At 64.6% G+C, this 55,200-nt stretch carries 57 protein-coding genes and 1 tRNA gene; 34 read left to right on the top strand and 24 right to left on the bottom strand.

Features of this window, described 5'->3' with window-relative positions:
* Positions 1-71 precede the first annotated feature (71 nt).
* The 3 genes from ABIA30_RS25130 to rnhA are packed head-to-tail and all read left to right on the top strand — an operon-like array spanning position 72 to position 1,767.
* Entirely contained in the window at positions 72-650 is a 579-nt protein-coding gene (locus ABIA30_RS25130; protein ID WP_370070493.1) for a TetR/AcrR family transcriptional regulator, read from the top strand.
* Positions 647-1,315, top strand: coding sequence for a glyoxalase (locus ABIA30_RS25125; protein WP_370070491.1), 669 nt, complete (start codon positions 647-649; stop codon positions 1,313-1,315). The genes ABIA30_RS25130 and ABIA30_RS25125 overlap by 4 nt, the downstream gene beginning before the upstream one ends.
* Positions 1,312-1,767 (top strand): ribonuclease HI, encoded by a 456-nt coding sequence (rnhA, locus tag ABIA30_RS25120; RefSeq protein ID WP_370070489.1) that lies wholly within the window; start codon positions 1,312-1,314, stop codon positions 1,765-1,767. The genes ABIA30_RS25125 and rnhA overlap by 4 nt, the downstream gene beginning before the upstream one ends.
* Before the next feature lie 12 nt (positions 1,768-1,779).
* On the opposite strand, the gene ligD is transcribed toward rnhA, so the two are convergent.
* Positions 1,780-3,999: a non-homologous end-joining DNA ligase gene (ligD, locus tag ABIA30_RS25115; protein WP_370070487.1), complete on the bottom strand. Its 2,220-nt coding sequence runs from the start codon at positions 3,997-3,999 to the stop codon at positions 1,780-1,782.
* 38 nt (positions 4,000-4,037) lie between these two features.
* Here ligD and ABIA30_RS25110 point away from each other — a divergent pair, with 38 nt between their 5' ends.
* The 8 genes from ABIA30_RS25110 to ABIA30_RS25075 all read left to right on the top strand — a co-directional run bounded on the left by ABIA30_RS25110 (position 4,038) and on the right by ABIA30_RS25075 (position 10,943).
* Positions 4,038-4,838 carry a Ku protein gene (locus ABIA30_RS25110; protein WP_370070485.1) on the top strand — a complete coding sequence of 267 codons (801 nt, stop codon included), beginning with the start codon at positions 4,038-4,040 and terminating at the stop codon, positions 4,836-4,838.
* A gap of 178 nt (positions 4,839-5,016) precedes the next feature.
* Complete coding sequence (locus tag ABIA30_RS25105) at positions 5,017-5,808, top strand: SDR family oxidoreductase (protein WP_370070483.1); 792 nt, start codon at positions 5,017-5,019, stop codon at positions 5,806-5,808.
* A gap of 8 nt (positions 5,809-5,816) precedes the next feature.
* Positions 5,817-6,896: a diacylglycerol kinase gene (locus ABIA30_RS25100; RefSeq protein WP_370070481.1), complete on the top strand. Its 1,080-nt coding sequence runs from the start codon at positions 5,817-5,819 to the stop codon at positions 6,894-6,896.
* A 44-nt stretch (positions 6,897-6,940) separates the two neighbouring features.
* Positions 6,941-7,216, top strand: a complete 276-nt coding sequence (locus ABIA30_RS25095; protein WP_370070479.1) for a hypothetical protein — start codon at positions 6,941-6,943, stop codon at positions 7,214-7,216.
* A 26-nt stretch (positions 7,217-7,242) separates the two neighbouring features.
* Positions 7,243-7,986, top strand: coding sequence for an evbL (locus tag ABIA30_RS25090; RefSeq protein WP_370070586.1), 744 nt, complete (start codon positions 7,243-7,245; stop codon positions 7,984-7,986).
* A gap of 82 nt (positions 7,987-8,068) precedes the next feature.
* The gene (locus tag ABIA30_RS25085; RefSeq protein ID WP_370070584.1) at positions 8,069-9,298 is read left to right on the top strand and encodes an Nramp family divalent metal transporter; all 1,230 of its coding nucleotides are present in this window, start codon (positions 8,069-8,071) and stop codon (positions 9,296-9,298) included.
* A 33-nt stretch (positions 9,299-9,331) separates the two neighbouring features.
* Positions 9,332-10,153: an LLM class F420-dependent oxidoreductase gene (locus ABIA30_RS25080; RefSeq protein WP_370070477.1), complete on the top strand. Its 822-nt coding sequence runs from the start codon at positions 9,332-9,334 to the stop codon at positions 10,151-10,153.
* A 19-nt stretch (positions 10,154-10,172) separates the two neighbouring features.
* Complete coding sequence (locus tag ABIA30_RS25075) at positions 10,173-10,943, top strand: hypothetical protein (RefSeq protein ID WP_370070475.1); 771 nt, start codon at positions 10,173-10,175, stop codon at positions 10,941-10,943.
* Between the two features lie 149 nt (positions 10,944-11,092).
* Here the strand turns inward: ABIA30_RS25075 and ABIA30_RS25070 are convergent, their stop codons facing one another.
* On the bottom strand, positions 11,093-11,866 hold the full coding sequence (locus tag ABIA30_RS25070) for a cutinase family protein (RefSeq protein WP_370070473.1): 774 nt from the start codon (positions 11,864-11,866) through the stop codon (positions 11,093-11,095).
* Positions 11,867-12,084: 218 nt separating this feature from the next.
* Between ABIA30_RS25070 and ABIA30_RS25065 the strand changes: the two genes are divergently transcribed.
* A complete protein-coding gene (locus ABIA30_RS25065) occupies positions 12,085-12,729 on the top strand; it encodes a class I SAM-dependent methyltransferase (RefSeq protein ID WP_370070471.1) in 645 nt (214 codons plus the stop codon).
* Here the strand turns inward: ABIA30_RS25065 and ABIA30_RS25060 are convergent.
* Positions 12,711-13,412: a helix-turn-helix domain-containing protein gene (locus ABIA30_RS25060; RefSeq protein WP_370070469.1), complete on the bottom strand. Its 702-nt coding sequence runs from the start codon at positions 13,410-13,412 to the stop codon at positions 12,711-12,713. The genes ABIA30_RS25065 and ABIA30_RS25060 overlap by 19 nt on opposite strands.
* 170 nt (positions 13,413-13,582) lie before the next feature.
* On the opposite strand from ABIA30_RS25060, the gene ABIA30_RS25055 reads away from it, so the two are divergent.
* Positions 13,583-13,786: a hypothetical protein gene (locus ABIA30_RS25055; RefSeq protein WP_370070467.1), complete on the top strand. Its 204-nt coding sequence runs from the start codon at positions 13,583-13,585 to the stop codon at positions 13,784-13,786.
* Between the two features lie 76 nt (positions 13,787-13,862).
* Here the strand turns inward: ABIA30_RS25055 and ABIA30_RS25050 are convergent, their stop codons facing one another.
* The gene (locus ABIA30_RS25050; RefSeq protein WP_370070465.1) at positions 13,863-14,849 is read right to left on the bottom strand and encodes a pirin family protein; all 987 of its coding nucleotides are present in this window, start codon (positions 14,847-14,849) and stop codon (positions 13,863-13,865) included.
* Between the two features lie 391 nt (positions 14,850-15,240).
* On the opposite strand from ABIA30_RS25050, the gene ABIA30_RS25045 reads away from it, so the two are divergent.
* Positions 15,241-16,335, top strand: coding sequence for a diguanylate cyclase (locus ABIA30_RS25045; protein WP_370070463.1), 1,095 nt, complete (start codon positions 15,241-15,243; stop codon positions 16,333-16,335).
* Here the strand turns inward: ABIA30_RS25045 and ABIA30_RS25040 are convergent.
* From ABIA30_RS25040 to ABIA30_RS25030, 3 genes are read right to left on the bottom strand one after another with little or no spacing between them, the layout of a single operon-like run.
* Complete coding sequence (locus ABIA30_RS25040) at positions 16,332-17,378, bottom strand: Rieske 2Fe-2S domain-containing protein (RefSeq protein ID WP_370070461.1); 1,047 nt, start codon at positions 17,376-17,378, stop codon at positions 16,332-16,334. The genes ABIA30_RS25045 and ABIA30_RS25040 overlap by 4 nt on opposite strands.
* A complete protein-coding gene (locus tag ABIA30_RS25035) occupies positions 17,375-18,346 on the bottom strand; it encodes a 2Fe-2S iron-sulfur cluster-binding protein (protein WP_370070459.1) in 972 nt (323 codons plus the stop codon). Before ABIA30_RS25035 ends, ABIA30_RS25040 begins: the two co-directional genes overlap by 4 nt.
* Positions 18,343-19,584, bottom strand: coding sequence for a cytochrome P450 (locus ABIA30_RS25030; RefSeq protein WP_370070457.1), 1,242 nt, complete (start codon positions 19,582-19,584; stop codon positions 18,343-18,345). Before ABIA30_RS25030 ends, ABIA30_RS25035 begins: the two co-directional genes overlap by 4 nt.
* 295 nt (positions 19,585-19,879) lie before the next feature.
* Between ABIA30_RS25030 and ABIA30_RS25025 the strand changes: the two genes are divergently transcribed.
* The 8 genes from ABIA30_RS25025 to ABIA30_RS24990 all read left to right on the top strand — a co-directional run bounded on the left by ABIA30_RS25025 (position 19,880) and on the right by ABIA30_RS24990 (position 28,310).
* The gene (locus tag ABIA30_RS25025) at positions 19,880-21,157 is read left to right on the top strand and encodes a PucR family transcriptional regulator (protein WP_370070455.1); all 1,278 of its coding nucleotides are present in this window, start codon (positions 19,880-19,882) and stop codon (positions 21,155-21,157) included.
* Positions 21,154-22,374 (top strand): cation:proton antiporter, encoded by a 1,221-nt coding sequence (locus tag ABIA30_RS25020; protein ID WP_370070453.1) that lies wholly within the window; start codon positions 21,154-21,156, stop codon positions 22,372-22,374. Before ABIA30_RS25025 ends, ABIA30_RS25020 begins: the two co-directional genes overlap by 4 nt.
* Positions 22,375-22,634: 260 nt before the next feature.
* Positions 22,635-23,336 carry an alpha/beta hydrolase gene (locus ABIA30_RS25015; protein WP_370070451.1) on the top strand — a complete coding sequence of 234 codons (702 nt, stop codon included), beginning with the start codon at positions 22,635-22,637 and terminating at the stop codon, positions 23,334-23,336.
* Positions 23,337-23,537: 201 nt separating this feature from the next.
* Positions 23,538-24,371 (top strand): SDR family NAD(P)-dependent oxidoreductase, encoded by an 834-nt coding sequence (locus tag ABIA30_RS25010; RefSeq protein ID WP_370070449.1) that lies wholly within the window; start codon positions 23,538-23,540, stop codon positions 24,369-24,371.
* Between the two features lie 19 nt (positions 24,372-24,390).
* The gene (locus ABIA30_RS25005) at positions 24,391-25,446 is read left to right on the top strand and encodes a DUF6670 family protein (RefSeq protein ID WP_370070447.1); all 1,056 of its coding nucleotides are present in this window, start codon (positions 24,391-24,393) and stop codon (positions 25,444-25,446) included.
* A 114-nt stretch (positions 25,447-25,560) separates the two neighbouring features.
* The gene (locus ABIA30_RS25000) at positions 25,561-26,199 is read left to right on the top strand and encodes a TetR/AcrR family transcriptional regulator (protein WP_370070582.1); all 639 of its coding nucleotides are present in this window, start codon (positions 25,561-25,563) and stop codon (positions 26,197-26,199) included.
* Between the two features lie 101 nt (positions 26,200-26,300).
* Positions 26,301-26,825 carry a nuclear transport factor 2 family protein gene (locus ABIA30_RS24995; protein ID WP_370070445.1) on the top strand — a complete coding sequence of 175 codons (525 nt, stop codon included), beginning with the start codon at positions 26,301-26,303 and terminating at the stop codon, positions 26,823-26,825.
* Positions 26,826-27,185: 360 nt separating this feature from the next.
* A complete protein-coding gene (locus ABIA30_RS24990; RefSeq protein ID WP_370070443.1) occupies positions 27,186-28,310 on the top strand; it encodes a diguanylate cyclase domain-containing protein in 1,125 nt (374 codons plus the stop codon).
* Positions 28,311-28,329: 19 nt separating this feature from the next.
* Here ABIA30_RS24990 and ABIA30_RS24985 read toward each other — a convergent pair whose 3' ends face one another.
* Positions 28,330-28,926 carry a TetR/AcrR family transcriptional regulator gene (locus ABIA30_RS24985; RefSeq protein WP_370070441.1) on the bottom strand — a complete coding sequence of 199 codons (597 nt, stop codon included), beginning with the start codon at positions 28,924-28,926 and terminating at the stop codon, positions 28,330-28,332.
* A 120-nt stretch (positions 28,927-29,046) separates the two neighbouring features.
* Between ABIA30_RS24985 and ABIA30_RS24980 the strand changes: the two genes are divergently transcribed.
* A complete protein-coding gene (locus tag ABIA30_RS24980; RefSeq protein ID WP_370070439.1) occupies positions 29,047-29,733 on the top strand; it encodes a DUF998 domain-containing protein in 687 nt (228 codons plus the stop codon).
* Here the strand turns inward: ABIA30_RS24980 and ABIA30_RS24975 are convergent.
* A complete protein-coding gene (locus tag ABIA30_RS24975; protein WP_370070437.1) occupies positions 29,726-30,418 on the bottom strand; it encodes a dienelactone hydrolase family protein in 693 nt (230 codons plus the stop codon). The genes ABIA30_RS24980 and ABIA30_RS24975 overlap by 8 nt on opposite strands.
* A gap of 197 nt (positions 30,419-30,615) precedes the next feature.
* On the opposite strand from ABIA30_RS24975, the gene ABIA30_RS24970 reads away from it, so the two are divergent.
* A complete protein-coding gene (locus ABIA30_RS24970) occupies positions 30,616-31,191 on the top strand; it encodes an adenylate kinase (protein ID WP_370070435.1) in 576 nt (191 codons plus the stop codon).
* Between the two features lie 17 nt (positions 31,192-31,208).
* Complete coding sequence (locus ABIA30_RS24965; protein ID WP_370070433.1) at positions 31,209-32,417, top strand: acyl-CoA dehydrogenase family protein; 1,209 nt, start codon at positions 31,209-31,211, stop codon at positions 32,415-32,417.
* Between the two features lie 130 nt (positions 32,418-32,547).
* Here the strand turns inward: ABIA30_RS24965 and ABIA30_RS24960 are convergent, their stop codons facing one another.
* From ABIA30_RS24960 to ABIA30_RS24940, 5 genes are read right to left on the bottom strand one after another with little or no spacing between them, the layout of a single operon-like run.
* Positions 32,548-33,252, bottom strand: a complete 705-nt coding sequence (locus ABIA30_RS24960) for a GntR family transcriptional regulator (RefSeq protein WP_370070431.1) — start codon at positions 33,250-33,252, stop codon at positions 32,548-32,550.
* A gap of 5 nt (positions 33,253-33,257) precedes the next feature.
* A complete protein-coding gene (locus ABIA30_RS24955; protein WP_370070429.1) occupies positions 33,258-34,220 on the bottom strand; it encodes an LLM class flavin-dependent oxidoreductase in 963 nt (320 codons plus the stop codon).
* Positions 34,217-36,187: an acetoacetate--CoA ligase gene (locus tag ABIA30_RS24950; protein WP_370070427.1), complete on the bottom strand. Its 1,971-nt coding sequence runs from the start codon at positions 36,185-36,187 to the stop codon at positions 34,217-34,219. The genes ABIA30_RS24955 and ABIA30_RS24950 overlap by 4 nt, the downstream gene beginning before the upstream one ends.
* A gap of 8 nt (positions 36,188-36,195) precedes the next feature.
* Positions 36,196-37,059, bottom strand: coding sequence for a fumarylacetoacetate hydrolase family protein (locus tag ABIA30_RS24945; protein WP_370070425.1), 864 nt, complete (start codon positions 37,057-37,059; stop codon positions 36,196-36,198).
* A 27-nt stretch (positions 37,060-37,086) separates the two neighbouring features.
* Positions 37,087-38,025: a VOC family protein gene (locus tag ABIA30_RS24940; protein ID WP_370070423.1), complete on the bottom strand. Its 939-nt coding sequence runs from the start codon at positions 38,023-38,025 to the stop codon at positions 37,087-37,089.
* A 474-nt stretch (positions 38,026-38,499) separates the two neighbouring features.
* Here ABIA30_RS24940 and ABIA30_RS24935 point away from each other — a divergent pair, with 474 nt between their 5' ends.
* From ABIA30_RS24935 to ABIA30_RS24915, 5 genes are all read left to right on the top strand, one after another.
* On the top strand, positions 38,500-40,275 hold the full coding sequence (locus ABIA30_RS24935) for an FAD-dependent monooxygenase (RefSeq protein ID WP_370070421.1): 1,776 nt from the start codon (positions 38,500-38,502) through the stop codon (positions 40,273-40,275).
* Between the two features lie 51 nt (positions 40,276-40,326).
* On the top strand, positions 40,327-41,166 hold the full coding sequence (locus ABIA30_RS24930; RefSeq protein WP_370070419.1) for an oxidoreductase: 840 nt from the start codon (positions 40,327-40,329) through the stop codon (positions 41,164-41,166).
* Between the two features lie 93 nt (positions 41,167-41,259).
* On the top strand, positions 41,260-41,967 hold the full coding sequence (locus ABIA30_RS24925) for a GntR family transcriptional regulator (protein ID WP_370070417.1): 708 nt from the start codon (positions 41,260-41,262) through the stop codon (positions 41,965-41,967).
* Between the two features lie 26 nt (positions 41,968-41,993).
* Complete coding sequence (locus ABIA30_RS24920; RefSeq protein ID WP_370070415.1) at positions 41,994-42,740, top strand: DUF899 family protein; 747 nt, start codon at positions 41,994-41,996, stop codon at positions 42,738-42,740.
* Between the two features lie 331 nt (positions 42,741-43,071).
* A complete protein-coding gene (locus ABIA30_RS24915; RefSeq protein WP_370070413.1) occupies positions 43,072-43,230 on the top strand; it encodes a hypothetical protein in 159 nt (52 codons plus the stop codon).
* Between the two features lie 255 nt (positions 43,231-43,485).
* Here the strand turns inward: ABIA30_RS24915 and ABIA30_RS24910 are convergent, their stop codons facing one another.
* A complete protein-coding gene (locus tag ABIA30_RS24910; RefSeq protein WP_370070411.1) occupies positions 43,486-43,968 on the bottom strand; it encodes a nuclear transport factor 2 family protein in 483 nt (160 codons plus the stop codon).
* Between the two features lie 61 nt (positions 43,969-44,029).
* Between ABIA30_RS24910 and ABIA30_RS24905 the strand changes: the two genes are divergently transcribed.
* Entirely contained in the window at positions 44,030-44,575 is a 546-nt protein-coding gene (locus ABIA30_RS24905) for a PadR family transcriptional regulator (protein ID WP_370070580.1), read from the top strand.
* A 44-nt stretch (positions 44,576-44,619) separates the two neighbouring features.
* On the opposite strand, the gene ABIA30_RS24900 is transcribed toward ABIA30_RS24905, so the two are convergent.
* The 7 genes from ABIA30_RS24900 to ABIA30_RS24870 form a co-directional block, all read right to left on the bottom strand.
* Complete coding sequence (locus ABIA30_RS24900) at positions 44,620-44,739, bottom strand: DUF3761 domain-containing protein (RefSeq protein ID WP_370070409.1); 120 nt, start codon at positions 44,737-44,739, stop codon at positions 44,620-44,622.
* A gap of 253 nt (positions 44,740-44,992) precedes the next feature.
* On the bottom strand, positions 44,993-45,409 hold the full coding sequence (locus tag ABIA30_RS24895) for a hypothetical protein (protein ID WP_370070407.1): 417 nt from the start codon (positions 45,407-45,409) through the stop codon (positions 44,993-44,995).
* Between the two features lie 7 nt (positions 45,410-45,416).
* Entirely contained in the window at positions 45,417-46,913 is a 1,497-nt protein-coding gene (locus ABIA30_RS24890) for a glycoside hydrolase family 130 protein (RefSeq protein ID WP_370070405.1), read from the bottom strand.
* On the bottom strand, positions 46,910-47,932 hold the full coding sequence (locus ABIA30_RS24885; protein WP_370070403.1) for a glycosyltransferase: 1,023 nt from the start codon (positions 47,930-47,932) through the stop codon (positions 46,910-46,912). Before ABIA30_RS24885 ends, ABIA30_RS24890 begins: the two co-directional genes overlap by 4 nt.
* Entirely contained in the window at positions 47,929-49,044 is a 1,116-nt protein-coding gene (locus ABIA30_RS24880; protein ID WP_370070402.1) for a glycosyltransferase, read from the bottom strand. The genes ABIA30_RS24885 and ABIA30_RS24880 overlap by 4 nt, the downstream gene beginning before the upstream one ends.
* Positions 49,045-49,355: 311 nt before the next feature.
* A complete protein-coding gene (locus ABIA30_RS24875) occupies positions 49,356-49,541 on the bottom strand; it encodes a CsbD family protein (protein ID WP_370070401.1) in 186 nt (61 codons plus the stop codon).
* Between the two features lie 59 nt (positions 49,542-49,600).
* Positions 49,601-50,056, bottom strand: coding sequence for a hypothetical protein (locus ABIA30_RS24870; protein ID WP_370070400.1), 456 nt, complete (start codon positions 50,054-50,056; stop codon positions 49,601-49,603).
* A 252-nt stretch (positions 50,057-50,308) separates the two neighbouring features.
* Between ABIA30_RS24870 and ABIA30_RS24865 the strand changes: the two genes are divergently transcribed.
* On the top strand, positions 50,309-50,968 hold the full coding sequence (locus ABIA30_RS24865) for a TetR/AcrR family transcriptional regulator C-terminal domain-containing protein (RefSeq protein ID WP_370070578.1): 660 nt from the start codon (positions 50,309-50,311) through the stop codon (positions 50,966-50,968).
* Between the two features lie 444 nt (positions 50,969-51,412).
* Here ABIA30_RS24865 and ABIA30_RS24860 read toward each other — a convergent pair whose 3' ends face one another.
* Positions 51,413-52,192 carry an alpha/beta fold hydrolase gene (locus ABIA30_RS24860; RefSeq protein WP_370070398.1) on the bottom strand — a complete coding sequence of 260 codons (780 nt, stop codon included), beginning with the start codon at positions 52,190-52,192 and terminating at the stop codon, positions 51,413-51,415.
* 90 nt (positions 52,193-52,282) lie between these two features.
* Here ABIA30_RS24860 and ABIA30_RS24855 point away from each other — a divergent pair, with 90 nt between their 5' ends.
* A complete protein-coding gene (locus tag ABIA30_RS24855; RefSeq protein WP_370070396.1) occupies positions 52,283-54,037 on the top strand; it encodes a GNAT family N-acetyltransferase in 1,755 nt (584 codons plus the stop codon).
* A gap of 128 nt (positions 54,038-54,165) precedes the next feature.
* On the opposite strand, the gene ABIA30_RS24850 is transcribed toward ABIA30_RS24855, so the two are convergent.
* The gene (locus ABIA30_RS24850) at positions 54,166-54,603 is read right to left on the bottom strand and encodes a DUF4440 domain-containing protein (protein ID WP_370070394.1); all 438 of its coding nucleotides are present in this window, start codon (positions 54,601-54,603) and stop codon (positions 54,166-54,168) included.
* A 421-nt stretch (positions 54,604-55,024) separates the two neighbouring features.
* On the opposite strand from ABIA30_RS24850, the gene ABIA30_RS24845 reads away from it, so the two are divergent.
* Positions 55,025-55,097 (top strand) — tRNA-Arg (locus ABIA30_RS24845).
* The last annotated feature ends 103 nt before the right edge of the window (positions 55,098-55,200 follow it).

Genomic DNA, 55,200 nt, shown 5'->3' with positions numbered 1-55,200 from the left:
CGCACTATACAAGTGTATAGTGAACTAGTCGTCTGTATAGTACGCTGATCCGGCGGACACCAGGAGGTGCGATGCCAAGCACACCGGTGCCACAGGACGACCTCACCGCGAAAGCGCGCATCCGCAACACCGCCCTCACTCTCTACGCAAAGCACGGCGAAGATCGAATATCACTGCGCGCCATAGCATCCGAGGCAGGAGTCACTGTCGGATTGGTGCAGCACCACTTCAAGACCAAGGCCGGACTACGCGAAGCGGTGGATCAATTGGTGGCGGATCATTTCGCCAACGCGCTGGCCGCAGTCCCCGCCAACGCATCCACCGCAGTGCGCGACGAGGCGGTCCGGACCATGCTCCGGGCCAACCCCGCGGTCGTCGCCTACGTGCGCCGGGCACTGCTGGAACCCGGCGCCCCGACCAGTCACCTGCTCGACGTGCTCATCGAATTGACCCAGCAGGAGGTCAGGACGGCGCGCAAGGCTGGTCGCGCCTCGACCGCCCGTCGCGAGCACACCCAGGTGATTGCGGTGCTGGCCCGGCAGATGGGCGAACTGCTGTTGGCGCCTATGGTCGACGCCGTGTGGGAAAGAGTGGCACCGCGCACGAAAGCGCCGCGGCTGCGGGTAACGGTCGACGAGGGGCGGGCATGACGGTCACGGTCGACGAGATCGAGGTCGCCGATCCCGCGGAGGCCTGGGGGCAAGCCGGATTCAGCGTCGGTCTCGACGATGTCTGCAGCATCGGCGGCGTTCGCGTCCGATTGGTCGGACCCGAACGCGGGACGGGCATCGTCGGATGGTCCTTGCGTGGCCTGGCGGTGCGCGGACCGCTCGACGGCATCCCGACGAGGCAGTCGGACACGGTCGCCGGCCCGCCGGCCACTCACCCGAACGGTGTCATCGCCATCGACCACGTCGTGCTGCTGTCACCCGATCTGGAGCGGACCGTCTCAGCGCTGATCGCCGTCGGTGTGGATCCGCGCCGGGAGCGCGACGGTGAACTCGGCGGACGGCCGATCCGGCAGATCTTCTTCCGGTTGGGCGAGGTGATCCTGGAGGTCGTCGGCTCGCCGGGCGTCACCGGCGAGGGGCCGTCCTCACTGTGGGGTCTGACCTATCTGGTCTCGGATATCGATGCGACTGCGGCGTTCTTCGGTGACCGCACCGCACCGGTCAAACCTGCGGTGCAGCCGGCGCGCCGGATCACGACACTCCGGCATCGCGAGCTCGGGATGTCGGTCCGGACCGCCATGATCTCTGTACCGATTCCCCGGTCGCCCCGCTCCTGCCCGCCGCCACCTATTCTCGGCGCATGAGCGACGACATCGTGGTCATCCACACCGACGGCGGGTGCCGGCCGAACCCGGGCCCCGGCGGTTGGGGGGCGGTACTGCGCCAGCGTCAGCACGTCCGCGAGATGTTCGGCGGCGAGCCCGGCGAGACGAGCAACAACCGCATGGAGTTGACCGCGCCGATCATGGCCCTGGAAGCGCTGACTCGGCCCGTCGTGGTGCACCTGCACACCGACAGCACCTATGTCCGCAACGGCATCACCAAGTGGGTACTCGGCTGGGAACGCAATGGCTGGCTGACCGCGGCCAAGCAGCCGGTGAAGAACGTCGACCTGTGGAAGCGGCTGCAGACAGCCTGCGCTCGCCACGAAGTCGAATGGTTCTGGGTGAAGGGACACGCGGGTGTCGCCGACAACGAGTTGGCCGACCAGCTGGCGACCCGAGGGCTGGAAGAAGCCGTCGCCGCGGGCAAGTAGGAACGACTGAGCTCACTCCCAGACGACGTCAGCGGGTGACTTGTCCGGTCTCAGACCACGCCAACTGGGCTGGCGCAAGCGACTGTCCGCCGTGCGCTCGCTATACCGCACCTCCCCCACCAGTTGAGGCCACACAAACGTCGCACCTTTGGCGTCCAACGTGGAAAGTGGTGCAGTGAAGGGTGATTCGTTGGTCTCCAGCGGTTTCAGTGCGGCCCGCAGATCCCCGAGCATCCTGTCGGTGAACCCGGTCCCCACTCTCCCGACGAACTGCAGGCCGCCATCGGCCGGCACCCCCACCAGCAAGGCACCGATACCGCTGGTGCGACCACCTTCGCCGGCCCGCCAACCACCGATCACCACTTCCTGGGTACGCCAGAGCTTGTCCTTGATCCATGACGCGTGGCGCCCGGAGGCGTAGCCGGACTCCCATCTCTTGGCCACCACGCCTTCGAGTCCATGCTCGCGTGCGTAGTCCAGCGGCGACTGGACTGCAAGCAGGTGCGGCACGGTCAACCCGCCACCGGAGGCCAATGTTTCCAACAACTTTCGACGATCCCGGTAGGTTGCGCGCAACAGTGAGTGCCCATCCAGCTCCAAGATGTCGAAAGCCCAGAATTCGATGTGGGTCCGAGGACCACGGTTCTGCATCGCACCGAAGCTGGGCACACCGTCCACCAGGGCGACCACCTCGCCATCGAGAACCACTTGATGGTCGGCAAGATCTGCTGCCAACGAACGCAATTCGGGGAATTCAACGGTGACGTCCCGGCCGCTGCGGGCCCGTAATGTCAATGCTCCGTGATCAGCCTCGACCAGCAAGCGGTATCCGTCCCACTTGCCTTCGAACGCCCATTCATCGGCGCTGAGCCCCGCCACCGAACCGTGAGTCGCCAACATCGGTTGCAGTTGTTGTGCTTTCATCCGGTGCGCCAGCCAGTTCTTGCCATCGGTCTGGATCAGCGCGTACCGGCCCGAGATCTTTGTACCGTGCAGGTTCACGATCACCTCGCCGCGCTCGCCGGTATCGCGAAACTTCTCGGTGTCGTAGGTGCCGGAATCCCAGATCGAAACGCGCCCACCGCCGTATTCGCCTTTGGGTATCTCACCTTCGAACGAGGCATATGCCAGCGGGTGGTCTTCGGTGTGCACGGCCAAGTGGTTGACCGAGGCATCCTGCGGCAGGTTCTTGGGTACCGCCCAACTCACCAGGACGCCATCGCGTTCCAGTCGGAAGTCGTAGTGCAACCGAGTGGCGTGATGTTCCTGGATGACGAACGTATTGCCCGACCCCGGTACCGGCCGCGCCGCGGGAACAGGCTCCGGCGTCTTGGCCGGATCCCTCATCCCGCGGTAGACGGTCAACTTGTCTGCTACAGGCAGATTTTCGTCCAGAGCAGCGAGCAGATCACCGTCGCGGTCCAACCGCGCCAACACCTCATCGAACCGCAGTTGACCGAGATCCGGGTCATCGAGCTCGTCCCACGTCCGTGGTGCCGCGACCGTCGGCTCATCACGCCCACGCAGTGAGTACGGCGCGACCGTCGTCTTGGCTGCACTGTTCTGACTCCAATCCAGAAACACCTTGCCGGCCCGGGCGCTGCGTGTCATGGTCGCGGTGACCAATCCGCCCATCGACGATTCGAGTTGCTGGGCAACACGTTTGGCTACCGCCGACGCCCCACGCGAACTGACCGGCGTAGCCAGTGGCACATATAGATGCAGGCCCTTGCTGCCACTGGTGAGTGGATAGGTGGCCAACTCCAGGTCGGCCATGAGGACGCGGACGGCGCGGGCCACCACACACAGCTGGGCCATCGTGATGTCCTCGCCCGGGTCGAGGTCGAACACGATGCGGGTGGCGGGCCCTGCGGTCAGCCCATGATCGAAACGCCATTGCGGTACATGCACTTCCAGTGCCGCCTGCTGAGCGATCCAGGCCAGCGCCTCGGTGGTCTCGATGATCGGGTAGACCGTGGTGCCGGATCGGTGGGTGATCGACGCCCTCGGCAACCAGTCCGGCGCCGAGGACGCCAGATGCTTCTCGAAGAACGGTTCCTGCGCAACGCCATTGGGCCAGCGGGTGCGGGTGACCGGGCGTCCGGCGATATGCGGCAGCATGGCGTCAGCGACGGCCAGGTAGTAGTCGAAGACCTGGGCTTTGGTCGTACCGGTGGCCGGGTAGAGCACTTTGTCGGCGTTGCTCAGCCGCACCCGCCCGAATTGCCGCACCGCTCAAGTATCGCGCCGATGTGGGCCATACTGGGGTAATGCGGTCCATCTGGAAGGGATCAGTCGCCTTCGGACTGGTCAATGTGCCGGTCAAGGTCTACAGCGCCACCGAAGACCACGACATCAAGTTCCACCAGGTGCATGCGAAGGACGGCGGCCGGATTCGATACAAGCGGGTGTGCGAGATCTGCGGTGAGGTGGTCGAGTTCCGCGACATCGCCCGGTCCTTCGAATCCGAGGACGGCCAAACCGTGGTGATCACCGACGAAGACATCGCGACGCTGCCCGAAGAGCGCAGTCGCGAGATCGAGGTGATCGAATTCGTGCCGGCCGACCAGATCGATCCGCTGATGTACGACCGGAGTTACTTCCTGGAGCCGGATTCGAAGTCGTCGAAGTCCTACGTGCTGCTGGCCCAGACGCTGGCGCAAACCGATCGGGTGGCGATCGTGCATTTCTCACTGCGCAACAAGACCCGGCTTGCGGCATTGCGGGTCAAGGACTTCGGCAAGCGCAATGTGATGATCGTGCACACACTGCTGTGGCCCGACGAGATCCGTGATCCCGATTTCCCGGTGCTGGACAACGAGGTTCAGATCAAGGACGTCGAGCTCAAGATGGCCGGCCAGGTGGTCGACTCGATGACCGAGGACTTCCACCCCGAGCAGTTCCACGACACCTACCGCGACCAGATGCACGAGTTGATCCAGGCGAAAATCGATGGCGGAGAAGCCTTCACCGCCGAAGGTGCGGTCGCCGACTTGGACGGCACCGAAGACGTGTCCGACCTGCTGGCCAAGCTCGAAGCCAGTGTGAAGGCGCGGCGCGGCGAGAGCTGATCCGCCGGGCGGCCGCAGTACGCCGAGTTCGACATGTGGGCCGTTTTTGTCTCGCGCTCCGCGGGCCGTTTGTCCATTCGGACTGAACCGAGCACTCAATTAGAACGTGTTCTAGAAAGCCGCCCACACGGCCCGTCAATCTTGCTAGCGTGGCGACAACGACGGCAAAGGGGCACACGTGATTCTGGACAGATTCCGACTCGACGATCAGGTTGCCGTGGTCACCGGCGCAGGCCGAGGGCTCGGTGCCGCGATCGCGCTGGCATTCGCGGAAGCCGGTGCGGACGTGGTGATAGCCGCTCGCACCGAGGCCCAGCTGCAGGAGGTCAAGGCGCAGATCGAGCAGGTCGGGCGCCGTGCCCACATCGTCGTCGCCGACCTGGCCCATCCCGACGAAACGGCCAAGCTCGCCGGCGAGGCCGCGGCCGCATTCGGGAAACTAGACATCGTCGTCAACAACGTCGGGGGCACCATGCCCGGCCCGTTGATGAACACTTCGCCGAAGGACCTCAAAGACGCCTTCACCTTCAACGTGGCCACGGCGCATGCGCTGACCCAAGCGGCGGTCCCGTTGATGCTGGAGCACTCCGGCGGCGGCAGCGTCATCAACATCACCTCGACCATGGGCCGGGTGGCGGGCCGCGGATTCGCCGCCTACGGCACCGCCAAAGCAGCACTGGCGCATTACACGCGCCTTGCCGCGCTCGACCTGTGCCCGAAGATCCGGGTCAACGCGATCGCCCCGGGTTCGATCCTGACCTCGGCGCTGGACATCGTGGCCTCCAACGACGCACTGCGCGAGCCGATGGAGAAGGCCACCCCGATGCGGCGCCTCGGCGACCCGCAAGACATCGCCGCCGCGGCCATATATCTGGCCTCTCCGGCGGGCGCCTACCTCACCGGCAAGGTCCTCGAGGTCGACGGCGGCATCACCTTCCCGAACCTGGACCTACCCCTTCCCGACCTGTGAGGAACACCGTGCCAATCAAAGTTGCAGCAGTCGGAACCGGCAATGTCGGTCGCCACGCTCTGACCCAGCTGATCACCAACCCCGGCTACGAGCTGACGGGCGTCTGGGTGTCCTCGCCCACGAAAGCCGGCAAAGACGCTGGAGAGCTTGCCGGACTCGATGTGTCGACCGGCATCACAGCGACCACCGACCTCGATGAGATCCTGGCCGGCAAGCCGGACTGCGTGGTCTACACCGCAATGGCCGACAACCGCCTGCCCGACGCCCTCGAGGATTACCGGCGCATCCTGGCCGCGGGAGTCAACGTGGTGGGTAGCTCAGCGGTGTTCCTGCAGTACCCGTGGCAGGTGTTGCCCGCCGAGTTGATCGCCCCGATCGAGCAAGCCGCCCTGGAGGGATCTTCGAGCATATTCATCAATGGCATCGACCCCGGGTTCGCCAATGATCTTCTGCCCCTTGCTCTTGCGGGCACGTGCCAGAGCATCGAGCAGATCCGGTGCATGGAGATCGTCGACTACGCCACCTATGACAGCGCCACGGTGATGTTCGACGTGATGGGTTTCGGCAAGCCGCTCGACGAGCTGCCGATGCTGCTGCAGCCCGGCGTGCTGAGCCTGGCCTGGGGTTCGGTGGTTCGCCAATTGGCCGCCGGCCTGGGCCTTGAACTCGACGAGGTCAGCGAGACCCACGTCCGGGTGCCCGCGCCGGAGGCGTTCGATATCGCGTCCGGACATATCCCCGAAGGCACCACAGCCGCAATGCGTTTCGAAGTTCGAGGGATGAAGGACGGACACCCGGCCGTAGTGCTGGAGCACGTCACCCGGCTACGCGACGACCTGTGCCCGGACTGGCCGCAACCGGCCCAGGAAGGCGGTTCGTACCGGGTCGAGGTGACCGGCGAACCGTCGTACGCCCTTGATCTGTGCCTGAGCAGCCGCAAAGGCGATCACAACCACGCCGGGCTGGTCGCCACCGCGGCGCGGGTGGTCAACGCCGTGGCGGCTGTCGTCGCCGCCGAACCGGGGATCCGGACTTCGTTGGACTTGCCGTTGATCACCGGGAAGGGGCTGTACGCGGCCCCGCAATAGCGCGAAACTTGACGTGTCAGAGAAGCCAACCGTCGGGGGCCGCCATGCGCACCGTAATGGGCCTACTACTCGCCAGTGCCACGAGCGTGGGTATCGCGCTGGCACCGGCCACCTCGGCCGAACAGACCTGCACCAACGTCGGCGGTGGTTACGGCACCGCGACGCTGTGCCAATCACCCGGAAACGCCCAACTCAACGCCTCGCCGCCCGACACCGGGCCGGTGTATCCATACCCGTGGGATGACGAATACTGGGGACCCGCCCTGGTGATCGGCGGGAACAACAACGGCGGCGGGGGCTGGCACCCCGGCCATCACTGACCGGCAGGAGAACGGCCGTGAACGACATGCTGGTTGCCGCACGCGCAGCAGGGGCACCGATCGAGCAGGCCGTCGCGGTGTTCATGCTGCACCCCGAAACCTTCGGCGCCAGCATCGCAGCGGGCTACCAGAACCCGCTGGCGGGGTATGTGGCCGGGCGCGGCGGTGTACTGGGTGACGCCACCGGAGCTGCCGTCAGTTCGGTATTCGTGGTGTTCGAACCCACCGGCCTGGCGGCCCTGTGGGATGAGGGCGTCGCGGTGCACGGAGCGGCCGGAGCAGCGGAGATCTACTGGCAGCAGGCCGCCGACTTCGCGCGCAAACACCTCGCCGGCGCCGACGGCCTGGACCGCATCGCCGCGCTGGGTGAGAAGGTCATCGCGTCAGCTCCTTGCGCAGGGGCACCGCTGTTCACCGGCTGGCGCGGCATGCCATTGGCCGACGATGCGCCGGCCCGGGCATTGCAGGTGATGTTCATCCTGCGCGAGTTGCGGGCCGGCGTACATTTCAACGCACTGACGGTCTCGGGTATCGCCCCGATCGAAGCGCACATGCTCAACAAGGGGCCCGAATACGCCGCGATGTTCGGCTGGCCCGAGCCCTACGCGGACGGTCTGGACAAGAAGGGCCGTTACGCCGACGTGGAGCAGGCCACCAATCGCCGGATGGCCGAGCTGTTCGCCGCTGCCCTCGACCAAGACGAAGCCGACGAGCTGGCCCGGTTGACCGACGCCGCCCTGACGACACTGAGGGCCAACCTGAAGGGCTGACCCCAGCCGGGCACCATTGCCACTCGACCGAGATTTCGGCTAACCTAACTTTTCTATTCGCACTACCGGATAGAGAGTGGATCTGTTGTTGACCGATACCCGGGCACCGTCACGCCCCAGCTGGTCGCTGCTCGGACCTGCCTTCGTCGCGGCCATCGCCTACGTCGACCCTGGCAATGTCGCGGCCAATGTCAGTGCGGGCGCCAAGTTCGGCTACCTGCTCGTGTGGGTCATCCTGCTGGCCAACGTCATGGCGGGCTTGGTGCAGTACCTATCGGCCAAGTTGGGCCTGACCACGGGCCGCTCACTGCCCGAACTGATGGCCGCGAACAGTCGTACGCCCACCCGGATCGCGTTCTGGGTGCAGGCCGAATTGGTCGCCATCGCAACCGATCTCGCCGAAGTGGTGGGTGGCGCAATCGCCCTGCAGCTGTTGTTCCATTTGCCGATGCTGGTAGGCGGCGTGATCACCGCAGTGGTCTCCATGGCGCTGCTGTCCATCCAGAATCGCGGCGGCCAGCGCGCCTTCGAGCGAGTCATCGGCGGTCTACTGCTGATCATCACCGTCGGATTCTTGGCCAGCCTGGTCGTCGACCCACCGGCGGCCGGCGACGTGCTAGGCGGGATGGTGCCGCGCTTCGACGGTGCCGAAAGCGTGTTACTGGCCACCGCCATCTTGGGTGCCACGGTCATGCCACACGTCGTGTACCTGCATTCGGGGCTGGCCCGCGATCGACACGGACGGCCCGAATGCGGTGCACCGCTTCGACGGATGCTGCGGATTACCCGCTACGACGTGGGCCTGGCGATGGTGATCGCCGGCGCGGTGAACCTGGCGATGCTGCTGGTCGCCGCGACCAATTTGCAGGGCGTCGACGGCACCGACACCATCGAGGGTGCGCACGCAGCGGTCCGCAATGCTTTGGGCCCGACGGTCGCACTGCTGTTCGCCATCGGGCTGCTGGCGTCGGGACTGGCATCCTCGTCGGTCGGCGCCTACGCCGGCGCGATGATCATGCAAGGCCTACTCAACCGGACCTACCCGCTGCTCTTGCGCCGTGCCGTGACGGTATTGCCGGCACTGGTGGTGCTGGCAGTCGGTTTCGACCCGACCCGCGCCCTGGTGATGTCGCAGGTGGTGTTGTCATTCGGCATCCCGTTCGCCCTGATTCCGTTGGTTCGGCTGACCAGCAACCGTGCGGTGATGGGCGACAATATCAACCACAGACTCGTTACAGCCCTCGGATGGGTTGTGGCGGTGGTCATTTCGGCGCTGAACGTGGTGTTGATCTACCTGACCGCAAAGGGGTAGTCCACCGGCCGAGAAATCCGTAGTGTCGTGAGCATGGCTAAGGATTTTCGATTCGGTTTGAGCCTGCGCAGCACCGGCAGCCGGGCGGCTGTTCAAGACGCGGCGCAGCGCGGTGAGGCACTCGGCTACGACGTGCTGCTGGTACCCGACCACCTCGGTGCGCCCGCACCGTTCCCGGTGCTGGCCACGGCCGCAGCGGCAACCGACACCATGCATCTCGGCACCTTCGTGTTCAATGCATGCTTCTACAAGCCGGCGCTGTTGGCGCGTGACATCGCGGCCATGCAGAAACTGACCGACGGCCGCTTCGAAACCGGCTTGGGCGCCGGATATGTGCGCGAGGAATTCGACGCTGCCGAACTACCTTTCCCCAGCGCCGGTCAGCGGGTCGAGTACATGGCCCATGTCACCAGCTACCTGCGGACTCAGCTGCCCGAGGTGCCGGTGATGATCGCCGGCGCCGGCGACAAGCTGCTGACCGTGGCCGCGACGCACGCACAGATCATCGGGTTGACCGGCGGCCGTCCGACGACGGAGAACCCGGACCCGCTGGCCGAACGAATCTCGTTCGTACGCAACGCGGCCGGCGCACGCTTCGATGAACTGGAACTGAACCTGGCGATCACTGCCGTACCCATCGACGGCTCGGGCATCCCCGATCTGTCCATCACCCGGCGCTTCCTGCCGGATCTCAGCGATGCGGAACTGCTGAAGACGCCGGGCGTGCTCAGCGGCGGAACTGCTGACATCGCCGACCGGGTCCGGCAATTGCGTGACGAGTACGGGATCAGCTACATAATCGTGCAGCAGCAGCACGCCGATACCTTTGCGAAGGTTATCGCCGAACTGCGCTGACCGGCGCTACCATCGCTTGATGCGGTGTCGCGCGAGATTTGGGGCTGGCGTCGCCATTGTGCTGGGCGGGTGCGCGGCCGCCCATTTCAGCGATTTCTCCCCGGTGAATACCGCTGCGGCACAACCGCAGTTGACGCCGTGCGCGAGCGTCCCGATCGACTATCAGCGACCGCTGCAAGATCAACACATCCACTGCGGCCTGATCGTCAACGACCATGTGGCCATCGATGTTTCCAGCGACCCTGCGTGGTCGATGCAAGTCCGCACCGATGGCACACCGACGCAACAGTTCACCGAGCCGACGACCCAGGCCGGTGAGAGCGGTGAGGCGCCGGTGCTTGCCGACATCGACCACAGCGGTGTGCCGGTGCTGCTGGTCATCACCGACCGGGGCGGATCCGGCGGTGAGCCGATGGCGGTATGGAAGATGTCAGGCCCGCCAACGCATTTCGTACGTGCCGGCGAGCTGTTCGGATTCCAGCAGTTCTATCGCACCCCCGAAGGACTGTTCGGCAACTACGCCCACTCCAGTGCCGATTCCGGCGACGTGACCCTGTACCGGTGGGACGCTGACAGATTGGCGAAGGTCGTCGACCTGGAGGTGCAAGCCAGCGGCAGCCGGGCGGACGTATCGAGTGAGCCTGCGGGACCGTGGGTACACAACGGAAACACCGATTGCCGGGCGCAGGGCGACGATGCCGTCATGCGCACGGCGGGCATCGATCCCGCCACCGCAAGCCAACAGCTTTGCACCCAGGCCTGGGTCGGCTCGATCTACCAACAACATTGAGCCCATCCTGAACGGTTGTGGGTGCTGCACGCGGGTCGGGTAGTTGCCCAGGCGCCGCGGCGTTCGACGACAGACTAGAAACCAATAGCAAAACCGACGGCCGGGAATCGTCCTGTGCGGACTGACTCCCGGCCGTCGGTTTGTGTTGTTCAGTTGCCCGAGCCGACCTCACCGGAGGTCTGCAACACCGTCGCAACCGGGGCCGAACCCAGCTTCTGGGCGACGAAATCGGCTGCCTGGTCCGCCATTCCGTTGAACTTGTAGGAGCTGTGCGCGGCCCGGTTCAGTCCTCCGGGGAAGCAGACCGGGTCACCGGCGGCGCACAACTGCAGGGTCTTGCCGACGTACGGCGCTCCGATGACGATGGGCGGAGCGGAGCTGTCCGCCAGGTTCAGCACCCAGCTGCTGGGGGTACCGAACAGCACGACTGCGGCGACGTGTGAGGCGATCGAAGCGGGCATGGGGCCGGTGATCCCGGCGGGCAGAGTGAACCCGGCGGGCACAGTGCTGGCGGTGGTGTAGCCGGCCACTGCCGCACCCTGAGAGTAACCCCCGATGACGATCTTGGTGGCGGGGCAAGTCGCGGCGATCGACTGAATCCGGTTGCTGGCATCTGCGACTCCAGCGGCGGCCTGACCGAAGTCCAACGACGCCGGGTAGTTCACCGCGTAGACGTCGACGTTCTTGCCGGGCAGTCGGGCGTTGAGTGAATCGACAAACGCTTGGCCGGTGTCCCCGACGCCGGGCGCCTCGAAGGTACCTCGGGCGAACACGACTTCGACGTTGGCACAGGAGTCGTCCGCGGCATTGGCCGACGCGGTCGGAGCGACGATGGTGATCATCGTCAGCGCCGTGAAGACCGCAGCCAACGCTGCCTTCACCACACTGCCGGTTCCGGTCACCCGAGATTTCGTGGTGCTCATTGTTGGTTCCCCATCCCTGAGTTGTCTCTTGCCACCCGCATCCGTGACGAGTTGGCAACTGCCTGGTATAAGCCGTCTGCGGGCGCTGCGATTCCGAGCTGCGCGCGTGACGTAACCCACCCGGAATGTCACGTACGCACGGGAATTTCCGGACGGCCGGTCGGTGACGAGCGTTTCGTTCAAGACAGCCGATACCAGGTCATCCGACACTGGCGGACATGAGCGATGGCACCTTTACCCCGGCGCTCGGCCGCCTGGGGCCGGCCCGGTTCTTCGACGCCGTGGTAGCACTGAGCCGGGAACGGCTGTGGCGGTCGTTGGCCGTGGCGTACCTGGCACCGCGTCCCGATGACGTGATTGTCGATGTCGGTTGCGGCACTGGGACGTTGGCAGCGTTCATCAGCAGCGTCGAACCCCAGGCCGAGGTGATCGGCATCGATCCTGACCCCGAAATGCTGCGGGTTGCCCGACACAAGTTCCCCGACTCGGTGGTGCGATGGCACCAGGGTATGGGCGACGCCGTGGCTACCACCCTGGGTGCCGAGTCGGTGACCGCAGTGGTGTCGAGCCTGGTGCTGCACCAATGTCCGATCCCGGTGAAGGAAGCGATCCTCGCCTCGATGTTCACCGCGCTTCGATCTGGCGGACGCCTGGTGATCGCCGACTTCGGCGTTCAGCGAACCCTATTGATGCGTACCGCATTTCGGATCGTCCAGCTCGCTGACGGCAAGGCCGACACTCAACCGAATGCCGACGGGATAGTCCCGGAGCTGATCGCTGCTGCCGGTTTTCGTGACGTCCGCGAGGCGGCGGTGGTGTCTACCGTGACCGGCTCGATCTCGATCTACGTGGCCCGCAAGTAGGTGCCCCGCAGCGCCGGAAGCACAGCGGCCGGGGTGAGGCCGACCATCTCACGCATCTGCCGCGTCAGGTGCGCCTGGTCGGCAAAACCCGCGGCGAAAGCCGCGTCGGCCACCGATGCGCCCGACTGCACCGCGTCGACCGCCCGCCGCAGTCGGGACCAGATCCGCCAGCGGGTCAGCGGGATGCCCAGTTCGCGACGCGCCAGCGAACGCAGACGCTGGGGCGAAAGGCCCACTGCGGCAGCAACATCAGGCAGAGTAATGGTGTCCGCCTGAATCAGCTGCAGGGCGTCGACCAAGCGGGGGTCAAGGGCACGCGATGGGCCGCCGCCATCGGGGCCGATATCGCTTTCCCGGAGCTCGCAGAGGCTCGGAGCGACAGTGAGCCCGCTGCCACTGTCGCGGCGTAAACGATCGGCGAACGCACAATGCGGGTCGATGAAGTAGGTGAGCAACTGGGTGTGGGACAAGATCCGGTGCGGCACCATCGGCGGCACCAGCAGCGCCGCCCCCTGGTGCCGGGTGCCTGACGAATCCACCATCGCGACCTCGCCGTTTCCGGCTATCACGATCTGAAAGGCAGCATGCCGGTGCCCAGGGCCGTCTGCGCCCACCGGACCTCGGTACACCGCGTAGCCGTCACGCACGGCGAATGAGGGGGTCGGGTACATCTGAGCTGGCACACCCCTGACCCTGCCAGCATCAGGCCGCCGGCCGCCAGTGCCTTCATCTCCGACCGTGCACACCGGTCGTCCTACCGTGGTAGGACTCCGAGATCACCCCGCGGCACGATGTGGCACACCCGTCCCGTTTCGTACTTTTGGACCATGATCACACCAGGAATCGGCCGGTCATGACCGGCGCCGTCATGGGATGGGCAATTCCCATACCGCACAGCAACATTGGCAGTCGATGGCGGGCATTGATGGCCGCCATCGCCGACGCGAACCAGCGGCGGCAATCCCGCCCGAGGCGCACCAAGAAACCCTTCTACCCGGGCCACCGCGAGCCGATGTTCGAGGAAGCGGCCATGCAGCGCGAAATGTACCGCTTGTGACCGTTCTCGCACCAACACCGAATTGAGCCGCCTCGTCCACGACGAGGCGGCTCAACTGCTTGTGCAAGGGCTTTCGCTAGTTCCGAACGGTGTGCGGCCTCAGGGCATCTGGCGGAATCTGGCCGAACTTACCCGCCTGGAAATCGTCGAAGGCCTCGATCAGCTCGGACTTCGAGTTCATCACGAACGGACCGTAGTGGAAGACCGGTTCACGTATCGGCCGCCCACCCAACAGCAAGACTTCCAGAGCCGGACGATTCGAATCCTGAGTTCCGGCTGCTGTGACCGTGATCCGATCACCCGGACCCAGCACGGCCAGCTGCCCCTGGTGGATCGGGTGACCGACCGGACCGACGGCACCCTGGCCCGACAGCACGTACACCAACGCATTGGACTGCCGATCCCAGGGCAAGTTCAGCTGAGCACCGGGTTCAATTGTCGCGTGCGCCATGGTGATCGGCGTATACGTCGCTCCGGGTCCGTGCTGGATCCCAGCTTCGGTGTCCAGCTCGCCGGCGATGACCCGGACCAACGCGCCACCGTCCTGCGATGACAGCAGCTTGACCTGGCCGGCCTCGATGGCCTGATACCGCGGGTCGGCGAACTTGTCCTTGCGCGGCAGGTTGACCCACAGCTGAATGCCGTGGAACAGGCCGCCGCTCTCGACCAATTCGGCGGGCGGCGTTTCGATGTGCAGGATGCCCGAACCGGCAGTCATCCACTGGGTGGCGCCGTCGGTGATCAGACCTCCGCCTCCGTGCGAATCCTGGTGGGCGAAGCGGCCATCGAGCATGTAGGTCACGGTCTCGAAGCCGCGGTGCGGGTGCCAGTCGGTGCCCTTGGGCTGGCCGGGTTCGTAGTCGACCTCACCCATCTGGTCCATGTGCACGAAGGGATCGAGTTCGGCCGCGCTGACGCCGGCGAAGGCACGCACCACCGGGAAGCCCTCACCTTCATAGCCACGCGGGCCAGTGGTGATGGAACGCACGGGGCGCTCGGTGTCGGAGGGGGTGGCTGCCGCGATCCGCGGCAGATTCAAAGTGTCGGCAGTAATAGCAGGCATATGAGACTTAACCGGACTATGGTCCGATTAATTCCGAATTGGCGTCCACCACGCCGGGCCCAGATCCTCGCCAACGGCCGACCAACGACCCGAGTTGGGCTTTTTCGTACACATAAGACCAGTTACAGCAATCACCTCGGCCGACCCGGCGGGATCACAGTCAGCCGATCGGATATCCACCTCGCCAACGGGCCACCTCGCCGATATTCCCTGTTGATTGCATGTCAAGATACGAATCAGCGAGCCGTTCCGAGGCAAAATCACACTCCGGCAACCAGGGAAAACATGTAGTGTTGTCCTGCTACAGCAAATTTACCGTCGGGGATATTAGATATCGGCACGGTATTCGTCATCGTTGACAGTCGAATACGAACCTTGGGGAGGGGTTGCCGTGCAATGGTTGCAGCGGTGGTGGCGTCAGGCCGACCACTACGACTGGATCATGGCGTACCTGACCACCCGGGGACTGTCTGGCCTGGTGCGCACGGTGATTGCCAGCATGACGGTCCTGACTGCCCTGATTCCGGTCGCCATGTTGGCAACGCCTCAAGGCGCACAAGGCGACCTGCCCCGGCTGGTGTCGGTCATCGCGAGCGCTGCCGGGATCCTGCTCGGGTTGATGTGGGTGGTCGGCACGCCCAACCGACGACAATCCGTCATCTTCGCCATCGGCATCACAACCTGCATCGGCGGCGGGGCATTGTCGTGCAGCGATCCGTCGGTGGCGATCTTGTTCTGTACGGCGTTCGTGATGCCGGCCAGCTATATCGCGTTCGCGCACACTGCGCCCAGCGCGGTCTACAACTTCCAATCGGCAATGGTCGTGGCAACGGTGGAAGCTGTCCGGCTGGCCCAGTCAGATCGACTCATCGAGGGATTGTGTGCCATGTGGTTGGTGCTGGCACTCACCGTGACGGTGCCGGCCAGCATCCAGATCATCGTCCGCAGCCTGGGCATCGACCTCTTACAGGCCGACTCCGACCCACTCACGCTGGTACTGAACCGGCGCGCGTTCATCATCAAAGCCCAGGAGTTGATCAACCGGCGACGCGGTACCGACACCTACCTGATGGTCATGGTGATCGACCTCGACGGGTTCAAACTCCTCAACGACACCCTCGGGCATCCGATCGGCGACCGCGCCCTGACCGCCGTGGCCGAAATCTTGCGATCGCATACCCGGGACACCGCGGTGATCGGGCGCAGCGGTGGCGACGAATTCCTGGTTGCCGACACCACCAACCGGCCCGACCAGACCTCCGCCGCCGAGCGCCTGCGCGTGGCGATCTCCGGTACGCCCTACCCGATCACCGCCAGCGTCGGCATCGCCACAACGGCGTTGGCGCACGTCGGCGATTTCGCCGCCGAAGCTGCCCTGGATGACCTGGTGGGTGCCGCCGACCAGCAGATGTACACGGCCAAACGTGCCGGTGGCGACCGGATCCAGCATGCCCGCGCCATACCCGAACGCCGGGAATCGGATTAGCGGGATGCCGAGCTGCGCGACTCGTCAGCGACCATGTCGAGCGCGATGCGTCGCGCCCGCAGCGCTGCGCGATCCGCCTTGATGTTGATATCGCGCCGCGGTTTGAGGTCTTCGGCCTGACGGCGCTGGACCGTCTCCAGCGTGACGGCGTCTCGCTCTGCCCAGTCGTGGAACATGGTGGCCAAAAATTCGCTCGTCACCTCGTCGTCTGTGGCGAAATCTCGCGACATCTGCAGGTAGACGGTCGTCGCGCCCGGTGATTCGGGGGTGAAGGCCTGGATCCGTAGCAATTGGCGCGGACGATCCCCGTCGGGTTCGATGACATACCGCTGGACGTGAAGCGCGGGCGATACGAACGTCCCCTCTTCGCGACGGATGCCCAACGTGGCGGCGGGCAGTCCGGTCATCTCGACTTCCCATTCGGCCAGCCGGCTGGGCGGCGTCTTACGGAAGTAGGTGACCGAGCGTTCCGACACCTCGACCTCGTCCAACGGCGGCAGCACGTCGATGTCGGGTGGCACTACATCGGGGTGCATGGTGAAGACGCTGGTCAGATCGAGGTAATGCTCGTGCAGCAGTAAGTAATTCGCCTCGACGTGCAGAACTTCGCGGGTGCCGGTCCAGCCGCCGCCGTCGGCCAACCACGGGATGCGCGGAGGTGTGCGCAATGTCGCGGCTCCCGGCTCCCCCAACCAGATCCAGATGAACCCGTCCTGCTCGGTCAGCGGATAGGTGCGTAGCCGCACACCCTGCGGCGGGCTGTCTTGCGACGGGACGTCGACCAGGCAGCCGGTTGGGTCGTAGGCCAGGCCGTGATAGCCGCATCGCACCAGGTCTCCATCGCGCCGGCCATCGGACAGTGGGTGGGCCCGGTGGGCGCAGCGATCCTCCATCGCGACCGGCGTGCCGTCGGCGGTGCGGTACAGCAGCACCGGCATGCCCAGCAGCCGGCGTCCCTGCAGATCGGTGGTCAATTCCTCGCCGTAGGCGGCGACATACCAGCAATTGAACGGGTAGTTGGGCCGAACACGATTGCCGCTCATAGGTCCAGCACCAGCCTTTCGGACTTCGAACGTGACACGCAGATCATGATGGTGTCTCCGCGGGTGCGTTCGGCTTCGTTGAGTACCGAGTCACGGTGATCTGGCGTGCCCTCCAGGACATCGCATTCGCAGGTACCGCAGACGCCCTCCATACACGAACCGAGCACGTCCAGGCCGGCTCCCTCGGCTACCTCGTAGATCGTCTTGCCCAGTGGCACAGTCAAAGTGACGCCCGAACGCTGGCACTCGACGTCGAACGTCGCCAACTCCCCTTCGGTGGCCTCGGCTTCTTTGGCGGAGAACCGCTCCAGATGCAAACTGCCCTCGGGCCATTGCCGACACGCCTCCTCGACGGCGGTCAACAACCCCTCGGGCCCGCAGCAGTACACCAGGGTATCCGAATCAGGCTGGGACAGAACGGTTTGCAGGCTGTCCCGGAATGTCGCGCCCTCGTCACGTGGACACACCTCGACCCGTTCACCATGGCGCTGCAGCTCGTCGAGATAAGCCATCCCGGACCGAGTACGGCCACCGTAGAGCAGCCGCCAGTCCGCGCCGGTCGCTTCGGCGGCGGCGATCATGGGCAGCATCGGCGTGATGCCGATTCCGCCGGCGATGAACTGGTACCGCGGTGCGCCGGCCAACGCAAAGTGGTTGCGCGGACCCCGAACTCGGATCGCCGTGCCCGGATACAGCTTGTTGTGGACGAATTCCGATCCGCCGCGACTGTTGGGATCCAGCAGGACGCCGACCTGCCACCGCAACCGATCGGTGGTGTCACCGCACAGTGAGTACTGGCGCACCAGCTCCGGCGTCATCACCAGGTCGATATGTGCGCCCGGCGTCCACTCCGGCAGTTCTGCCCCAGACGGATCGGCCAGCGTCAGCGTGACGACACCGTCGGCCGATTCGACGCGAGACACGACCTCCAGGTCGAGCTCGACTTCGCGAAAGGCCGGCTTGCTCATGTCGTCCGCCGCACCGGAATGGACTTGAACTGGTTGAGGAACAGCGCGCGCACCCGTGTCGGTTCGCCGTCGAGTTCGAGGTCCGGGAAGCGTTCCAGCGTCTGCAGGATCCAGTGCTTGAGCTCCAGGCGGGCCAGGTTGGCGCCGAGGCAGAAGTGCTTGCCGCGGCCGCCGAAGGCCTGATGCTTGTCCGCCAGTCCCTCCCGGGTGATGTCGAACTTATGTGGGTTCTCGAATGCGGTCTCGTCGCGGTTGGAGGCGATGTACCACAGCAAGAGTCGGTCGCCCTCTTTGATCGTCACACCGTTGAGCTCGATGTCCGCGGTCGCGGCGCGGGCCATGAAGGCGAAGGCCGGGAAACAGCGCAGCCCTTCTTCAACGGTCGCTTCGATGTACTTGTCGGGGTTCTCCCGCAGCAGGGCGAGCTGGTCGGGATTCTGCATGAGGGCCAGCATGGTGGCGCTGTAGGTGGCACGGGTCGAGTCGTTGCCCGCGGTCATCAGCAGGGCGAAGAAGGTGGCCATTTCCAGCTCGGTGAGCTTCTCGCCATCCACCTCGGCGTTCATCACCGCGGTGATCAGGTCGTCCCGCGGAGTTACGCGCCGCTGCTCGATCTGCTCGTTGAGGTACGCGATGATTTCCAGCACGATGGCTCCGGCGTCATCCCATTGGGCGCGGATCTCGGGGTCCTCGAACGCGCTGAACACGTTGGTCCAGTGCACCAGTCGTTCGTCGTCCTGAGGCGGCGTGCCGAGCATCGAGCCGATGACGCGGGCCGGGACCGGGCGGGCCACATCGGCAACCAGGTCGAACCGCTCCTTGTCGGCAACGCTGTCGAGCACGCCGCTGATGATCTGCTTGATCGCGTCCTCGTGCGCAGCAACGCGTTCTGGGGTGAAAGCCTTGATCACGAGGGCCTTGAGCCGGTCATGGCGGGGCGGATCCATGGAGATCAACTGGAGCCGCTGCACATCCAGCGGGACCCCGATGTCGTCGACGCTGAAGATGCCGCGCTTCTCCGACGAGTACGTCCGGTGGTCGCGGCTGACGGCGCGCACGTCGTCGTAGCGAGTGATGGACCAGAAGCCACCTTCACCGGGCGCGCTGCGCTGCGGGCTGTGGTGCACAGGCGCCTCGCGCTGCATCCGAGCGAACAATTCGTATGGCGGTCCCGCCTCCCATACCGCGGGGTCCGCCAGGTCGACGGAGGTCAGGTCGAGGTCGTTCATCGTGGTCATCTGAATGTCCTAAATCGGTTGGGGCGGTGGGTTTTACCGGGCGAATGCAGGACGACGAGCACCGAGGATCTGGCGGCAGATGCTCGCGCTGATCACCAGCACCAACGGCCACATTCCGATGGACATGAGCAAAACGAATTCTAGAATCATCGAGGACATCCGGAAGGCCTTTCGTCGGACTGGATTGGCTGATGCGAGGAACGCTACGGAGACCCCCGCTGGCAAACGACGTCCGCGATCGACGAAAAAAGTGGGATACCGACGTCTCCGGGAGACAAGGCTCTACGGTTTGCACATGGCAGAGATCGGGGCGGACGATGGCGGCGCAATCGGGCGCGCGGCGGTGGAGATCATTGCGCGGCTCGATGCCCGGCTCCCCGACATCACCAAGTCGGTGCAGCAACTGGTGATGGCGGATATCGCCGAGCTTCGCGGTGAAGAACAGCTACAGCAGTTGCTGGCCGATACCGTCGAAGCCAACATCGACACCTTCTTCTCCGCCATCCGTCATGGCATCCCGGTCGAATTCGTCCAGGTCCCGACGGCGGCGATCGAATACGCTCGCCGGCTGGCCCAGCGTGACGTCTCGGCCAATGCCCTGGTCCGGGCATATCGGCTCGGCCACCAAGGCGCGCTGAAAGCCATCCTGGAAGAGATCCGGGCCGCAGCTCTGGACCCCCAGCTGAGTCTGGATCTCTTCGACGTGATGTCGACGGTGTCGTTCGGCTATATCGACCAGGTGTCGCAGGCGGTCGTTGTGGTCTATCAGCAGGCCAGGGAACGGTGGCTGGAGACCCGAAACAGCTTGCGCACGGCCAAAGTTCGCGAACTGCTCGCAGGCGGGGAGATGGACCTGGATGCCATGACGACCACGATCCGTTACCCGCTGCGGCGGGTTCACCTTGCGGTGGTGCTGTGGTGCGTCGAGCCCGAGGACAAACTCGCCGCTATGGAGCGGCAGGTGCACAAGTATGCCGAGGTCATCGCCAGTCCCGATGCGCCGCTGTTCATCTCGGTCGACCGCGTCACGGCTTGGGCCTGGATCACGGTACCGGCGGACATCGTCGACGAGGCGGCGGCACGAATCCGCGACGTGGCACCGGCCGAAGGCATCTATGTCGCCGTCGGCACGCCGCTACAGGGAGCTGACGGCTTCCGCCACTCGCACCGGCACGCACTCGACGCTCGCGCGGTGGCCGTCGCTTCAAACCTTGCCCAACGCCAATTCACCGCCTTCAGCGACCATGGCATCTCACTGTCAGCGCTGGTCGGTTCGGATATCGACGCGGCGGCCGTGTGGACCCGGGAGGTGTTGGGCCCACTGGCCGGCCCGACAGACAGCGACGAGCGACTGCGGGAAACCCTTTATGCGTTTCTGCGGTCGGGTTCGAGCTACAAGGCCGCTGCCGAGGAGCAGCATCTACACACCAATTCGGTCAAGTACCGGGTCCATCGCGCGATCGAGCGGCGCGGTCGACCCATCGACGACGACCGACTCGATGTCGAGGTGGCACTGCTGTTGTGCAGCCAGTTCGGCGAGCGACTCTTGCAGTGCCAAGATGCACCGCAATGAGCACGCAGACCACCTTTGTCCTGACCGTCCTCGTGCTGTGCTACGCCGTCGTCTCCGGTCTGATCATCCGGGCGCGGGTCGCGCCGGCATTGATATTCGTCGCATGCGGAATCCTGGTGGGGCCTTACGGGCTGGGTTGGTTGACCACCGACGCGCATTCGGCGACATTCACCGTGCTGGCACAGATGGCGCTGACGATCATGCTCTTCAATCAAGCCACCACACTGAATCTGCGGGCGACCTTTCGCCGCCCCTACGTGGCACGGCGACTGCTCCTCGTCGGTTTTCCGGTCACAGTCGCGCTCGGCACGCTGGCCGCGCACCTGCTGTTACCGGCGCTGCCGCTGTTCGAGGCGGTATGCCTCGCCGTGATCGTCGCCCCGACCGAAGTCGCGCTGATCGAGGCGCTGGTGCAGGACCGCCGAATTCCTGAGCAGGTGCGTCACGCCTTCTCGGTGGAAAGCGGCTTCTACGACGGGCTGGCCTTGGCGGCGCTCCTGGTGGCGTTGGCCATGGCTTCCGAACAGACTGACCACGTAGCCGGACGGTGGATCGGTTTTCTGGTGCGCACCGAAGGTGTCTCGACGGTCGCCGGTGTCGCCATCGGAGCAGTCGGGGCGGCTGTCATGGCCTACGCCCGACGCCGGTCCTGGATGACTGACACGTGGACCCAGTTGGCAACGCCGACAATGGCATTGGCTTGCTTTGAGGTCGGCGAGCACCTGCACGGCAGCGGATTCGTCGCGGCTTTCGCCGGCGGGCTGGCGTATACATTCGTCGTATCGCAGCACGGCCACCAACCGGAGAGCATGCAGGTGTCCGACGCCGCAGCGGAGCTCCTTGAACTGTTGGTGTTCGCGACCTTCGGTGGGTTCGCCGTTGTGCCCGCTTTCGGTCACGCAGATTGGCGGGTATTGATCTTCGCGATCGTCGCGGTCTTCGTAATCCGCATCGCTGCAGTCGGATTGGCGCTAGCAGGCACCGGGCTGCCGCGACGCGACACGTTGTTCATCGGATGGTTCGGCCCGCGCGGAATCGGCACCCTGGTCACCGCGCTTCTGGTACTGCGCAGCGGCGAAATCCAACAGACGTCGCTGATCGTCGAGGTCGCCGTCGTGGCTGTCACACTCAGCCTCCTCGGACACGGCCTGACCGTCCCGCTCGGGCTGCGGTGCTACCCACTCCCCGCTAGCGTCGACACCTCGAAAGTACCGTAAGCCGTTGCGGCGGAATCATCCTCGCTTGGCGAATTCCGCCGGGGAACACCCCTCACGCGCGTGAACGCCGTGCTGGACGTGTGCGCGATCGTCTTGACGTAGTCGACATACCGAACCTCGACCAGGTGTCCAATCAGCAAACAAATCCGGATTTCCCGTCGTCAGCCTCGCCCGGGGTTGTCCAATATGGTCACGACAGCCGCGCGGCGGTCGGGTTCAAGCCGGGTGTCTGGGACGCTCGGGAACGGAGGGGGAACGACATGCCCGACTATCCAGCAGTAGTACTCGTTCATGGGTTCTGGGGAGGAGCCGCGCACTGGGCCAACGTGATCGTCGAGCTGCACCGGCGCGGTTATGACAGCCTGCACGCGGTCGAGAATCCGTTGACCTCACTGCGCGACGACGCCGCACGTACCCGGCAGATGGTCAAGCAGATCGACGGTCCCGTGCTCTTGGTCGGGCACTCGTACGGCGGCGCGGTCATCACCGAAGCCGGCGATCTCCCCAACGTGATCGGCCTGGTCTTCGTGGCCGCGTTCGCGCCTGATGCCGGCGAGAGCCCCGGCCAGATCACCGAGCAACTCCCCCCTGCCGCGGCCGCCAACCTCAGCCCCGATTCCGACGGCCACCTCTGGGTCAAGCAGGACAAGTTCCACGAAAGCTTCGCCCAGGACCTGTCGTCCGACGAAGCGCTCGTCATGGCCGTGACGCAGAAGGCGCCACTGGCATCGACATTCGGCGATGCCGTGACCGCGCCGGCCTGGAAGGCCAAGCCCTCCTGGTACCAGGTATCTACCCAAGACCGGATGATTCACCCGGACAACGAGCGACGAATGGCGCAACGGATCAACCCACGGAAGGTCATCGAACTCGATGCCAGCCATGCGTCATTGGCCTCGCAACCGGTGGCCGTTGCCGACCTCATCGACACCGCCCGGACGGACCTCGCTTCAGGCTCCTAGATAGGGGCTACAGCGCCGAGATGATTTCCCGCGCAGCACGATTACCGGCCTCGATGGCGCCTTCGATATAGCCGGCATGATCGGCGGCGGTCTACACGCGGCACACGACCGCCAGCGAATTAACCGAGTGGTAATATCAGTGATGTTCGACGCGCCGATGCACGGCGCCGCCCTGGTCGAACCACGATCCGAGGAGGAGCCATGTCTGTTCGCCGCACCGTCGAGGGGTTGATGCAGCGCCGAACCCTGCTACCCGAGTGGGTTGAGTCGGCGCTGTCGGGACGGGGCCGCGATGTCAGCGGCTTGACGGTGGTCGTCACCGGCGCATCGGCCGGCATCGGCCGCGAGGCGGTCACCCAATTGTGCGCTCAAGGCGCCCGGGTCATCGGCATCGCCCGCCGCGAGGAGGAACTGCGTTCATTGGCCACCGAAACTGGATGCCGATGGCGCACTTGCGATCTGGCCGACGAAGACGCGATTGACCAACTACTGCAGGAGCTCGTCGACGAGCGGGTGGACGTCCTGGTCAACAATGCGGGGCATTCCATCCGCCGGCGCGTTATCGATGCCTCCGACAGGCTGCACGACTACCAGCGGACCATGGCACTGAACTATTTCTCCGCGGTTCAGCTGACGTTGGGGCTGCTGCCCGGGATGGTCGAGCGCGGCCAAGGTCAGATCGTCAACGTCTGCACCTGGGGCCTGCACGCCAACACTTTTCCGCGCTTTTCCGCCTACGCGGCGTCGAAAAACGCATTGGCGATCTTCGGCCGCAGCCTCAACGCTGAACAACCACATCCCGGGGTGCGTGCAACGAACGTGTACTTCCCGCTGGTTCGCACCGAGATGATCGCCCCGACAGCGGAATACGCCGGGGCCGGTGCCCTGTCGGCGCAGGAAGCCGGCCGGTGGATCGTGCGCGCGATCACCCATCAGCCGGTCGAGGTCAGTGCGGCAGTGTTACGCCGGGTGCTGCCGGCCATCGACTGGATCTCGCCCATCGCCACCGACCGCGCTATTGCGTCAATCACCTGAGCACTCAGATGGGACCCCGATGATGAAGCATCCGATCTCCCGCGCACTGTCGTACGCCGTCATCGACGGTGTACTGCCGATGCTCGACCGGCGCCTGCCCTGGTCGCGCCGGCCGTTCGACGCCGCCGACATCATGAAACCCCACGCGCAGTCACATACCTGGGCGACTACGCATTTCGGAGTCTTCGTCCCCGATCTGCCTGCTCCACTCAGATATGTCAACACCATGACCTTGCTCGGCGCCTCGGGCACCGAACTATTCGACCTCGACCATCTGGCTGCCCCCGACGCACGCAACACCGCCACCGTGTTCTCCTCGACCGCGAAGGGCGATCAACGCTTCTACCGGGCGTACGACATGCAGACCGACTGCTCGTTCAGCGACGACGGTGCGCAATTGCGCTGGGCCGACGATCTGTCCATCGACGTCGCGTTGCCCGAGGTTCGGGTCCGAGGCTGCTACCCCCAGTTCTCCGTCGATCTCAAACTGGCTGTGACAGATCAGGTTTCCTACTTCGTGAAGACTCCGATCTATGACCATCTGAGCCTGCTCGCCCCCTACCGCGGAGTCGTCGACGGCACAGCGGTCCATGGCCTGGCAACCTTCGAATACGCGAGAATTCGGACACTCCAAGGACTTTTACGGCGTCCCATGCCCGCGCGACTGAAGTTGCCGTTGGACTTCTTCACGTACCAGATCATCAACATCGACGAACAGACCCAGGTGCTGTTGACCGAGGTCCGCGCACGCGGCCGGATCGCCTGCAGGCTTGCGCATGTACGAGTCCTCGGCGCCGAGACCGAGGTCTACCCCGATGTCGACTTCACCGTGACCGAGTACGGCGATCCGATGGTCGACGACCGCGGTAACACAATGCGATGCCCCCACAAGATCCGGTGGACGGTGCGCGACGGCGGCCGCGAAATTCTGGCAGTGGAGGGCACCGTCGACTCGCCCTGGCGCCTCGGCCACGGCCCCGGATACGTCGCCGCCTACTCGTACACCGGGACGTGGCGATCCGCGGCAGTGTCCGGCAGCGCGTATCTGGAGTGGATCGACGTCCAACCAATATGATTGGCGCAGTGGGTAAATACCGATGAGACGAAGTCCGTGATGGCACCGCAGGCAGGCGTCTAGGCTTGGGCGGTGACCACGCGCGCCGTCAACCGTAAAACCGGTACAAAGGGCGTGCCACGTAGTGAACGCGAGCAGCTGATCGTTGTTGCCGCCATCGCGGAGTTCAGCAAGGCCACCTATGCGGGTGCATCCCTGGCCTCGATCGCCGCCCACGTCGGAGTGTCGAAAACCCTGATCATCAGTTACTTCGGGTCCAAGGAGTCGGTGTACGTCGCGTGTGTGACGCGGCTCGGAGCCCAGGTAGCCGAAGCGGTCGCCGACGCGTTGACCACGCCGGACCATCTGACCGGCTCCGGAGTCGCGGCGGGCGAACCGGTGCTGGCCGCGATCTTCGCGACGTTCGAAAATCGCCCCGGCGATTGGCACGTGCTGTTCGATCGTTCGGTCCCGGATGGACCGGCACGTGACGCCGCCCGACGCCAGCGAACCATGCTGCGGGAGCAGGCATTCAGTGCAGTGTCGCGCTCCCTCGGAGCCCTGGGCCTGACCGACCAGTCTGATCTCGGCGCCGCCACTGTCGTGTGGGAGCACATGGTGTCCGGCCTGATGTTGTGGTGGCGGCGGCATCCGGCCGAATCCGCCGCGGCGATGGCGGCGCGGGCACGCCGCATATTGGCGGCCATGGCCGGCCAGGCGCCGCATGATTCGCCCGGGAAGCGAAAGCGCGCCGCACCTACCTCCGGGTCCTAGTAATTCCCAATGGCACTGTCCATTTCGCCGATCTGAGCGGTCTTCCCGCGCAACGGGAAGGCGAGGGATCGCGATAACGGCGCGGTGCGATGGTTCGAATCATGCCCCATTCAGATTCCCGCGTGACGCAGTCGGCAGCTGAACAACTGTTGGCCATCGAGGCGATCAAGAACGTGTTCGCCGGGCGGCTGCTGTGCATGGACACCAAAGACTGGGATCACTACGGCGACTTCCATACCGAGGATGTGGTCAGCGACTCATGGCGTGGATTGCCTGGTGGGAATCGTCCCGTCACGGGCAGCGAGAACGTGGTGATCGGTCGGGACCGGCTGACTTCGGCGATTCGGTCACTTTTGGATGGCTCGGTGTCCATCACGACGGTCCATCACGGCCATACCCCGCAGATCGAGCTGACCTCGGACACCACGGCTCGGGGCGTCTGGGCCATGGAGGACCACCTGTGGTGGACCAACGGCGATCATGAGGAGCATCTACACGGCTACGGCCACTACCACGAAGAGTATCGGTGCGTCGATGGCCGCTGGTTGATCAGCAGGCGGGCTCTGACCCGACTGCGAGTAGACGCCACGCCCGATTTCTACTCCCACCTAACCGGCCGGCTATAGCCGGCCCGGTCGCCAGCGTTTCGGCAGGCTGCCATCGCCGAATTCGTCACCACTACCCACCAGCGACTGTCGGGCCGACGAACTAGTCGGCCCGAACCGGCCAGCAAAGGTCGAGCTGCCGACATGATCTCGCGATTAGATGGGCACCTTCGCGGATACCCGGGTATTCAACGCAGCGAATTCCTTGTAATTTTCTAGTAGCTGATTGAATTTATGGCTAACTATTTGTCCGATAAATCGGACCATCGTCAAGTGATCGCCAATGCACATCAGCGTGGGCATCGTGGGCCGTCACGGGATAGCCAGCCCTGTCCGACGGGCTTACAATCACCGCGGCATGAGGTGAGGTGTTGCAGGACGATGACCGGCGAATCCACGGTATGGACCGAGGTCATCTGGTGCGCACTGGCGCTGACCACGGCGGCCACGTACGGCCTGTGGGTCATCGAACGCCGACATCCCTATCTGGCGTACATCGGTTCGGCATCCGCCTGCGCCACACTGGCCATGGCAGCAAATTCACTTCCTGTTGCTATCGAATATCGACTCGCGATCAATGCGTTGCTGCTCGTCGGCGGGGCGCTGCTGTTCATCGAAGGGCTGACCCGCCGGGCGGGCCGCAGACCAGGTAGGGCTTCGACATTGACCGCGGCCGCCCTGGGCGTGGCCGGCGTCCTGATTCTGGCGGTGACTCATCAGGGTCTGCGCTGGGAGGTACGCCTGCAGGACGCGACCACAGCGCTGGTGGCAGCCTGCGGCGTCTTTCACGGTCGAATGCTGACCAACGGGCGTCGCGGAGACCGGCTGATGGGCCTGCTCTTACTCGGCGGCGTCGGTTATTTTCTGGCGCGCGGCTGGTTCGGCCTGGATATGGCCGAACTGAACAGCGGCAGAAACTCGAGCTTCGCCGTATTCACCCCACCCTTCACCATGTTCTTCGCCGGTTTCATTGTGTCCATGGTTGCCACGCTGGCCGTTCAGGAAATATGGGGAGCAATCGACAAATTGCGCGACGAACGCGATACCGATGTACTCACCGGCCTACTGAATCGCCGTGGCTTTCAGACGAAAGTGGAATTGCTTCTTGAGCCAGCCCGATACATACCGTCGAGTTTCGTCGTGTTCGATCTCGACGACTTCAAGTCGGTCAACGATCACTACGGACACACTGCGGGCGACGAGCTGCTGAGACGTTTCGGCGCGCTGCTGAGCGAGGCCGTGGGTGCGAACGACGTCGTCGGTCGACTCGGCGGCGATGAGTTCGCGCTGTACCTGACCGGTCCACCTCACGATGCTCTGGTGGTTGCCGGGCGAGTGCGCGAGAGCCTGGTCCGCGCCAGATCAGGTGATCTTCTTGGTGCGGAATCGACCACCACCTCGTTCGGCATCGCAGCAGCTGTCCCGGGCATGAAGTTCACCGACCTCCTGGCCGCCGCCGACCATGAGCTCTACCACGCGAAGCGGGTGCGGAGCACCGGGCGGTGACGCACGGCTGGCACGTAGATCAGCTGCCCGCGTAGGCACGCAAGAATGCCGCCGCGCCCGCGACGGCGCGCTCCTTGATCTGCGTCGGGGCACCACCCGGGAAGAACATGCCCCGATCGAGATCGGCACCCATGACCAAGAAGGCGAAATGTTCTGCCGCCAGCGACGGATCGGCGAGGCACAGCAGACCACGGTCGGCGAGGTCGCCGAACAACTCGGCCAGCGCTCGCATGACCGCTTCGGGAGCGCGGTCCCGATACTCCGCAACCAGATCCGGGAACCGCGACGATTCCATCACCAGCAAGCGACGCAACGGCAACACCCTGGTGCCCAACACAGCCTCTGCCAGACGGATCGCGATCCCCGGCAGCTCGGCCAACGGGTCGGCGACTGCACGCACGTCGGTGGCGAGATCTGCGCTGAATCGCTCGGCGATGGAGATCGATCTCAGGATCGTCGCCCGGAAGAGTGCTGCCTTATCGCCGTACAAGTTGTAGATGGTGCGCTTGACGACCCCGGCGCGCTCTGCCACCTGGTCAACCGTCGCACCCTGATAGCCAAGTTCGAGGAACACTGCCGCGGCCGCATCAAGAATCAGCGACCGCGACCGGGTCACCCTGGGATCCTCGCCGTCCGTTGACATTCCGCCTTCCCTGGCCATGCTCTTGCGTCGCCGACACTGCGTGGCTAGTGTACGCACGAGTGCACTAATGCACTCATGAGTGCAGGAGTTGCGATGTCCGACCCACAGCCGGCCCTCGATCGAAATGCAGCGGTCACCCGCAGCCTGCTGGGCTGGGGAGTCGTCGCCGGGCCCTTTTACCTCGTCGTCGGCGTGGTTCTCGGATCTACGCGACCAGGTTTCGACTTCACCCGCCACGCCCTCTCGTTGTTGATGCTCGGTCACCTGGGATGGATCCAGCGGGCCAATTTCGTGCTGTGCGGACTCATGGTGATCGCCGCCGGGGTCGGTACGCTGCGCGCGATACGCAGTGGGCGTGGCCTCACAGTGGGAGCGCTGGTCATCACCGCCGGAGCCGCGCTCATCGTCGGCGCCATATTTGTCCCGGACCCAGTCAACGGTTTTCCGCCTGGCGCGGCCTCCAGCACACCCACCGCGAGCGGGATGCTGCATCTGATATGTGGGGCAATACAATTCGTCACGATTGCCGGCGCAGCAGTGGCGCACGCGTTATGGAGTCGCACAGTGGGACAACCTGCCCGCGGCGCAGCGAGCCTCACCCTGGCCGGCGGCATACTCGGCGGGTTCGCCGGTGGTGTGGCACTGGCTCACCACCCGGTCGGTATCGCGCTGCTATGGCTCGCCGTCATCTGCGAATGGACCTGGCTGGCGTTCGCGTGCGGGCAGATCTATCAGTGGTCCCCGCACCCACTCGCCGCAGCCAGGCGCACTGTCAGCTGAGGTGCTGATCGAAGAATGCGAATACCCGCTCCCAGGCGTCGGCGGAGGCTGCTTCGTTCTCGCCGAACCCGATGATGCGCGACAGCGCCTGCAACGGAGCGCGGTCGGCAAAACTGTGGCCGGCGTGCGGGTAGGTCTTGACGTCGCAGGGAATGTTCTTGTCGTTCAGCACTTCTTGCAGACGCTGACCGCTGCCGCGATTGAGCGGATCACGCTCGCCGAAGCTGGCGACCATCGGGCAGGCGCCCTCGAGGATTTCGGCGTATTTGCTCTGCAACGGCGGCGGATAGAACGGCGCGGACGCTCCGAATCCTTTGGTGGAGGCCACCAGCGCAAACCCTCCCCCCATGCAGAACCCGGCGATACCGATCGCACCGGTGCAGTCAGGACGCGCAGCCAGTAGCGCACGCGCCGCTGCGATGTCAGTGAAGGAGCGGCCGGTATAAGCCATCAGCTCACTCATCACCGTTCGCATGCAACGGATTGCACCACCGCGGGCGAACAGGTCCGGCACCACAGCCAAGTAGCCGTGGTCGGCGATTCGCCGCGCCACCTCCCGGTGCGGAGCGCGAAGCCCGAACGCGTCGTGAATGACGACGACCCCCGGCCACGGGCCCGTTCCGGACGGGACCTCAAGAACCCCACCGATCTTGCCTTCGGGTGTCTCGATGTCGATATCGGTCATGGACTCATGCCGCCTTCCGCAGTGGCTGGGCACACGTCGCGACGCTATTCCTTGTACCGGCCCTCGGGCAAGAGTCGCCCATCACTGTCGAGGGCAACACCATTACGGAGGGAACGTTGTAGCTCGTCACATTGCCCGCACGGCCCCCGCCGAGAAGAGTTACAGGCCACAATGCACATCACAGCAAGGTGAGCCCGATGCGATTGATCCTGCTGTCGTTACCCGGCGCCGGGAAAGGAACCCAGGCCTCGCTGCTGTCCGCCGCCACCGGGGTCCGGCACATCTCATCGGGTGACGTGCTGCGCGCAGAAATCGCTGCCGGGACCGAACTCGGTCACCGCTTGGAGGGCTACACCTCTCGGGGTGAGCTGGTGCCGGACGACGTCCTGCTCGAGATGCTCGTCCCGGTCATCGAGACCGCACAGCGCGAGACCGGCGGCTTCCTGCTCGACGGTTTCCCGCGGACGCTGCCCCAAGCACACCGCGCCGCCGAACTCGGTGCGGGCAAAGGCATTCCGGCCGACGCCGCCGTCTACCTGACCGCTTCCCATGACGTCGTCACCGGGCGCCTGCTGGACCGCGCGGCACAGGAGGGGCGCAGCGACGACACCGCCGAAGTGATCGGCCACCGCCTACAGGTGTTCGAGACCCAGACCTTGCCCGTGGTCCAGTTCTATCGCGATCGCGGCATCCTCATCGAGGTCGACGCCGCACCCCCGCCCGACGAGGTACAGGCCGATCTCCGCGGTCGCCTCGGCCTGAATCCACAGTGACCCGGAGGAGACGACCGATGACCGACCGCACCACCGCCGACCTCGCCGAGGGCATCGCCCACTCACGCGGGACTGACCATCTGTACATGCAAACGCTCCTCACTGAGGAGGAAGCCGCGCTGCTGCACAAGGTCAGGGACTTCGGCGAACGCGAGCTGCTGCCGATCGTCAACGACTACTGGGAGCGGGCCGAGTTTCCGTTCGAAGTGCTGCCGAAGCTACGTGAGCTGCGGATCGTCGGCGACTCGATGAAGGGCTATGGCGTCACCCCGATGACGGCCATCGGCCAGGGCCTGGTGTCTTACGAACTCAATCGGATCGACGGCAGCATCGGGACGTTCATGGGTGTCCACGTCGGGTTGGCCATGCAGTCGATCTATGTCCTGGGGTCAGAGGAACAGCGGCAGCGCTGGCTGCCGGCGATGGCCGAACTCGAGCGGATCGGGGCCTTCGCCCTCACCGAGCCCGATCACGGATCCGACTCTGTCGCACTGGAATCCACCGCAACGCGGGACGGCGATCATTGGGTGATCAATGGCAAGAAGCGCTGGCCCGGTAATGCCGTATGGTGCGACATCATCGTGGTGTTCGCCAGGGACACCGCTGATGGCAAGGTCAAAGCCTTCGTCGTCGAGAAGGACGATCCCGGGTACAGCGCCACCAAGATCGCCGGCAAAGTCTCCCTGCGCATGGTGCAGAACGCCGACATCGTCCTGGACAACATCCGGATCCCCGACGACCGTCGCCTGGTCAACTGCAACGGCTTCCCCGACGTGGCCAAGGTGCTGATGGGTACCCGCAACATGGTGGCCTGGGCCTCGACCGGACACGCGGTCGCCGCGTACGAGATCGCACTCACCTACGCCCAGAAGCGGATCCAGTTCAACAAGCCGATCGCCAACACCCAGATAATCCAGTCGCAACTGGTGGAGATGCTCGGCGAGGTCACCGCCATGCAGCTCTACTGCATCCGAATGGCACAACTGCTCGATGCCGGCGAGATCACCGACACCATGGCCGCCCTGGCCAAGTACTTCTGCAGCGTCAAGGCCCGGCACGTGTGCCGCCTGGCCCGAGATGTGCTGGGCGGCAACGGCATAACCCTGGACTTCCACGTCATGCGGCACCTGTGTGACATGGAAGCCCTGGTGACCTACGAAGGAACTGCCGAAATTCAATCCCTGATCGTGGGCCGAGAGATCACCGGCAAGGGCGCATTCGCTTAGCTCGCCGGCCCCGGTGTGACGGGCCGACATTGGTTCGGGTTCACGTACGGGTGCGGCGATGTGCTCACGTGGCGACATGTCAATCATCGGATGTGTGTACCTTCATCCGGGGCGTCCTGCGCAAGCGCGGTCAAATGACCGATAGCGGTGGGCAATTGAGGTCATCGAGATGGTGCCGGTGCGCGTAGGCGACCAGTTGCCGTGGCGCACGGGCGATGTGCGCGGTCAACGCGCCGACTGCGGCCGTGCCATCCCGAGCTAGAGTCAGGTCCTTCAGCTCGCGGTGGTCGTTCAACAGGTCGTGGTACTCGTCACCGGCCAGGGCCCAATACCATTGGCGGTACAGTTCGGCGCTGTCACGCAGTTCCAGAACGACGTTCTGCAGACAGTCGTTCTTGCAGCCGATGGTGAGGGCGCTGTGGAACTCACGATGACGACGTACCCACTCGTCATTGACAAGTACCGAATCCTGGTCGAGAGGAACCCGCTCCAACATGTGAAAAGCCGTGATGACTCCGGCTTCCCACTGGACGTCGCCGCGTTCGATCGCCAGTCGCAATGCGAATGTCTCGATTTCAACTCGTGACTCGGTGAGCCCGGTGATGTCTGCCACCGACAGCTCCCGTACCCGAAAGCCACGTTGCGGAGTCGCTGTCACCAACCCCTGTTCGCCGAGCCGGGTCAGCACCTCCCGGATCACCGATTGGCTGACACCGAAACGCTCGGCGAGCTGCACCATGCGCAGTTTCTGCCCTGGCTGCGGGCTACCGTTCAGCAGCTCGTAACGCATGACGTGGTAGACCTGTCCGCCACGTGTCACCTGAGGATTGCTCATTGCATCTACTGTTCGGCGGCCGCGTGCAGCGTTGGCAGGAAATCGGTTCCGCGGATCTGCGTGATCATCGGGTTGCTCGCGCCGGCCTGCCGGTACCGCTGCAGAACCTGTGCGACGGTCTGGTTGTCGCCGATGGCGCACAGATCTAAGATGAATCGCTCGCTGATCGCATTCAGTTGTGCCGCACGGTCTTCGGCGGCATCGTACGCGGCGATATCGTCGTCGTAGCCAGCGGCCTGGAACATCGCTCGATAGAACGGCAACCCGAAGTAGCGGTGTAGTTCATCACGAACACCGGTCATTGCGGTGTCGACATCGTCGGTGGCCGCGGCCGGCACCGCGGCGAGTATGTCGAACCCGTCGATGTCCAGACCCGCAGCACGGCGGACCTCGGCGATCTCGGGCACCACGACATCGCGGACATAGCTGGACGGGCAGGCCCATAGCACGATGCCGTCGGCGATCTCCGCGGCGAGCCGAATCATGCTGCGGCTCAGGGCTGCGAGGTAGATCGGGATGTCAGGGCGCGGGGTGAAGCCGACGAACCCGAACTCCGAACGCCAGCGTTGGCCGTCGGTCGCGGTCTGGCCTGACCACAGTGTCCGCACCACCCCGACGTACTCCCGCATCTCGGCCAGGGGCTTGCCGATTTCCGCGCCGTGCCACTGCCCCATCGTGATTCGGTGCCCGGTGCCCAGGCCGAGTCGGAATCGGCCGCCGGACAAGTCATCCACCGTAGCGCCGGTCTGGGCCATGGATGCAGGTGAGCGATGGTAGAGCGGAGCGACGGCAGTGCCGAGCCGAACGTGCGGCGCGCTGACGGCGAGGGCGGCCAGCGTGGTGAACGAGTCACGGGCACTGATGTGACTGCAGTTCACCGACTCGTAGCCCAATTCATCAGCGAGCGCGGCGTAACCGGCGACCTCACTCCACGGTCCGGTGGTCGGAACGAGCACGCTGACGGTCATGATGGACTCCTTGCGCCAGTCAGTTCGGCAATCGCGACGAGCACGTCCGGCCGGTCCACGGCACCAAGGTCGACGACCTCGGCGGGACGTTGGCCGAGCAGGATGCGCTTGACCGGCACCTCTAACTTCTTGCCGGTCAACGTATGTGGCACCGCGGCGATCTGGATGATGTCATCGGGCAGGTGACGCGGAGACGCGCCGTCACGGATGGCGGTGCGGATCGCCGAACGCAGGTCATCATCGAGCACAGCGCCGTCTACCAGCGCTACGAACAGCGGCATCCAATATGCTCCGCCCGTCTGCTCGACCCCCACCACCAGGCTCTCAGCTACGGCCGACACCGCTTCCAGGGCCTGGTAGATGTCCGCGCTGCCCATCCGGACACCGTTGCGGTTCAGCGTGGCGTCGGATCGGCCGTGCACCATCACCGCGTGTTCGTCGTTGATGGTGATCCAGTCGCCGTGCCGCCAAATCCCCGGATAGTCATCGAAATATGCACTGCGGTAACGTCTTCCGTCGCTATCGCCCCAGAAGTAGATCGGCATCGACGGCATGGGAGCGGTGACCACCAGTTCGCCGACCTCGTTGCGCACCGGGCGGCCGGCGGTATCCCAGGATTCCAGCGCGACGCCCAGTGCCGGCGCCGAGAGGTAGCCGGGCCAGACCGCCGTGGTAGGTCCCGATCCGGCGAACGAACTGACGATGTCGGTACCCCCGGTGGTGGAGTTGAGTCGTATCCGGGACCCGATATGTTCGGCGACGTAGTGGTAGGCGGCCGCAGGCAGAATCGACCCGGACGAGCCGATCGACCGGAGCGCCGACAGGTCGTGGTCCTGGCCGGGCCGCAATTCTGCTGCGGCGCAAGCCTTCAGATGGGCCGGGCTGGTGCCCAGCAGAGTGACCTTGTGCTCAGCGCAGATCGACCAGACGGTGTCCGGCGACGGATGGGTGGGACTTCCGTCGAAGCACACGACGCGCGCGCCCACCAACAGGGCCGACACCAGGTAGTTCCACACCATCCAGCTCGGCGAGGTGTACCAGAAGAACGTGTCGTCCGGACCGAGGTCGAGTGCCAGCCCCATCGACTTGAGGTGCTCCAGCAGGACGCCGCCGGTGCTGTGGACGATGCCCTTGGGGCGGCCGGTGGTACCTGACGAGAACAAGACCCAGAGCGGGTGATCGGACGGCACATACAAAGGCTGTAGGTCGCGTCCGGGTTCGGTTGCAGGCCAGGCCATCACGCCGGCAGGACGGGCCCCGACACCGACTCGCTCGAACATCAGAGTTGCCGTGACAGTGGGCAGCGTGGCGACCAACTCGGCCACCGCGGCGCGCCGATCGTGTACCCGCCCGGCGTAGCGGTACCCGTCTGCGGCGATCAGTACCGTGGGCTCCAGCTGTGCGAACCGCTGGGCTGCCGCCGAAGCGCTGTAGTCCTGACCGCATCCCGACCACACCGCACCCACCGCCGCGGCCGCGAGGAACCCGACGATCGCCTCGGGGGCGTTGGGCACGTAACCGACCACGCGATCACCGGGGCCAACGCCCAGTCGGGTCAATTCCGCTGCCACCGTGGCGACTTCGTCGCGCAACTGCGGCCAGGTGATCTGCCGGGTCCGCCGCCCGTCGCCCTCAGCCTCCTGGACGTCGACGATCGCCACCGCGTCGTCCGGGCGACCTTTGAACAGATGGGCGACATAGCTGACCTCTGCACCGTCGAACCAGCGCACGTCCGGCATCGTGCCCACATGCGTACTCCGTGGTGGGGTCGGTGAGTCCACGCCGAAGTAAGTCCACACCGCATTCCAGAAGTCGTCGACATTGACCACCGACCACTGCCACAGGTCCAGGTACGAACTACCTTGGTAACCATAGTTATTCACGGAGAAGGCGGCGAACGCAGTCACCCGGGCCCGTGCGATGTCGTCGGAGCTGGGTATCCAGATGGGGTCTAGCTTGCCGGCCATCGCACGGCCTAGTCGGCGGACTGGGGGTAACCGTCGCCGGCCACAACGGGATTCGCAAGCTTGCCGATTCCTTCGACCTCACTGATCAGCGTCATGCCGGGCTGCAAGAACTCCTGCGGTTTGCGGGCCATGCCAACTCCCGGCGGGGTGCCGGTCCACAGGAGGTCACCCGGCAGCATCGGGCACACCGCAGAGATCTCGGCGATCAGTCGCGAGACCGAGAAGATCAGCTCACTGGTGCGACCCTTCTGCAGGATCCGTCCCCCCACCGAGCAGTGCAGCTCCAGGTCGTCGCGACGGCCCAGTTCGTCTGGGGTCACGACGGAGGGCCCGAGTGGCCCGAAAGTCCGGTACGACTTGCCCAGCGAGAACTGCGGAACCGGCCCGACCAGTTGCACCGCCCGTTCGGAGATGTCTTGTCCGACAGTGACTCCGGCGACATAGTTCCAGGCCTCGTCCTCGCTGACCCGGTCTGCGGTGCGGCCGATCACGGCCACCAGTTCCACTTCCCAGTCGCACTTGGTGCTGGGCAACTCGATTGCGGCCGTTGGTCCGACCAGGCAAGAGGGGAACTTGGTGAAGACGGCCGGTGACGGTGGCGGCTTCACCCCGGACTCACTGGCATGGTCGAGGTAATTCAGCCCGATGGCGAAGACCTGCCGGGGTTGTTGGACCGGTGCGTCGAGCTCGCTGAGTTCGTACGACTGATCGGCGGCCGGCGCGGACTGGCTCGCCCACTCGCGGAATCTGTCCCAGTCCCGGTAGAGGTCGTCCACCCGATGGCCGAACCGTCCACCTGACGCGGTTTCGATGTCGACGCAGAGGTCACCATCAATGATGACCGAGCGGCCGAGACGCGATGCGATGCGCATGAAAACTCCTTGGGGTTGTTTCGGTCGTCAACGAGGTGCGTGGGCGCCGGTCATCAGCTCCGCCAGATCGTCTGGCTTGATGAACGACGGCGGAGGAGGCGGCCCCCAGTTGTAGATACCGCGGGCGCCGTCGACGACGGTCGGATCCCACAGTTGGTCATCGAGGATGCAATCGAGGTCGGCGTAGTACTCAGAGAAATTGCCCGCCGGATCCTTGAGGTACCAAAAGAAATTGGACCCGATGTGGTGGCGGCCGAGACCCCAGACGTGCCGCTCCGGGTGTTCCTCCAACATCGCCGACGCCCCACGGCCGACCTCATCGACGTCGTCCACCTCCCACGCGGTGTGGTGCAGAAAGTTCAACGGTGCCTGCTGGAGCAGCAGATTGTAATGGTCGGTCGAGCAACGCATGAACGAGGCCAGGCTGGGTACCCGGTCGGTGATCTTGAATCCGAGCCCTTCGGTGAAAAAGTGTTGCGAGGCTTCCTGATTCAGCGAGCCCACCACCACGTGGCCGAGCCGGCGCGGCCGCACTTTATTGGTGCGTTCGATCGCGGGCGCCCGGCCGTTGGCCCGCTCGGGGCGGCCCGGCCCGTTGGTCGGCTCCTGGATCGCCGGCGTCTGAACGATGTGCGGCGCCACCGTGACCGATACCTGCAACGCCGAGTTCGGGTCGTGCACGGTCAATTCGTCTGCGACACGATAGAATTCGGCACCGATCTTGGTCAGGCTCATCGCGATCCGGTCGAGGTCGTCAGTGTTTTCCGCGGCGACCCCGATCTCCAACAAGCGCCGGCGCGGTGCTGCGGCGATGATGAGTTGGTCACCGCCCTCCAAGGTGGCGAACCGGCGCCAGCCGTCCGGCGTGGTTCCCGTAGGAGTGAGACCGAATTCCTCGTAGTACTGACTCGCCGCCTCAACATCGGGGACTCCCAACGTTATCGAGGTCAATCCGTGCAGACTCACCACCAACTCCTCTCCCTCGACGGCAGACTGCGTAGCCGTCCCGCTCGGTAGCGCTCGGAACCTCCAGACCGCTTGGCGAATGCCGCCGCCCGGATGTTTTCAAACGTAGAACGACTATCTCGCCAAGTCAACAAAATATCTATATTTTTTCGAGTGCCGATCTCCGCAGGCGAGACGACGTCGACCGGGACACGCGGCGATCCCGGCCATCCGCCGGCATCCGCGAACTCCCAATGTCGACCAATTACCGTGCATTGCTGGCACTATCGAGCCGCGGTCACGCGGACCATCACGGCGGTCGCCCCAAGCCCGGACGCCCAGTGGTTGACCCACCACCCTGGCGAGACTTCTATAAAATCTCGATATAAAATCTTGACGTGACCCCACTCACGGTGTTTCAGTGGATGGCAGAGCCGCCACAGTTGGGGGTGACGGCCCCGAAAACCGATTCGAGTTCACCCACAGAGGTAGGCCATGGTCAATCCCGTCGCAACCAGCACTGACATCGAAGTCCCCGTGCTCATCGTGGGCGCCGGCCCGGCGGGCCTGACGCTGGCGTTGACCCTCGCCCGTTACGGCGTTCCGGCGTTGACCATTGGAAAGCACGTATCCACCGCACACACGCCCCGCGCCCACATCGTCAATCAGCGCACCGTGGAGATCTTCCGCGCCCTCGGAATCAGCAAGGAATTTCACGAAGTGGCCACGCCACAAGCGCTGATGAGCAACAACCTCTGGGTGACCACACTCGCCGAACCCGAGGTCGCCCGATCTCAAACCTGGGGTACCGCACCCGATCGTCAGGCCGAATATCTGCTGGCCAGCCCCGAACCGATGGCCAACTGTCCGCAGACCGTCCTGGAGCCGCTACTGCTCCGCGCCGCACGCGACGCCGGAGCCACTGTCGAGTTCAACACCGAGTTCGTCGAGTTCCACCAGGACGCCGACAGCGTCACCAGCGTTATCCGGGACCGCGCCACCGGCGACACCCGCACCGTGCGCTCCCGCTACCTGATCGGGGCAGACGGCGCACGCAGCCGAGTTCTCACCCAGGCCGGGCTGACCATGGACGGGCCGAGCGAGCTTGCTCACGCCGCCAACATCTGGTTCCGCGCCGACCTCACCAAGTACTTCGCCCACCGCCCCGGTGTGCTTTCGTGGAACGTGATGCCCGGGCCACTACCGCCCCTGAGGCTCGGCGCCCTCATCTGCCACAAGCCTTACACCGAGTTCGTCCTGGCCTTCCTATATGACCCGCACGAGACGCCGTTGTCCGAGCTGGAGACCGACTCGTTGGTGCGCAGGATCCGTGCGGTCGTCGGCGAGGACGTCGATGCCGAGATCCTCGGTGTGGCGGGGTGGCAAGTCAATGCGCAAGTTGCGCCAAAATACTCCGCGGGCAACGTGTTCTGCATGGGCGACGCGGTACACCGCCACCCTCCGACCAACGGGCTGGGTCTGAACATGTCCGTGGCCGACGCGTTCAACCTGGGCTGGAAGTTGGCCTTCACCCTCGACGGTCGTGCCGACGAGCGATTGCTCGCCAGCTACAGCGACGAACGGCAGCCTGTCGGTGCACGGGGCATCAAGCGGGCGATCACCAGCTTCAACGACGGCGGGGCCATCGACGCCGCCCTCGGATTGGAACCAGGACAGTCCGCCGAGGACGGCTGGAAGGCGCTCAATGTCCTGTACGAGCCCGGCGTTGCCGGCGACGAACGCCGCAGGGCCCTGCAGGACGCAGTCGAGCTCAGCAATTATCAGTTCAACGCCCACGGCCTGGAACTCGGCTACGTGTATCGCAGCGACGCGATCTGCCAGGAGTCCGCACCGGAAGCCGAACCCGAACGCGACCCGTTCCTCTATTACACACCGACCACGCGTCCCGGCGCCCGCCTGCCCCACGCCCGGTTGGAGCGCGACCGACAGCCGCTGTCCTCACTGGATCTTGTTGACCCCGCCGGATTCTCGCTCCTAACCGGAGTCGGTGGGCAACACTGGCAGGCCGGCGCCGAACAGGTTGCCGACAACCTGGGCGTCCCCATCACCGTCCATGTCATCGGTGAGCGGGGTGGTCTGCGGGATCCCTACGGAGACTGGGCGACCCGGTCGGAAGTCGACCCCACCGGATGTGTACTGGTGCGGCCCGACGGCCACATCGTGTGGCGCAGCCCTGCCAAGGCGCCCGATGGGGCCGCACAGCTCAGCTGCGCCGTCAAGCGCGCGCTCGGACACGACGCCACCACGTAGGACGGGAAATAAATTGTCCACCAGAGACTTTCCGACACCCGGATGCCGGCGATGAGCCTGACGACGTGGGATCGGCACCGGCTCGCAGACACTACGGTCTGGCGAATCGGCTACGGTGCAATGCAATTGGCCGGTGACGGCGTATACGGACCACCCGGGGACCGCGACGAGGCGATCGCGGTGCTGCGTGCCGCTGTCGAAGGCGGCGTCGATCACATCGACACAGCCCAGTTTTACGGACCCGGTGCGGCCAATCAGCTGATCCACGAAGCGCTCTTCCCCTACCCCGACGGTCTGGCGCTGGTCAGCAAGGTCGCGGCTCGCGGAGTTCAGCTCCGGGCCGGCATCGAGTCGAATCTGTCCACACTGGGTGTCGACAGACTCACCGTGGTCAACCTGCGCGTCCTCGACAACGCCGCACCCGACCAACTGTTCGTCGACCAGCTCGGCGCGTTGGTCGACGCCCGTGACAAGGGGCTGATCGGCGGCATCGGCATCAGCAACATCACCCACCGGCACCTGCTGCGCGCCCTTGAGGTCACCGACATTGCCTGCGTGCAGAACTCGTACAGCTTGGCCGACCGCTCCTCAGATTCGGTGCTGCAGGAATGCATCGCGCGCGGAATCGCATTCGTGCCGTTCTGCCCGCTCGGTTGGCCCGGAGAACAACACCATGCGATCCGGACCAACCCGGTCGTCACCGGCATCGCCGGCCGACTGGACGCAACCCCGGCTCAGGTGGCGCTGGCCTGGCTGCTGGCGATCGCCGACAACGTGTTGCTCATCCCGGGCACGCGCAGTCGGAGCCACCTTGCCGAGAACCTTGCAGCCGGGTCATTGGTGTTGCACGACAACGACATCGCGGCACTTGATGACGGATTCGACATTTAGCGGCCGCACCCAGATGCGGGACCACGATCAGATAACTCGTCGACGGGGCCCGATGAGCCGGTCGGTCGAGCGCAATGGCGTACGCTGACGGACGTGACCGGTGCGGATGCTGTTGCGGGGACCCGCACCGAGGAGGTGTTCCTAACTCTTCACAAGGATTTGCTGAACGGACGCGTCGCACCGGGCGACCGACTCAAGCTGGTGGAGCTGTCCACACGGTTCGAGGTGAGCCAGTCGGTGGTGCGCGAGGCCCTCGCCCGGCTCACCGAAAAAGGGCTGGTGATCGCCACACCGCAGCGCGGTTTCCGGGTCCGGGACCTGTCGGTCCAAGACATCCAGGATCTGACCGAGGCACGCGTCCAGGTCGAGTCGGCAACCTTGCGGCTCGCCATCGACCGCGGCGATATCCATTGGGAGACAAGCGTTCTCGCCAGTCATCATCTGCTGGAGAACACGCCCACCGAATTGGCCGACGGCCAACTCAACGAAGATTGGCCCGCCCGTCACGAGGCGTTTCACCGAGCCCTGCTCTCCGGCAGCTCCAACCCCCATCTGGAAGCGATCGCCACCGAGCTGCGGGACTGCAGCGAACTTTATCGACGCTGGTACTGGGCATTTGTCGACGATCACGATCGCGATATCGCCAACGAGCACCGGCTTCTCAAAGAGTTGGCACTGGCGCGCGAACCTGAAGCGGCAATGGCGTTGCTGCGCACCCATATTGAACGCGCGCCCGCGAAACTGGCCGCATATGCGGCAGAACATGGCGCCCCGTCGTTTGTCGACGGCCAGCCCCGCTGAGCACCCGCAGTTCCGAGGAGGCCTGCATGCCGATAGCGTTCCCAAACGAATCGTCGGCCTACCGCCAAGCGCGTGATGCGTTGCTGCAGCAGGAGGTCGAGCTCGTTCGGCAGTTGGAGGCCGTCACAGCGCAGCGGCAATCGCTACCGCCCGGCGGCGAGATCCCCGAGGACTACGTGTTCGACCGAATCGCCGACGGCGCCGCTGCGACGGTGCGGATGTCCGAATTATTCGGCGACAGTGACACATTGACGCTCTACAGCCCGATGTTTCCGCGGATGTGCGGGGACGCCCGGCCGATACCGACAGGCGGCGTCTTCGCCGAACTGCCCGCGGACCAGGCGCCATGTCCGTCATGCACCGCATTGGTGGACATGTGGGACGGCATGGTCGCTCAACTCGACGGCCTGGGCGGCACGCTGGCCATCGTCGCAAAGACCCCGATCGGCCACCTCGCCGCCTTCGCGCAGGAACGGGGGTGGCGGCATATCGAGGTGCTGTCCGCGGCCAACTGCTCCTTCCGTAGCGACTACGGCGCGGACAACGCCGAGGGCCGACCGTCGCCGCTGATGACCATTTTCAAGCGCTGGCCCGATGGCACGATCCGGCTGCATTGGGCAGGCGAGCAGGTGCTCGCACGATTCGAACATGAAGATCCGGGCCAGCACCCGGAGTCCCATCCCGTCGCGGAGCCGCTTTGGGCGCTGTACGACGTGGCCACATCGCCCGGGTACGCGCAATGGCGAATTGGGCACCTGCCCGCCAACTGGTGACCACACCGCACGACCATTGCGCATTCTGAATTGACGCGACGGGGCATTAATTCATATTGCATTGTCGATACGAATAGGGCCCAATAGTCCCACCCATCACTTATTCATCAGCATGGCCCGCGATCAACTGCGTCCGGGCGAGGCGCCTGCGCACACCAGGCACCACCAGCATCTTTCTTCACACTTCGCGACGAGTGACGCAGCAGACAGCTAGGTCTGTTATGTAACCGTTCACCACATGTGATCGTCGGGAAATACGCTCCGATCGCGCTTGGTTAGTACAGCTAGAAGCTTCTGCTTCGCTTTCTCAATCACTATTGGAGGACTCAAAATGAAGAAGTTCATGATGGCGCTGTCAGCCACGACCGTACTGACCGCCGCGACCCTGGGACTGGCCGGACCGGCGATGGCCTCGCCCGCTGCGCCGCTGCCACAGTGTGGCGTACACGTGGTGTACAACGGCGCCGACGTCAACGTGGGCTGGTGCTGAATACAACAGCCCGCTCGATGTATTGCCCCGCGGGTCTGGCGGACCGCTGACGCCGACGCGCACGCTCAGATCTGCTCTGGGACAATGGGTACCGCGTGTACAACTGGCAGCGAATCACCAAGTGACCAGATCGCCACATCGATCAATACCCAGGTCCTTGGGCAAGAACTGACCAGACAGGGCGGACAGCAGGTGAACACCGACCATGTGACGTTAGGCGCTCTTGCGGATGCGTATGTGCCCGTGGACGTTTAGTCAGCCGCGCAACAACGCAATGCCAACGCGATCACCGGTCCGCGCCATCATCGCCATCGGCGCGGTCATCGCCCCAACCAGGCGGCCCCGGAACGCACTCTTACGTCGGGCGAGGCCAGCGCCGATTCGACGCATCGCCGCGGTGGTTGCCGGCAACGGCCGGAAGAACACCGTCATCTCTTCGACAAGACCGTCATCACGCAGCTTGAGGTGATCGCAGAACTGGATCGGCAGGCCGCCGACGCGCGCACTCCCGATCAGGACGGCAGAACCGTCGGCGTGCAGTTCGTCGGTATAAATGAGGTCCTCCAGCACCTCCAGAATCACCGCGATGAGACCGTCGAGTTCGTCGTGGCCCTCGAACGCCAAGTTGTCCGTGAACGGCGAACGCACTACCGCATCAGGAGCGAAAGCCGCGACGACGGCGCGGCGATCGCGCGCCTCCATGGCCGCCCGAAGCGGGAGTTTGGTACCTGCATTCACGTCATCCACCTCCCAGTGGGGGACCGCTAATAGGTCACTCTGACATGTTAGCTTGACCTATATGGTGCCCACAAGGCTGGCTTCGTCGGACTATGTCGTCCTCGGGATGACTGGCCTTGGCGCTCGGTCCGGTTACGAGATCAAGCGAATGGTCGAGCTGTCGATTCGGTTCTTCTGGACCATCTCGCCTGCGCAGGTTTATCCGAGCCTGGCCAAGCTCGAACAAGCCGGACTGCTGACCGGCCGCGATGAACCACAAGGCAACCGGCCGCGGCGCGTTTATGCGCAGACACCCGAGGGCACCGCCGCCTTGCAGGAGTGGCTCACCCGTTCCGAGGCAATGCCGTTCGAGCTCCGCGACATCGGCATGGTGAAGCTGTTCTTCGCCGATTCGCTGAGGCCAGCCGATTCCGAGCAACTGCTCACGCAGGTCAAGTCGCGCAGCGAACAACACGTCGCGAACCTAGAGGCGATACGTCCCGAAGCCGAGGAGACAGCCCGGGCGGGAAACAAATTCCCCCTCATGACACTCGAGATGGGGATCGCCTATCACCAGACAGTCGTGGATGTGTGCCGGCGATACGCACAAGCCGATCCGACCGAGTGATCAGGCACCAACGCCGAATATCCCTGCACCGAAGCACAACTCGGCTACCCGAACCATTCGGCTACGCCATCATGCCCATCACACGCACCGGCACGCTCGTGCCCGTACCAATAAGTGCCATCCTCACATTGGGCCGTCGCGGCGGCGCGATCCGCCACAGCCATGGGCGGAGGTACCACGGCAACCAGTAAACACGTCGCGACAACCATGACCATCCTGATCATTAGACGACCTCCCGGCAGCCTTCTGAATACCTACCAGCGTAAACCTGTAGCTACGCTTCGGGTAGGCACCACGACGTTGGACCCGGTAGCCGGAATACCCACTACACGAGTGGAATCAAGCGTTATTCCGCGTTATTCCGAAGGAATCTTCCGGTGGTCCAATACCGGATCCAGCTACGCAGGCACCGGGCCTCTATTCGAGGTCCCGCGGCTCGCTCCCCAAGCCCGGGTGGCGGATCGTGTCACGTACCAGCTTGCGGTTGTGCATGGGTTCGCGCGTCGACTTCTGATGTTCGAGTTGGCGGATCAATTCGCGCTTGGCATCGTTAAGCGCCCGCGTGATGTCGGCATTGTCGGCGACTGCCACCAGGGGCTTGCGACCGGGCAAGGTCGTCCGCAGTGTGACGCGCTGTTCCCTGCGGCCACGGTCCTGCAATGAGACCTCGAGGCTGATGTCATGCGGGTTCCACCTGCCCAGGTGCGGCCCGAGCGTCGCCAACGACTCCAGCACGTGCGGACGTTCCTTGGCGACGAATCCCGCACCCACGTGCAAGACGTACTCGCCGAGCGGGTTGTACGGCTGGTCGGTGATCCTTTTGGTCGTGCTCATTGTGACCTCACATCGGGGAATCTGGTTGCGCAGCGAACGCATCCAACAGTTGCGACAGCGGCGCGGTGGCGATGCCGATAGCGCCGTCGGCGATCCCGTAGGGGATCACCAGGGTGCCTGCGTGGACCAGTGCGCCGCAGGAGTACACAACGTTGGGCACGTAGCCGTTCTGTTCGTCGTGGGCGGGGCTGAGCAGTGGGCGGCGGAGCCGACCGATCACCCGAGTCGGATCGTCGGAGTCAAGCAGGATGGCGCCGATACTGTAGGTACGCATCGGCCCGACGCCGTGGGTGAGTACCAGCCAGCCCGCGTCGGTTTCGATTGGCGGACCGCAGTTTCCGAGTTGCAGCACTTCCCAGGCCTCAACCGGCTGCTGACACGGCGACCCGCTCGACCAGACCAACAGATCGTCGGCCAAGGCGACTGTGTTGGTCTCGCGGTCCGATCGCGACATGGCAACGTAGTGGCCGTGGATGCGGCGAGGGAACAGCGCCATGCCCTTGTTTGCGGCGAACCTCCCGACCAGTGGCCTGGATGTGAAGGACTCGAAATCCGTTGTCTCAAGCAGTTGTTGGCTGATGCGGGATCCGCTGTAAGCCGTATAGGTGGCGTAGTAGGTGACCGCGCCGTCGTCATCGGCGAAGCGGACGAAGCGGGCGTCCTCCATGCCGGCTCGTTCGGCTTCCATCGCCGGCCATAGCACCCGCTCGGAAAGCGTGGTGTCGTCAGCGAATTCGACGGCGTAGAAGCGGGCGGCGATCGTGCGGATCAGGCCGACGGTACGTTCGGCATGTCCGCGGGTGCTCAGGTGGGCCCGAAGGTTGTCGAGTCGGTCGTCGAGGTCGGACCGCGTAAAGCGGTCGCCGAGCGCGTCGAAGACGTAGTCCGCGGCCTCCCCTGCGTTGCCGAGGCGACCGAGTTCGCCGCGGAACACCGCCGCGTCGAGCAGCGCGCCCGACACGCGCCCCCTGGTGGCGAACGGCGCCGCTTCGTCCAGCAAGGGCCGACCAGCGGCGTCCACGACTCCGGTGCGGAATCCGATGGACGAGAGGTGCCCCTCCCCGATCCCCCGCACGCTCATCACAAAGCGCAAGCTGCCCGGCGCAGTATCGGTCTGATCGGGATGCGCGACGATGCTGGGATTGCACAGCGCCGCGCCCTCGATTGCGTACTCGCTGGTGAAAGTGGCTCCCAGCAATAGCATTCGCGCATCGGAGAGCCGAATATCTGGGTCCAGGCGGTCGGCGAGCTCCTGGGCGTGCCGGCGGAAGGTACCTGCGAGGTCACGGTGGCGTCCGTCGAAACGGACGATGACGTCGTCCAGGGCCGATCGCACGTCGTCGTCAGTCAGAGCGAGGATGCGCTTGAGCACCACTCCGGCGCGAGACTCCTGTAGCTCGAAGCCCTCCTGGCCCGGCACGAAGAGCTGGGTGATCACCCGCGCCGCGTCGGCCGCGACCCGGCGCGGATTGCGGCTTACCAGCCCGGAGTGCGTCAAAGTCATTGCGGGACTGACGAAAAGCGTTGCGCGTGCTGCAGGGTGGAGATCACTGCAACCGTCGATTCAGTGCCCTGGTTGAGGTTGACGGAGTCGGCACGCAACCCGTCGTATCCCCCACCGGCCTCCGAGTCCCACATGAGCAGGCCGGCGTCGTTGGTGCCCTGGAACCACGCGGCGGCCGACCGTATCGCCTCCGGCCAGATGGCCCGCGGATCGGCGTCCGCGGCACGCGCGCAGGCGTCGGCGAGGCTGGCTACCTCGACGGGCTGCTGGTCGAAGGCGGGCCGGTGGTCATCCGGTCCTCGGCCACCGGCGGGGGTGGGCGAGAGGTGACCGTCGGTCGTTTCGTAGTCGAGCAGCCACTCCAGCAGGTCCAGGCCACGCTGTTTCAGGGCGGCGTCCTCCAGCGCGACGCCGGCAGCGATCATCGCCTCGGGAAGAACCGCGTTCGCGTAGGTGAGTCTTGGCTCGGGCCAGGGCCATTCGGGCGTGCTCCGGGGCTTCACGATGGCGGCGGCGTAGTCGGTGAGCAAGCGTAGGGCTGCGGCATTGCCGGGCTCGAAGTCGAGGAGTTCGGCCGCGCCGACGGCGGCGTGCGCCATCGCCTTTGGCCACGGCGATCTGGCCTTGGCGGCGCGCTCGAACTGAATCACGGCGAGACGGCGCACCAGACTCACATCACTGTGGGCGGCGGCCGTGCCGAGCCCCCAGATGCAGTGGCCCCAATGGTCGGCCGTGGTGGGCTGATCAGTCCAATTTCCGGCGGTGTTCATCCGGTTGTGGCAGGCGCCGTCGTACGACTGCGCGTCGTTCAGGAACCGCAGCGCCTTGCCGGCGAGGCCGTTCACGGGGCCCGACGCGTCGGGTTCGCGGGTGGCGACGACGAGAACTCGGGCCATGTCGTCGGTGCAGTAGCCGTGCTCGTGGCGGGGCTTGGTCAGGTTGGCATGCTCGAAGGTGGCGCGATGGTCCGTCATACGCAGTAGATGAGCGAACACCGGGCGCGGCACGGTGTCGGTCACGCCAGCGCCAGCCGTGCGGCGACGAGTTGTTGGGCCAGCCGGACGTAGGCGCTGGCGACGACGGGCCAGGCCATGGCCGGAGCCAGGTCACGGGCTCGCGTGGCCATGGAACCGGCAACCTGCGGATCGGTCAACAGCCGGGACAGTGCAGCGACGAGGGAGTCGGGGTCGTCGTGGGCGACGACGGTGCCGGCGCCGGTGCCCAGGAGCTCGACCGCGTGCGGGAAGGCGGTGGCGACGATGGGACGGCCGCTCGCGACCGAGTCGACAAGGACCCCAGAGGTGACCTGATCCTTGGAGTCATAGGGCAGCACGACGACGGCAGCGGTCTGGATGAGCTCGGTTACGGCGGCCGCACTGCGGTACTCGGCGTCGAAGGACACCGAGTCGGTGACGCCGAGCCGCTCGGCCTGCGCGAGGAGCGCTTCGCGGTAGGCCTCGCCCTGGGTGGCGAGCACCTTGGGGTGGGTGCGGCCGGCGATCAGGTACCGGGGCGGATTGGGCAGGTTCTTCAGGGACGTCATGGCGTCGATGACGCGCTCGATGCCCTTGCCTGGTCCGATCAGGCCCCAGGTCAGGATGGTGGGTCGGTCCGGACGCGGCACGCCGTTGGCGGCGGGCAGGGCCGCGCCGTGCGGGATGGTGCTGACCTTGTGGTGGTCGACGGCGAAGCGGTCGCACAAACGTCGGCGGGCCGTCTCCGACATCACGACCACGTGGCCGGCCAGCGCCATCACCGACTCGAGCACCGAGTGTTGTTGCGGTGTAGGATCTTTGAGCACCGTGTGGGCGACGACGATGGAAGGCACGCGGAGCGCTTCCATGATCTGCACGACTTCGGCGCCGTCGGGGCCGCCGTAGATGCCGTATTCGTGTTGGATGATCGCGATGTCGCTCTGGTTCAGCAATTCGGCGGTGGCCATCACCGACGCGGATTCACCGTTGACCAGCTCGCCGACAACGTTGGGCTCCGTAGAGACCTCATCGTCGGCGATGCGCACGACGCCGACGTCAGCGCCTGCGGCGGTCAATCCGTCGGCGAGCGCCGCACTGAACGTGGCCAGCCCGCACGGCGTCGGCGAGTAGGTACTGAGAATGCCGAAGCTCGGCATGTACGAAAAGTGTTGCAGCCCAAAGGGAGCAATCAACGGCTGAACCAACGATGGAGCATTCAAAATTATCCCGACTGGCGATTGCCATGTTTGTCCGGCGTAAGCGGATGCTCGGGCCAATCAGCGTAAGAAGCTGAGCCATTCCGGACGAGCTGGTGTCTACCAGCACCACTGACACTACACCGTGGCAGCCAAAAGGCATGGTCATGGGGACGGAGGGGCAGTGGTGGGCGAAGGCGTCGGCGTCAGATCCAGTGGTGACAGCGTCTTGGCTCGCTTCCATATGGCGGGGAATCGGCAGCGATAGCGCGTCAGTGTTTGAACGCCTCTTTCACTTTGGCACCAGCCTGTTTGATGTTGCCGTTGAATTGATCAAGACGCCCTTCGGTACGCAACCGGGTGTTGCCGGTGGCGCGGCCGGCGAACTTCTTGACGGCGCCCTTGGTGGCCTCCGCCTTGTGGGCGATCTTCTTACCGATGCTCATTTTCAGACTCATCCAATTTTCGGTGAACACGGCCCGCGAATGTGGGCCGAGGAGTTGCCCGGGTCCGGTTCCTACCGCGGATTCTCGACACGGGCGGTACCCGTCGGTTGTCGACGACGAGACCAGCGACCGAAGAGGACAACTGGGCTGTGGCCCGTGCTGGCGAGCTGTGTCGCCGCCGGGGGGCTGGTGGTGGTGCCGCCCGCCTGCAGGTGTTCGATCCGTTGGTCACGTTCCTGGTTGAGAAACTCGGTCTCACGTTGAGAGCTGATGAGTTCGTGTCGGGCATCTCGAGCGCGGCCCGCAGTGCGCCGAGCACCGGCCAGCAACACGGAAAGACCCAGCATCGCTACCGCACCGACCATGATCCCGAAGAGAAACAGCGTGCCGGTCGACCCGGTGACGTGATAGCCCAGTACGGAGAAGTTCTCGGTCAACAGGTGCGCGGGACCCGCATTGGCCAGCACCCCAGTGAACCCCACGATCACCGCGATGAGCAGGACAATCAATCCAATGATGACGATCATGTCGAGGCCTCTGATCCTGGTGCTTGAAGTCCAGTACACGCCGCATCAGTGCTACTGTCAACACTGTAAATACAGTGTTGACAGACGAGGAATGTCAACACTGTTGACCTGTGATCGCTCGGAGATGCGATGGCAAAGCCGGAGGTGCCGCGGCGCATGACCAGAGAGTCGACCGGGCTCGACGCGGGCGCTGAAGACGCAGCCCCGTTCATCGCGGCCACTCGCCGAAACGCCGGTCAGCTCACCCGATCGATGATCCTGCAGACCGCACTGGCGATCGTCGACCGCGAGGGTGCGGACCGGTTGTCCATGCGCCGCCTCAGCGACGAATTGGGCCGAGATCCCGTGATGCTCTACCGCCACGTCCCCAGCAAGGCCGCAGTGCTCGACGGCGTCGCCGAGATGGTCCTCATGCAGCTGCCAGTGGACACCACAGACCCGGACTGGGCCGGCCAACTACGCACCGTCGCACGCGATTTCCGCCAACTAGCCCTGGATCACCCCAACGTGGTGCCACTCTTGGCCACTCGGCCGTTGGCCACCCCGCTCGGGCAGCGGCCACCAGGCATGCTGCGGCCACTCGAGGACGTCCTCGCCCTGCTCACCGCAGCCGGGTTCGCCGGCGACGATGCCCTGCAGATCTACCGGGTGCTGTTCGGCTACCTGTACGGCCACATCCTCAACGAGTTGCAGGAGATCATCGAGCGACCCGAAGAAACCGAGGAAGTTCTACGGCTGGGCCTGCACCGCCTGGCGATTACCGAATTCCCGCACCTGCGCGCGCTCGCACCAGCCCTGGCCACCTACGACGGCGCCGCTGAACTCGACCGCTTCCTCGATCTGCTGCTCCCCGGCCTCGCCGCAACCCTCACCCGCCACGGACGCCCGGTTGACCGAGGCGACCACCAATAACCGACGCGAGCGCACGGGTCGGCAGACGAACGAACGTAAGTCAGCGCACCTGATTTTACTGAAATGAACACCCAACGAGAAACCGGAAAAAAATGAACAGTCGCCTCGAAAGCTTATGGTACGCAATACAACACCCGCTGGGACCGTCGCGGGAACTGGGGACATACGAGAACCACCAGGAGAGTGTCGAGAAACTGATTCGGGAGATGAAGGCAAGAGTTCGGCCGTGACCACTTTCCACCGGCCGTCTTCCGATGTAACACACCAGCGGTCGGCCCGGCCGCTGCCTCCCGCGTCCGGCTACAGAATGTAAAGCATCTCCTGATAGGTCGGCAGCGGCCAGAGGTCTTCGGCCACAATGCTTTCGAGTGTGTCGGTGGCGGCGCGAACTGCCTCCATGGCGGAACTCCTGCCCCTTGGGCGCCGCTGTACCGGCCTGTCGGGTCAGCCTCTACGCGCGACGTCTTGGCTCAGAATCATGGGCCAAGTCGCGACATCGGCCGGGGTGTGGGCCACAGTGAGCGTTGACTGCGGCATCAGCGCGGCGAGCGATTCGGCGGTCGACAGTGGATGCGCCAGGTCGCCGATCCAGGCCAGAATGGTCGTCGGCACGTCGATTCGTGAAAGGGCCTCGCGAGCGGGAAGGTCACTGAGAGCCGCACCGCGAAACAGTGACGGCAGCAGCGCGTCGGCAACATCGGGAACGGTCTCGGGCGCGCCAACCGTGGCTGGTGGCGGATTTGCCCCACGCGCCGAGGCGACGAATGCCCCGACGCCCTCAGTTTCGATGAGTGCCGCCGCAATCTGGTAGTTCGCGGCCTGCGCGGGCCGGGTTTCCCACGCAGTGGCCGGAACCATCAGCGTGAGACCCGCGAAGCGGTCCGGCTCGCGGGCAGCCGCGTGTAGCAACGTACCGGTACCCATGGATGGGCCGACTCCGTGCACTCGTTCGCCGGGAAACCAATGGTCAAGCAGTTGCAGAAGGTCCTCGGCGAGGCATTCCCATCGGTAATCCTCCGGGACTTTACGCCCCGTCGACTTGCCGTGGCCGCGTGCGTCGTACCGCAGCAATCGGGTCCCACTCAGCCCCCTGCCGAGGTCGAGATTGAGCACCCGGTCCCGCGCGCGACTGGACGTAAGTCCGTGTAGCTGAACGACCGGATGACCACCTTCGTCGCTGAGTTCAACCGCAAGCTCTGCTCCGGGAACCACGAAAGTGGGCATCACACAACTCTTTTCATGACCGGTCGGCTCGCCCCGGAGCCGACCGCACTGACCGAGCATTCAGGCTAGCTGGCGCGTTAAGGTACCGCCATGCGGCTCACCAACGTGACGCACTTGCGGCTACCGTTCGGACGACTCTGGGGCTACGACGTGTCGGCGTCTGACCTCGGTCGTCGGCTTCCAGTGTCCTTTGACCAGCGGATACATGTTGGCGCAGGTGCGCGACCCGGCTCCTGGATGGCACTGTCCATTCGGCTACCGGCTCGGGTCAGCCTCGAATCGCTGGCCGATGCGTGGCTGGCGGTGATCGCCCGCCACGGCACTCTACGAACGGCTTTCACGCCTGGACCCGACGGCGATCCGCAATTGCATGAGATCGATGTTTGCCCCGGCAGATGGGTCGAACATCAGATTGCTCCGGGCCAAGCGGTGAACGACGCGCTGCAGGACGTTCTCAATGCGACGTGTTCGCCCTATCAGCGACCCTCACATCGGTTGTGTGTGTTGGAGACTGCCGCCGGATTGACGGTGGTCATCGCTGCCGATCACGCTCATGTGGACATGTGGTCAATGCTGGTGATCGCTCGGGATCTGTTGTCCATGCTCGCGGGACGCACGTCTTCGTTGGGGCCGGCGCCGGCGTTTGTCACGCACACGCAAGCACTGCTGGACCGGCCCACAGCACCGGAACGCGTGCGCGAGCGATGGGCACAGATCATCGGCGAAAGCGGCGGGGTCATGCCACGGTTTCCGCTGTCGTTGGGTGAGTCTGGAGCGCATCCAGAGCGCGTTGAAGTGCGTGATGTGTTCGATGTCGATGACGGCGCCGCGTTCGCCGCGCAGGCTCGCGATGACGGTGTCTCGACGCTGGCACTCGCGGTGGTCGCCATGACTGCGGTAACCCGCGAATTGGCGGGGGCACCGCTGCGTGCAGTTTTCCCGGTGCACAGCCGATTTGAAGACAACTGGCACGACTCGGTGGGCTGGTTCATCACCAATTCCGTCCTGGAGTCAGCGATCGCCGAGCCGCACGCCGCAGCCGACGCTGTCAAAGAAGCGGTGCAGCTCGGATCGTGGCCACTCGCCGACGTACTCGCTCCGTGGGGTGGAATGCCCATGGCGCCCGGCATGTTCGCAATCTCCTGGCTGGACCAACGCAGACTTCCGGTGCGGATCGACTCAGGCGGACTCGACGCCCAGTATGTGAGCGCGAGCGTCCACACCGACGGCGTCATGCTCTGGTTCATCCAGGACGACTCCGGACTGCATCTCCGATGCCGCTATCCAGATACCACGGCAGCACGAACCAATGTGGGGGCGTGGCTGGACCTGTTGGTGGCGCGTCTACAGGCACTGGCGCACTCATCGGTTCGAGGACTCCTGCGGCTGGCTGGCCGCACATTCCGTGTGCAACGCGCGACGCGCGAACACGTAGGGGTGATTGCCGCGCTGCTGTCCGACGACGAATTCGGTCGGGATCGGGAAGGCGCCGAGCTCGAACGCTACGAGGCGGCGTACGACATCGTCGTTCGCGACCAGTCCAACTATCTCGGAGTCGTCCTAAACGCTTCCGATGTGGTCGTCGCGACTGTCCAGTTGACCATCATCCCCGGCCTGTCCCGCAACGGCGCTACCCGGCTGCAGATCGAAGGACTGCGGGTCGCCGCAACCGAACGCGGACAGGGTTTGGGTACGGCACTCGTTGAGTGGGCACACAATTACGGCCGAACGCACGGGGCACAGTTGGCGCAGGTGACCACAGACGAGGCTCGTGAACGGGCTCGGGAGTTCTATTGCCAGCTCGGGTATCACGCCGCCCACGTCGGGCTGAAACGCGCCATCTGAGTCGGGCGTCTGTGCGGTGGACGTTCCGGTGAGTCTGATGTCGACTCCGGCTGACCGCTGAGCAGCATGATCCAGAATCACCTACTCAATTTTTGGACCGGAGCTAGGACCGCCGTCAAGAGTCGGTGCTAATTCCCAGGATTGGTTGGTGGAAGTTGTTCCGCAACAGGGGTGTTCTGCCCCGCTGCGAGCCACCATCGATCGTTGTGTTCAACCAGGACATAGAGGGCCATCTCGCTGAATCCTCCATTGAGCGCGCGTCGGCGGATCTGCGCGACGATGACGCCCGGCGCGGGTGTGGTGAATTGTTCGAGTTCGAACCGGGAGGATGGTTGCACGGGGATCCCGGTCATCATTGTCTTGTGTATCCGGTTCAGCACCGAAAAGCCCTTAACGACAGCACCTTTGGGAGTTCCCCATAAGATATCTGCGGCAAATAGTCGGTCGTACTCGTCGGCGTCGCCGGTATCGAACCCACGTTGTAGATGCGCGATCAAGTCGTCGATGGCATCAGCTGCGGTTGTTTCGGTGTCCAGCCATGGACGCTCCGACCCGTTCTCTGTCATGAATCCGACGATACGATCTCAAGTGGACTTGAGATCAACTGTCAATTTGCGATGGTGGTCCGTGGGGGGCCGCGCGGTCAGCGTCAACAAGACCCTCGACCGCACCCTCCATAGTGGCCGAACGACCGCGCACCCAGCCACCAGGCAGTACAGCCTGATGATTGGATTTTCATTTGGCCGCAACACAATTGCTGCCTTCCTCCACCAAAAGCACCGGCAACCCGCAGCAGCCTGAGCGCCTCCATGCGGACAGATCCATCGCCCGATCAGTCACATACAACCCATATAGCGCACCGGCCACACTCGCACCACGAATACCGCGCCATTGCGAGTCCAAATACCGCCGCCGGCAGTTCGCCGACTAACATGAGGCGTCCCTATGGGGTTTCGACACCTATTTCGATAGGTCCCGAGCCCCCGAGCCCCCGTAGCTCAGGGGATAGAGCACGGCTCTCCTAAAGCCGGTGTCGCAGGTTCGAATCCTGCCGGGGGCACTCTCTACCTGTATGACGTCGGGTGATGCTTGACGTTTCGTCTCCGGCTGATGGCTGACAGGGTTTCGGCTGATGCTTTACACCTGCTTCGGTTGATCCTTGA

Origin of the sequence: Mycobacterium sp. MAA66, assembly GCF_041261665.1 — a bacterium.
In the GTDB taxonomy this organism is placed as follows: domain Bacteria; phylum Actinomycetota; class Actinomycetes; order Mycobacteriales; family Mycobacteriaceae; genus Mycobacterium.
This window is presented reverse-complemented; position numbering and strand designations above follow the sequence as displayed.

What these genes read in the sequence shown, in the direction of transcription:
- ABIA30_RS25130 (WP_370070493.1), top strand. Translation starts at nt 72, where the DNA reads ATGCCAAGCACACCGGTGCCACAGGACGACCTCACCGCGAAAGCGCGC.
- ABIA30_RS25125 (WP_370070491.1), top strand. Translation starts at nt 647, where the DNA reads ATGACGGTCACGGTCGACGAGATCGAGGTCGCCGATCCCGCGGAGGCC.
- rnhA (WP_370070489.1), top strand. Translation starts at nt 1,312, where the DNA reads ATGAGCGACGACATCGTGGTCATCCACACCGACGGCGGGTGCCGGCCG.
- ABIA30_RS25110 (WP_370070485.1), top strand. Translation starts at nt 4,038, where the DNA reads ATGCGGTCCATCTGGAAGGGATCAGTCGCCTTCGGACTGGTCAATGTG.
- ABIA30_RS25095 (WP_370070479.1), top strand. Translation starts at nt 6,941, where the DNA reads ATGCGCACCGTAATGGGCCTACTACTCGCCAGTGCCACGAGCGTGGGT.
- ABIA30_RS25090 (WP_370070586.1), top strand. Translation starts at nt 7,243, where the DNA reads ATGCTGGTTGCCGCACGCGCAGCAGGGGCACCGATCGAGCAGGCCGTC.
- ABIA30_RS25080 (WP_370070477.1), top strand. Translation starts at nt 9,332, where the DNA reads ATGGCTAAGGATTTTCGATTCGGTTTGAGCCTGCGCAGCACCGGCAGC.
- ABIA30_RS25075 (WP_370070475.1), top strand. Translation starts at nt 10,173, where the DNA reads ATGCGGTGTCGCGCGAGATTTGGGGCTGGCGTCGCCATTGTGCTGGGC.
- ABIA30_RS25070 (WP_370070473.1), bottom strand. Translation starts at nt 11,866, where the DNA reads ATGAGCACCACGAAATCTCGGGTGACCGGAACCGGCAGTGTGGTGAAG.
- ABIA30_RS25065 (WP_370070471.1), top strand. Translation starts at nt 12,085, where the DNA reads ATGAGCGATGGCACCTTTACCCCGGCGCTCGGCCGCCTGGGGCCGGCC.
- ABIA30_RS25055 (WP_370070467.1), top strand. Translation starts at nt 13,583, where the DNA reads ATGACCGGCGCCGTCATGGGATGGGCAATTCCCATACCGCACAGCAAC.
- ABIA30_RS25050 (WP_370070465.1), bottom strand. Translation starts at nt 14,849, where the DNA reads ATGCCTGCTATTACTGCCGACACTTTGAATCTGCCGCGGATCGCGGCA.
- ABIA30_RS25040 (WP_370070461.1), bottom strand. Translation starts at nt 17,378, where the DNA reads ATGAGCGGCAATCGTGTTCGGCCCAACTACCCGTTCAATTGCTGGTAT.
- ABIA30_RS25035 (WP_370070459.1), bottom strand. Translation starts at nt 18,346, where the DNA reads ATGAGCAAGCCGGCCTTTCGCGAAGTCGAGCTCGACCTGGAGGTCGTG.
- ABIA30_RS25030 (WP_370070457.1), bottom strand. Translation starts at nt 19,584, where the DNA reads ATGACCACGATGAACGACCTCGACCTGACCTCCGTCGACCTGGCGGAC.
- ABIA30_RS25025 (WP_370070455.1), top strand. Translation starts at nt 19,880, where the DNA reads ATGGCAGAGATCGGGGCGGACGATGGCGGCGCAATCGGGCGCGCGGCG.
- ABIA30_RS25020 (WP_370070453.1), top strand. Translation starts at nt 21,154, where the DNA reads ATGAGCACGCAGACCACCTTTGTCCTGACCGTCCTCGTGCTGTGCTAC.
- ABIA30_RS25015 (WP_370070451.1), top strand. Translation starts at nt 22,635, where the DNA reads ATGCCCGACTATCCAGCAGTAGTACTCGTTCATGGGTTCTGGGGAGGA.
- ABIA30_RS25010 (WP_370070449.1), top strand. Translation starts at nt 23,538, where the DNA reads ATGTCTGTTCGCCGCACCGTCGAGGGGTTGATGCAGCGCCGAACCCTG.
- ABIA30_RS25005 (WP_370070447.1), top strand. Translation starts at nt 24,391, where the DNA reads ATGATGAAGCATCCGATCTCCCGCGCACTGTCGTACGCCGTCATCGAC.
- ABIA30_RS24995 (WP_370070445.1), top strand. Translation starts at nt 26,301, where the DNA reads ATGCCCCATTCAGATTCCCGCGTGACGCAGTCGGCAGCTGAACAACTG.
- ABIA30_RS24990 (WP_370070443.1), top strand. Translation starts at nt 27,186, where the DNA reads ATGACCGGCGAATCCACGGTATGGACCGAGGTCATCTGGTGCGCACTG.
- ABIA30_RS24980 (WP_370070439.1), top strand. Translation starts at nt 29,047, where the DNA reads ATGTCCGACCCACAGCCGGCCCTCGATCGAAATGCAGCGGTCACCCGC.
- ABIA30_RS24975 (WP_370070437.1), bottom strand. Translation starts at nt 30,418, where the DNA reads ATGACCGATATCGACATCGAGACACCCGAAGGCAAGATCGGTGGGGTT.
- ABIA30_RS24970 (WP_370070435.1), top strand. Translation starts at nt 30,616, where the DNA reads ATGCGATTGATCCTGCTGTCGTTACCCGGCGCCGGGAAAGGAACCCAG.
- ABIA30_RS24965 (WP_370070433.1), top strand. Translation starts at nt 31,209, where the DNA reads ATGACCGACCGCACCACCGCCGACCTCGCCGAGGGCATCGCCCACTCA.
- ABIA30_RS24960 (WP_370070431.1), bottom strand. Translation starts at nt 33,252, where the DNA reads ATGAGCAATCCTCAGGTGACACGTGGCGGACAGGTCTACCACGTCATG.
- ABIA30_RS24955 (WP_370070429.1), bottom strand. Translation starts at nt 34,220, where the DNA reads ATGACCGTCAGCGTGCTCGTTCCGACCACCGGACCGTGGAGTGAGGTC.
- ABIA30_RS24950 (WP_370070427.1), bottom strand. Translation starts at nt 36,187, where the DNA reads ATGGCCGGCAAGCTAGACCCCATCTGGATACCCAGCTCCGACGACATC.
- ABIA30_RS24945 (WP_370070425.1), bottom strand. Translation starts at nt 37,059, where the DNA reads ATGCGCATCGCATCGCGTCTCGGCCGCTCGGTCATCATTGATGGTGAC.
- ABIA30_RS24935 (WP_370070421.1), top strand. Translation starts at nt 38,500, where the DNA reads ATGGTCAATCCCGTCGCAACCAGCACTGACATCGAAGTCCCCGTGCTC.
- ABIA30_RS24930 (WP_370070419.1), top strand. Translation starts at nt 40,327, where the DNA reads ATGAGCCTGACGACGTGGGATCGGCACCGGCTCGCAGACACTACGGTC.
- ABIA30_RS24920 (WP_370070415.1), top strand. Translation starts at nt 41,994, where the DNA reads ATGCCGATAGCGTTCCCAAACGAATCGTCGGCCTACCGCCAAGCGCGT.
- ABIA30_RS24915 (WP_370070413.1), top strand. Translation starts at nt 43,072, where the DNA reads ATGAAGAAGTTCATGATGGCGCTGTCAGCCACGACCGTACTGACCGCC.
- ABIA30_RS24905 (WP_370070580.1), top strand. Translation starts at nt 44,030, where the DNA reads ATGGTGCCCACAAGGCTGGCTTCGTCGGACTATGTCGTCCTCGGGATG.
- ABIA30_RS24900 (WP_370070409.1), bottom strand. Translation starts at nt 44,739, where the DNA reads ATGGCTGTGGCGGATCGCGCCGCCGCGACGGCCCAATGTGAGGATGGC.
- ABIA30_RS24895 (WP_370070407.1), bottom strand. Translation starts at nt 45,409, where the DNA reads ATGAGCACGACCAAAAGGATCACCGACCAGCCGTACAACCCGCTCGGC.
- ABIA30_RS24890 (WP_370070405.1), bottom strand. Translation starts at nt 46,913, where the DNA reads ATGACTTTGACGCACTCCGGGCTGGTAAGCCGCAATCCGCGCCGGGTC.
- ABIA30_RS24880 (WP_370070402.1), bottom strand. Translation starts at nt 49,044, where the DNA reads ATGCCGAGCTTCGGCATTCTCAGTACCTACTCGCCGACGCCGTGCGGG.
- ABIA30_RS24875 (WP_370070401.1), bottom strand. Translation starts at nt 49,541, where the DNA reads ATGAGTCTGAAAATGAGCATCGGTAAGAAGATCGCCCACAAGGCGGAG.
- ABIA30_RS24870 (WP_370070400.1), bottom strand. Translation starts at nt 50,056, where the DNA reads ATGATCGTCATCATTGGATTGATTGTCCTGCTCATCGCGGTGATCGTG.
- ABIA30_RS24865 (WP_370070578.1), top strand. Translation starts at nt 50,309, where the DNA reads ATGATCCTGCAGACCGCACTGGCGATCGTCGACCGCGAGGGTGCGGAC.
- ABIA30_RS24860 (WP_370070398.1), bottom strand. Translation starts at nt 52,192, where the DNA reads ATGCCCACTTTCGTGGTTCCCGGAGCAGAGCTTGCGGTTGAACTCAGC.
- ABIA30_RS24855 (WP_370070396.1), top strand. Translation starts at nt 52,283, where the DNA reads ATGCGGCTCACCAACGTGACGCACTTGCGGCTACCGTTCGGACGACTC.
- ABIA30_RS24850 (WP_370070394.1), bottom strand. Translation starts at nt 54,603, where the DNA reads ATGACAGAGAACGGGTCGGAGCGTCCATGGCTGGACACCGAAACAACC.